The following is a 57,671-nucleotide window of genomic DNA, read 5'->3' as shown; positions in this document are numbered from 1 at the left end:
TGGGCGCGGGTTTCCTTGGAGTTTTTGTTGCGTTGCTGGCAGTGAGTGGGCAGGCGCTTCGCGCCGCCAGGATGAATCCCACGGCAGCTTTGCGAAGAGATTAAGCCGCTCCGCGGCTTTGGCTTGGGGGGATTAGGGGATATAGCTGAGAACGGAGATGGGTTGGGCGGGGAGGTTTTCGAGGGTTTCGCCGTCGCCCTGGCCGACGCGCTGGACGAAGAGGTTGAGGATGCTTTTGGCGGCCCAGAGTTGTGGATCGAAGGTGGGTTCCCAGTTGGCGTAGGTATTGGCGCCGAGATTTTTGACGGTCCAGGGACCGGCGGGGTTGGCGGCGGTGGCGAGGGTTATTTTGTTGCCCTGTTCTTCGTCGCGGTAGATGAGGGTTAAGCGGCCGGCTTTTTCGACGATCTGCGGGCGGGACATCGGGATGCGTTTGGTGCCGGCGCCACCGAGGAGGAAGGGGGTAGTGCGGTGGGATGCCTGGCTTGTTTGCCAACCTGCGCCCTTTTTGTAAACTACTTCATATTGAGGGACCGATGTGTTGTCGGGGCGCCAGTAGGTGGCGATATAGGGATTGCCATTTTCGTCGGCGCACATGGACGTCTGGTTGATCAGACCGCTGTGCTGAGGAATGCGGACGGCGTATTCGGCGGTGGCGGCGGTGATGGGTAAGACGTACGGCTTGCCGGTGGACGTTTCCCAGGTGTGGCCGCCGTCGCGGGAGCGGGCGTAGGCGATATCGTGGTTACTGGCGACGTCGGGGGATTCGCGCCAGGTCCATGAGATGTGCAGGGTGCCTTTTGTGTCGAAGGCTGCCTGCCAGTACGCATTGCGTTTTCCTTCGCCGTCGATGAGCTTGTCCTGCAGGCGGGTCCAGGTCTTTGTTGTTCGATCGTATCGGTTTAGGATCAGGTTGCCGTTGCCGGAGGACCCGTCGCGGTAGAGGAAGAGAAGGTCGCCGCCGGGAAGGCGGTAGAATTCGGGATAGGTGACGCGGGATTCGTTGGCATTTGTCATACTTGTTTCGGGGCCGAGGTCGAGGGAGCCGGGACGCGTGCTGCGGACATAACGGAGGCGGCTGTCGTGCTGATCGAAGCTGCAGTGGAGGAAGCCGTCGCCGTCGACGATGATGCTGATGGAGCGGTGGGCATCGCGGGTGTCGCCCGTGTATTGGGTTTGATGGAGGGTCCAGTTGGCGGTGTTTTGTTTGCGGCGGCCGATAACCAGGTGCGATGTGCTGTCGTAGAATGCGATGTATTGGAATTCTTTATTGGAGGTGAGGGAATTCTTGCGGAAGACGACGGTGTTGATGGAGTTCTTCGCCCAGCCGCGCGCAACGGGTATTTGTTGTTGAGCAAACGCATGGGTAGCGAACAGTATTATAGGCGGCAGCAGTTTACGAAGACGTTGTAGCTGTTGTTTTGACATATATTCCCGAATTTAAGTAGATTACGGGGGATTGCCGCTTTTGATGGGAGCGCTGCGGTGTTGGCGCAGAATCTGGCTGCTAAAAATAACGAGCTAAGCTATGAGAAAGACCTTTTTTTTGTTGGTTTGTTTTGTTGCGGCGGCCCTGGCGGGCCTTTCGCAACATCGGTTCGAGTTAGGGGATAGTACTTTTTTGCTGGATGGGAAGCCATTCCTGATGATCTCGGGCGAGATGCATTATACGCGGGTGCCGCGGGAAGCGTGGCGGCAGCGGATGCGGATGGCGCGGGCGATGGGGCTGAATACGGTGGGGACGTATGTGTTCTGGAATGTGCATGAGCCGGAGAAAGGGACCTTTGATTTTTCGGGCAATAACGATATCGCGGCCTTTGTGCGGACGGCGCAGGAGGAGGGGCTTTGGGTGGTGTTGCGGCCTTCGCCGTATGTGTGTGCCGAGTGGGAGTTTGGGGGGTATCCGTATTGGTTGGAGAAGGAGCCCGGGTTGGTGGTGAGGAGTAAGGAAGCCGGCTACCTGGCGGAGTACCGTCGCTATATCCGGGAGGTTGGGCGGCAGTTGGCGCCGTTGCAGGTGAATCATGGGGGCAATATATTGATGGTGCAGATAGAGAACGAGTATGGGAGCTATGGGAGTGATACCGAATACCTGGCGATCAACCGGCGGATGTTTGTCGAGGCAGGGTTTGACGGACTGCTTTACACGTGTGATCCGGCGGGGGATGTGGGGAAGGGGCATTTGCCGGGATTGTTGCCGGCGGTGAATGGGGTGGACGAGCCTGCGCGGGTGAAGGCGTTGGTGAGGGCGAATCATGGCGGTCGCGGACCCTATTATATTGCGGAGTGGTACCCGGCGTGGTTTGACTGGTGGGGGACGAAGCATCATACGGTGCCGGCGGAGCGATATACGGGGAGATTGGATTCGGTGTTGGGGGCGGGGATCTCGATCAACATGTACATGTTTCATGGAGGGACGACGAGGGGGTTTATGAATGGGGGGAATTATAATGACCGGAGTCCGTATGAGCCGCAGATCTCCAGCTATGATTATGATGCGCCTCTTGATGAAGCGGGGAATGCGACGGAAAAATTTTGGGCGTTTCGGAAGGTGATCGGGCGGCATTTGCCGGCAGGGACTGTGTTGCCGGAGGTGCCGGAGGCGAAGAAGGCGGTTGCGGTTGGGGCGGTGCGGTTGACGGAGGTGGGGTCTTTGTTTGGGATGTTGGCTTCACCGGTGAGCGGTACGCGGCCGCTGAGTTTTGAGGATTTGAACCAGGCGTATGGATATGTGATGTATCGGAGTGTGGTGTCCGGGGGCGGTTCGGGTGTGTTGCGGATTGACGGATTAAGGGATTTTGGGATCGTGTTTATCAATGGGCGCCGGGTGGGGGTGTTGGATCGGCGGCTTCGGCAGGATAGTTTGGTACTGGCCTTGCCGGCAGGCGAGGTGCGATTGGATATTTTGGTAGAGAATTTGGGGAGGATCAATTTTGGGCCCTACCTTTTGAAGAATACGAAGGGGATTGTGGGGAAGGTGGAGTGGAAGGGGAGCGAGATTTTGGGGTGGACAATGTTTCCTCTGCCTTTTTCCACTGTGGAGGGGTTGGCTTTGCGTGGTGGTGATGAGGGGCCGGTTGTGCGGAGGGGGTATTTTGAGATGGGGGAGCCGGCGGATACGTATTTTGATATGCGCAAATGGGGGAAGGGATGCGTGTGGGTGAATGGACATCATTTGGGGCGTTATTGGCGGGTGGGGCCGCAGCAGACAGTGTATGTGCCGGCGGAGTGGTTGAAGAAGGGGCGGAATGAAGTGGTGGTGTTGGAGTTGCTGAAACCGGAGCAGGAGGTGCTGGAGGGGATCGATCATGCGGTGTTGGATGAGTTGGAGTGACGGGCGGCTTTGCGGCGGGCTTGGGGTTGAAGGGGTAATTTGTTTTTATGAGAATAGCTTTTTTAGCGGTGGGGTTGGTTTGGGTGTTGTGTGTTTCTGGTCAGGGGGACAGGGCGTTGTGGGTATCGTACCTGGATGCCGTTTCGCGGCCGGTGATGTCGGCGTTGGCGGAGGACCGGCTGCATGCGTCGATGCCGGTGGTGTTGTCGGTTCGCATCGATAATGCCACGGAGCGCCGCCGGGTGACCTATCTCGAGGCTTTTGGCCGGACGCTTAGCGGGATAGGTCCGTGGCTGAATGGCGAAGGGGGGGCTGCGGAAGAGGTAGCGTTGCGGCGACAATATCGGGAGTGGACTTTGAAGGCGGTTGCCAATGCCGTGAATCCGCATGCAAGAGATTATATGGTTTGGAAAGGCGGGCAACCATTGGTGGATGCCGCCTTTTTTGCGTTGGGGTTGCTTCGATGCCCGTGGCTTTGGCAGCATCTCGATACGGCTGTGCGGCAGCAGGTGGTGATCGCCTTGCGCGAGACCCGGGCGACTATGGCGGGTTACAGCAATTGGTTGTTGTTCCCGGCGGTGATCGAGGCTTTTTTTTGCAAATATGGATATGACTATGATGCGATGCGGATCGAGTTTGCGGTGCGGGAGTTCTCGCAGCATTGGTACCTGGGTGATGGGACGTTTGCGGATGGACCGGCGATGCACCAGGACTATTATAATTCGTATGTGATCCAGCCTTTTTTACTGGCGGTGCTGGATGTGACGGGGGCGCGATATAGGGATTTTTCTCTTCGCATGGAGAAGATTGCGCAGCGATATGCGGAGTTGCAGGAGCGGTTGATCGGTGTGGATGGGAGTTATCCCGTGACGGGACGGAGCATCACTTATCGTTGTGGGGCTTTTCATGCGTTGGCGGATGTGGCGTTGCGGGGGCAGCTGCCGGCGACCCTGACACCGGGGCAGGTGCGGAGTGCGTTGACGGCGGTGATCAGGCGGACGCTTGGGTCGCCGGGGACGTTTGCGAAGGAGGGGTGGTTGAATATTGGACTGGCGGGGCACCAGGAGCGGTTGGCGGATGCGTATATCACCGGGGGGAGTGAGTATTTGTGTACGGAGGTGTTTTTACCGTTGGGGCTTTCTTCTTCGGATGCTTTTTGGGCGGCGCCTGCGGCGCCGTGGACGGCTGTAAAGGTGTGGGGTGGGGAGGATAGTGTGGATGCGGATCATGCGTTGGACGAACGGCTTCCAACCGTTCCTTCGGCATGATTTATGCTAAAAATGGGGGATTGGCCGTTATTAATCCATGTATAATATGAAAAAGCTGATCTTACCTGTTGTATTCGTTTTACTTGCCGGCTTTCATTCGAAGCCGAAGAATCTACCGGAAAATGTTGTTGAGGTGCGGGGCGGCGCGTGGCCGATCAATCTCGAGCGGAATGCGGACGGGGTTGGGACCTACTCGCTGATCTATCGCAACCAAGAAGTTATGACGGGCGTGAGCCTGGACACGCTGACGTTTTCGAATGTCGAACAGCTGAAATATTTTGCGAAGGGATTGGATCGGTTGAAGGCGGGTAGTAATGGCGAGATCCTGACTTACAAGGACTATACGCTGGGCCGTGCGGATAAGAAATTTGAAGGGATTTGGTATTTGCTGCGGTATCAATTCGGGTCGACGAGTTTTCAACAACCGGAGGCGGATATTATGGGGAAAACTATCAAGGGTCTGTAGGGCCGTTTGCATACTAAACCGTTGTTTGCATCGTTTTTCCTTGTTTAGATAAAAACATCACGCGCTATGAAAAAACTTCTTGTTCTGGCTTTCTTTATTCCTTTTCTTTCCAAGGCCCAGTTTACGATCTCGAACAACAGTACGACGAGTCTCGTGGAGTTGCGTGCGGGAACATGGCCGTTGGATCTTCAGCGGATCATCAAAAATACGGACACGTGTTATGTGCTCGAGTTTCGTGATCAGCAGGTGACGACGGATGTGAATATGGCGACGTTGCGCTTTGGGGATATTGGCCAGTTGCGTTGGTTCGAAAAGGGTTTGACGACATTGAAGTCGACGGGTTCGAATGGAGAGACCCTGAACTATAAGGCGTATACGCTGAAGCGGGTGGATGTGAAGTCGGATAAGGATCCGAAGAAGAGTGTGATCTGGTATCTTGTGACGACCAATGACGGGCCGGTGACGAATTTCCAGCAGTCGGAGGCGGATAAGATGATTGCGGCGATCAAGACGCTATAATATTTAAAACCCCCGCTGCCGCGGGGGTTTCTTTTTGTTGGTGGGCTTTTATAATTCGAATCCGGAGCGATATTCCCGATTGAGATATTTGTTGGCTTCGGGGACGTTTGTGATGGTGCGGCCGGCGGGGTCGTATTTGAGCATTCTGGCTGAACGGAGGGCGACGGCATAGAGGTTGATCGCTTCGGTTATTCCTTCTGCTTCCCGGAAATTGCCGGGATATTGATTACCACTTTTTACAGCATCGACAAATTTCTGGAGGGCGGCGGCGCCGCGTTCGACCTGGTTGACGCGATTGGGGGTCTGGGCGGGAGCGGGTTTGCCGAGGAGGACCGGGTTACCGACATAGAAATCGGTGAGGATCTTTCCTTTTGTGCCGACGAACATCTGGCCTTCGGCGGGTAATTCCTTATTTTCTTCCAATAGTTCGATCGGGATCGGCGGGCGCATTCCACCATCGTACCAGCAAAGGTCGACGGCGGGGCGGGAGCCTTTTGCCGGGTATTTGAGCCGTACGGTGCTGGCCAAGGGGAAGGAGAAGTCGTTTTTGATCTGGAAGGGCACAGGTTCGTTCATCCCGACGACGTGACTAAGATGGGGAACGATCATCGTCGGTCCTTCGAGTTCGAGGGCCTTGTAGACGGTCCAAAGGGCATAGTGGCCCATATCCGCCATCGATCCACCACCAAAGTCATACCATCCGCGAAAGACCATATTGGTATAGTCGGGGTGATAGGGGCGCTGGGCTTCGGGGCCGAGCCAGAGATCCCAATCGAGGCCGGCGGGGACGGGTGGGGTATCGGTGGGGATGGTCGGATATTGCGGCCATACGGGACGGTTAGTCCAGCAATGTACTTCCTGTAATGTGCCGATGTCGCCATTGTTGATCATGGTCATGATGGGGGTCATGTCGCCGTTGGAGTCCCAGGGGACGAGATGGGTGATGACCTTGCTGTCACGGGCGTATTCGATCACTTTCTTCCCTTCGAGGAGCCGGTTGGAAAGAGGTTTATGGACCATGACGTGTTTGCCTTTTTTCATGGCGGCCATGGAGATGACGCCGTGGAGGTGATCGGGGGTCATGATCTTGACGGCGTCGAGGTTCTTCTCTTTATCGAGGAGCTCGCGGTAGTCGGCGTAAGCGTGACATTCCTTGTATTTGATCTCGGGTCGGACGTTGGCGTAGAAGGTCTCTACGATGGACTTGCCGTTCTCGCGGCCGCCGGGGATGTTGTTGTCTCCGCCCTGGTTCCAGTCGGGTTTTTTGATGGCTGTTCTTATTTCATTGAGGAGCCAGCCTTTTGCCCAGTCGCGGTAGCCGACGGCGTCGCGGTTGGGGTCGACGACGGCGACAACCTGGAAGGTGGGGTTGGCGAGGATGGGAAGGAGTTCGCGGATGCCCTGGGTGCCGCAGCCGATGTAGGCGAGGGTGATCTTGTCGCTTGGGGCGATGTAATTCTTACCGCCGAGGACGTGTCTTGGGAGAATGGTGAAGCCGATGGCGGCTGTGGCGGCCGTTTCGAGGAATTGACGGCGGCCGAGCGTTATTTTTTTTTCCATATAGCAAGAGGTTTTGTAGCTAACTAAATGTACGGATTTTTTTGAAGACATGATATGCGGAGTAGAGGTCTTCGGCGGCGATGCCAAGGGATTTGAAGAGAGTGATGTCGGCGGGGTGTTGGCGGCCGGGTCTTGTTTTTGCAATGACCTCACCTAGTTCGGCCTGGACGGCGCTTTCGGTGATGCAGCCTTCTTTTTTGGGGATGAGAAAATCGCCGGCCTCGTTGAAGAGGGATTCGTATTTGTCGGTGAAGACTTTTGCTTTGGCGATGGTTTCGGAGTCGACCTCGCGGGCGTTGGGGGTGCAGGAGCCGACGACGTTGAGATGCGTGCCCGGGCTGATCCATTCTCCTTGCAAGATGGGTTGGGTGGCTGCGGTGACGGTGCAGATGATGTCGGCGCCTTCAGCGGCCTGTTGTGGGGTGTCGGCTATGGTTACTTGTCTTTTTTCGGTCTTTTCGGCGAGTTGTACGGCTTTGGATTTATTGCGGCCCCAGATGCGGACCTCTTTTATCGGGCGGACGAGGGGGATTGCTTCGAGATGTCTTGCTGCCTGTTCGCCGGTTCCGAGGATGGCGAGGGTGGAGGCTTCTTTTTTGGCGAGAAGCTTCGTTGCGACGGCGCTTGCGGCGGCGGTGCGGATGGCGGTGATCTCTTCGGCGTCGAAGAGCATGAGCGGGGCGCCGTTTTCGCCGTCGAAGAGGATGATGACTCCCTGGTGGGAGGGGTGGGTGGTGTTGGCGTTGCCATGAAAGATTGTGATGAGTTTAATTCCGATCAGATTCGGACCTCCTGCGTAGGCGGGCATCATGCCGAGGAGGCCTTTTTTGTCGGGGAGCCACATGAGAGTGCGCAGGGGTTGGAGAATCTGGCCTGTGGCCAGATCGTGAAACATGGATTCCATAAGGGGGATGGCTTCCGACATGGGGAGGAGGGTGGCGATTGTGGGCTTGTCGATATAAGTTGGGGTCATGGTTAGCAAATTTGATGTAAATTCAACCTTTACAATTTACTATGAAACGAATAATTCTGTTGTTTTCAGCGATTGCTTTTTGGACGGTTGTGCGCTGCGCGCCTGTTCCGGGTGTGCCTACTGCGCGGGCCTCTGCGCCGGATACGGTTGTTGCGTTTATGGGGCGATGGGACCTCACCGTTCATTTGCCGAACCGGGATGTGCCGTCCTGGCTGGAGATGCAGGCTTCGGGGGTGAGGACGATGGTGGGAAGGTTTGTCGGCAGTGGGGGGAGTGCGAGGCCTATCTCGAAGATCAATTACAATGGTTCAGCCTTTAGCTTTTCCATTCCGCCGCAGTGGGAGCGGGAGGATCGGGACCTGTCGGTCGAGGGCCGGTTGCAGGGAGATAGCCTGACGGGCACGATGGTAGCGCCGGATGGAAAGCAGTATAGCTGGGTGGGGCATCGGGCTCCTTTGTTGCGGCGTTCGCAGGAGCCGGTTTGGGGTCCGGTAGAGAAGTTGTTTGATGGGGCCTCGCTGAAGGGCTGGCATGCGATGGGCACGACCAATCAGTGGGTGGCACAGGATGGAATCCTGCGTAGTCCGCATAGCGGATCGAATATTATGACGGATGCCTCATTCGGGGATTTCAAACTGCATATCGAGTTCCGGTACCCGGCGCATAGTAATAGCGGGGTATACCTGCGGGGACGTTATGAATTGCAGATCGAAGATGAGGGTGGGACGGAGCCGCCGAATAATGAGATCGGGGCGATTTACGGATTCCTGTCGCCGAATGGGAAGATGGGAAAGGCCGCTGGGGAGTGGCAGAGTTATGATGTCGAACTGGTGGGGCGGACGGTGACGGTGGTGTTTAATGGAAAGCAGGTGATCTGCCGGCAGGAGATTCCGGGGATCACGGGTGGGGCGCTGGATAGTAAGGAGGGGGAGCCGGGGCCTATTTACCTGCAGGGGGATCATGGGCCGGTGGAGTTTAGGAATATTACGATCCAGCGGGGGCGATAGTAGTTAGAGCAACGGTTTGAGAATTTTCCAGACGTTGTCGGCGACGATGCGGTGGCCGGCGGGGTTGGGGTGGATGCCGTCGGGTTGGTTGAGGCGGGGAATGCCGCCGACGTTTTGGAGGAGGAAGGGGATGAGGGCGCATTTGTTCCGGGCGGCGAGGGAGGGGAAGATGTTGCGGAAGGCGTTGGTGTAGGTGGCGCCCATGGATGGGGGCATTTGCATCCCCGCGAGGATGATCTTTGCCGCGGGATATTTTGCTTTGACGGCGTCGATGATGGCCTGGAGATTGGCGGTGGTGCCGGTGAGGGGAATGCCACGGAGGCCGTCGTTGGCGCCGAGCTCGAGGACGAAGATGTCGGCGGGAGTTCGCAGGACCCAGTCGATGCGGCTGCGGCCGTCGGCGGAGGTTTCGCCGCTGACGCCGGCGTTGACGACCCGCCAGGGGAGTTGGAGGGAATCGATGCGCTTTTGGATGACCGAGGGAAAGGACTGGCTGGGAGCGACGCCATAGCCGGCGGCGAGGCTGTCGCCGAAGAAGATGATATGCTTTTGGGGCCGCGGCTGGAAGGCGGAGACCAGGGCCAGGAGCAATATGATTGTCGCGGCAGATGTGAGCTTGGTCGACATTTTCGTGGTGTTTGCATCCGGGGGAACAACATTTCGCCGATATAGTTGTAAATTTTCCCTGTGGAAACTATCCTAAAATTAAGCAATGTCAGCAAGACCTATGTGTTGGCGGGTAAGACGCTGCATGTATTGAATGATGTGAGCTTCGCCGTCGAGGCGAGATCGACGCTGGCGATTGTCGGCCCTTCGGGCAGCGGCAAGACGACGCTGCTGGGTCTCAGTGCGGGGCTCGACCGGAGCAGCGCGGGATCGGTGGAGCTCAACAATATCCCGCTTGGCGAACTGGATGAGGACGCCCGCGCGGAAATACGTAACCGTTATGTCGGGTTCATTTTTCAGAACTTTCAACTGCTGCCTACGCTGACCGCGTTGGAGAACGTCATGGTTCCCATGGAGCTGCGGGGGGAGCGTCATGTGCGCACCCGGGCGAAGGGGTTGCTGGAGCAGGTAGGGCTGAGCGATCGCCTGCATCATTACCCGGTTCAACTATCGGGAGGAGAGCAGCAGCGGGTATCGCTGGCACGGGCGTTTGCCAATCAGCCGCGGATCCTTTTTGCCGACGAGCCGACGGGGAACCTGGATGCGGAGACGAGCGAGAGGATCACGGGACTGCTTTTCGAGTTGAACCGGCAGGCGGGGACGACGCTGATCCTCGTAACCCACAATACTGAACTGGCGGCTCGTACGCAACGCATTATCCGGCTGGCAGGAGGCCGTATCGTGGCCGATGAAACCAATTAATCCTTCGGGCCCGGCGTTGGGCTGGTATCTTCGGATGGCCTGGCGGGATAGCCGGAAGAACCGGGGCCGGCTGCTGTTGTTCATTTCTTCGATCGTTTTGGGTATTGCGGCGCTTGTGTCGACGCTGTCTTTTGGGCATAATCTGCGAATAGCGATCGACGACCAGGCGAAGTCGCTGGTGGGGGCTGACCTTGTGCTGACGGGACCGCGGCCGACGGATGCTAAGGTGCGGGCGTTGGTGGATTCGGCGCCGAACCGTCATTCGGAAGAGCGGAGCTTTGCTTCGATGATCCTGTTCGAGAAGAGCGGGCAGAGCCGGCTGGTCCAGGTGCGGGCGATCAGCGGGGACTATCCTTTCTACGGTGTGCTGGGGACCACGCCCGCGTATGCGGGGATGAGCTTTCGTGCAGGCCAGGAGGCGCTTGTGGACAAGACCCTGATGCTGCAGTTTGGCGCCCATGCAGGTGACAGCGTGCGTATCGGCAATCTTGTTTTTGTGATCGCGGGAAGCCTTGACCAGGCGCCGGGCCGAAACGAGATCTCGATGACGGTAGCTCCGCCGGTGTATATCCCGCTGCGTTACCTGGACGCTGCGGGTCTGGTGCGGCTGGGCAGCAGGATGGAATACCGCTACTATTACCGATACCCGAACGCGGATATCCGGTCCCTGATAGCGAAGATGGGACCCGAGCTGGAAAAAGCCGAGCAACGTTACGAGACCGTGGATTCACGCAAAAAGCAAATGAGCCGTGGTTTTGGCGACCTCACGCAGTTCCTGACCCTTATCAGCTTTATCGCGTTGTTGCTGGGATGTGTTGGAGTGGGCAGCAGCGTGAACATCTATGTCAGGGAAAAGATCATGGACGTGGCGGTGCTGCGTTGTCTCGGCCTGAAGGCGTGGCCCGCCTTTTTCGTTTACCTGATCCAGATAGTCGGGATCGGGTTGATCGGGAGTGTGGCTGGGGCGGTGCTTGGGGTGGCGATTCAGCAGGTGCTGCCGGCCATATTGAAGGATATCCTGCCAATGGAAACGAGCTGGCATATTTCCTGGCCGGCGGTGGGCGAGGGAGTGATCGTGGGGTTGGTGATCTCGCTTTTGTTCGCCTTGCTGCCTTTACTGTCGATCCGCCGGATCTCGCCGATGTATACGCTGCGATCGTCGGTGGAGGGGACGGGCCGGCGGTGGGACGGGATGCGATGGCTGGTGTATGTTCTCATCTTTGCGTTCATTACGGGTTTTGCGTATCTGCGGATGCGGAACTGGGGCAAGGCTACGGCGTTTACCACGGCGCTGCTGGTGTCGTTCTTGTTCCTGGCGGGGGCGGCGAAGCTGTTGATGTTTTGTTTGCGGCGACTGTTCCCAGCGCGATGGAGCTATCTATGGCGGCAGGCGTTTGCGAATCTTTACCGGCCCAATAATCAAACTTTGATCCTTGTGGTGACGATCGGACTTGGGACGACGTTTATCGGGACGCTTTATTTTGTGCAACAGCTGTTGATCGACCGGGTGACGGTGACGGCGTCGCGGGGGCAGGGGAATATGATCCTGTTCGATATTCAACGCAGCCAGGTAGCGGGAGTGGACAGCCTGGTGCGGAGTGCGGGATTGCCCGTGGTGGGGTCCGTGCCGGTTGTGACGGTGCATTATCAATCGGTTAATGGGGTTACGGCGGAGATGGCGGCGGCGGATACATTGGCGGATACCACGCGCCGGTCGCCGGAGCGGCGGATCTTTGGGCGGGAGGAGCGGGTGACGTACCGGGACTCCCTGATACCGACGGAGAAGCTGGTGGCCGGGAAGTTGGGGGGACCGGTGCGGAATGCGGGGGAGACGATCTTTGTGAGCATTGAAGAAGACTTTGCGCGGCGGATATTGCACACGGGGATCGGCGATACGATAGTATTTGATGTGCAGGGCGTCCCGCTGACGACGGTCGTGGGCAGCCTGCGGTCGGTGGACTGGCGGCGGATGCAGCCGAGCTTCCAAGTGCTCTTCCCTTCGGGCGTGCTGGAGCAGGCGCCGCAATTTCATGTGGTGATCACGCAGGTCGGGTCGCCGGAGCAATCGGCGCGTTTCCAGCAGGCGATGGTGCGGCGGTTCCCTACGGTATCGGTGATCGATCTGCGGCTGGTGTTGAGCGTGGTGAACGATGTGCTGGGAAAGATCGGGTTTGTGATCCGGTTCATGGCGGGCTTCAGCTTGTTGACGGGAGTGATCGTATTGATCGTTTCGGTGCTGATCAGCAAATTTCAGCGGATACAGGAGAGCGTGCTTTTGCGGACCCTTGGGGCGAGCCGGCGCCAGGTGCGGACGATACAACTTTTGGAGTACTTTTTCCTTGGGGCTTTGGCGGCGGCGACCGGGATACTACTGGCCCTCGGATTGACGTTTATATTAGCGAAACTGGCTCTTGAAAGCGGCTTTTCAGTACACTGGATGGCCGTGGGCGGAATCTTCGTATTTGTCTGTGCCTTAACGGTTTCGGTGGGATGGTACAATAGCCGGGGCGTTTTGACCCGACCGCCGCTGGAAATATTACGCACTGAAAGCTAATAAGTTACGTAGTGCGTATTGCATTTGAGCCGGTTTCGAGATATATTTATGAATCCAATGGAAAACCCTGCCGGAATACCTGCGAACGAGGTGAGGCCCCGGATGGACAAACGTCGATTCTGGCAGCTGAACACGTTCATCGTTCTTGCGATGGGCTGCAACCTCATCAATTTCCTATTCGATATTGCCGACGGGATGATGAAGAGCGCCGTGATCGAGGTCGCGGGCATCCTGATCCTGTTTGGGTTCATGTGGTTCAACATCAAGGGCATGATCGATGTGCCGAAGATGCTGAGCATTTTTTTTGTCAATGCCCATTCCACCTTTCTTTGCTATTTCCAGGGATCCTCGCAGGGATCCTATCTGTATCTGTTCCCATTTGTGATGGCGATGATCTATTTCCTGCGCGTGCGGAAGAACGACATAGGCGTCACCCTGTTCATCTTCGCGACGACGCTGAACCTGTCGTGGATCGTGCTGATGATGCCTACGGTGTCCACCCTGGAGCCGGTGTCGGAAGCCGTGCGTAACCGGCACTTCGTGCTGAATATCCTGTTGACCTTTCTGCTGGTGTGTATCTTCTTCTATTTCGTGCTCCGGTTGCTCGACTTCAAGGAGCGGCGGAACAAGCGGGATATCGCGGCGTTGAAGCTGGTGGAAATCGAACTGATGTCGGCCAAAGACAAAGCGGAGAAAGCGGCGGCGGCGAAGGCGCGGTTTATGAGCAATATGAGCCATGAGTTGCGGACGCCGCTGAATGCGATCATCGGTACGACGCATTTGCTGATACAGGAGCAGGAATCGTTGCACGAGAGCGATCATTTCAAAGTATTGAAGGATTCGTCGGAGCATATGCTTCAGCTGGTGAATGCGGTGCTGGACTTCAGCAAGCTGGATGAGGGAAAGCTGGTCTTCGTGCAGGAGGCGTTCGATCTTGAGCAAGCGCTGACGAAGGCGGCAGAGGCGTTCATTCCGGTGGTGCAGCAGAAGAATATCCCGCTGTATCTTCTGACCGATCCGTTGCCGGAAGGTAAGAAAGTGGTTGGTGACGAGATGCGACTGAAGCAGGTGTTGCTGAACCTGCTGTCCAACGCGGTGAAGTTCACGGAGTCGGGATCGGTGACGTTGCGTTCGAAAATAGTTTCTGTTACCGATAGCAATGCGGAAATAAGGCTCTCGGTAGAAGACACTGGTATCGGTATCCCGCCGGAGAAGCTGGCGATGATCTTTGAAAGCTTTACGCAGGCGGATGCCGAAACGACGCGGAAATATGGCGGCTCGGGACTTGGCCTTAGCATTTGCCGGGAGCTGGTGCGGAAGATGGGCAGCGAGCTGCAGGTGAAGAGCGAGCCGGGCAAGGGGAGTGTGTTCTTTTTCGACGTGCTGCTGCCCTTTGAACAGCGGGTGATGATGGTTCCGAAGGAAAAGCTGCGGGGATTGCAGAAACTAACGGGTGTGCGTATCCTGCTTGTGGAAGACAATGCGGTAAACATGAAGATCGCGCGGAGGTTCTTACACAGCTGGGGTGCGAGTATCAATACGGCGGAGAATGGACAGATCGCCTGGGATCTTTTTCAACAGCAGCCTTATGACCTTTTGCTGGTTGACCTGGAGATGCCGCTGATGGATGGAAAGGCGCTGCTGACGCAGGTGCGGAATGTGAATAAGGAGGTGCCGGCGATTGCCTTTACAGCGGCGGTATATGAGAATATGTATGATGACCTGCAGAAGCATGGCTTTAACGGGTATCTTCATAAGCCCTTCCGGCCGGATGAGATGCACCGGAAGATATTGAGACATATTGTTAAGAAATAAATCCGTTCTTATGAGACACTTGTACATTCTGGGAATCGTGTGCCTGGGCACTTCGTGTGGTTTGATCCCCAACAAAAGGAAAGTTTTCGACTATTGTTATGTCAACAACAAGGGCCTTTATGCCGTTGCGTACGGCAAGGAACCGACGCGCATTTTTGTGAACGGCACGGATCCGAGGCTGTCGCCGGACGGCCGGAAGATAGCGTATACGGATGTGGGCGGGAGGAATCATGAACGACGGATCGGCGTCTTTGACCTGGAAGCCGGGAAGGTGACCATTCTGGACACGGCCTGTCACAATTGTTTCGGACCGGTGTGGTCGCCGGACGGCAATTATCTTGTCTACAATGCCTTTATGGGAAAGAACTGGGGGGTCAAATATATTGACAAGGATAACCAGCACCCTGTCGAGCTGGCTGCGCCTACGGATAGCCTGTTGGGATTTTCATCTCCCAGCTGGAGCTCGGATGGGAAGAAGATCGTTGTTCAGAATATGTCGGCCGTCTATATCTATGGGTTGAACGGGCGGGTGTTGCAGAGCATCCCCTTCGAACAAATAGATACGGGGCTTGCTTTTTCCAGTTCGACCTGTTTTGTATTGAATAAGAGTGAGGACAAGCTGGTCTATTGGGCGGGGCTTAGCGAGGAGGGCAAGAATGGGGAGCCGCCGACGGCGGTGTTTGTGCATGATCTTGGGCAGGGGAAGAGTATGCGGATCTCGCCGAAGGGGTATGCTTGCTGGCAGCCTATTTTGAAGGGGGATACGGTGTATTGCAATGGGCGTCGTGGTGCGGGGAAGGAGAATGTTTACCGGATGGATCTTAATGGGGAGCATTTTGCGCTGGCGTATAAGAATCGGGTTGATATGAGTTTTGCGGCGAGGTAGCTTGATTTTTGGCTACCACTCTCTTAATCCGAATTCATTACCGTCGGGGTCGAGGAAAGAGGCGAATTTGCCCCAGCCCAGGTTAGCGAGCTCGTCTTTGAAGGCGACCCCGCGTTCTTTAAGGTTGGCGCAGGTGGCTTCGATGTCAGCGGTGTTAAAGACGATCGAGGGTTTCAGTTCCCCATAGTTGGGCATGAGCTTCTTTGGGAATAGCACGAGGGCTGTTTGGGCTTCTGGCGGCGCCACTTCCAGCCAATAGAGGCCGTTACCCATTTCCTTTTTATTCTTCACTTCGAAGCCGATCTTTTCGGTCCAGAATCGTTCGGCGGCGGGTTGATCTTCGACGTATACGCCGACGGTGGCGAGCTGTTTAATCATTGCTTTTTTTTCAAAGATAAGGCTGTGCGTGATGCTAGTCTTGTACAAAAACGACATCGTGGTCCTGACCGGCGGTGTCGGTCTTGAACTTTTTTATTTTGGCCTTGAACCGGGCGGGGGAGAGGCCGAAGAACTGCCGGAAATTCCTGCTGAAGTGCGCCTGGTCGGTATAGCCGGTCTCGCAGGCGAGGGCGGCGAGGCCGATATCGGGGTTTTGTTCGATGAGGTTTTTGGCGTGGTTGAAGCGGAGGATGCGGGCGAAGAGCTTTGCTGGCAGGCCGATGTATTGAAGAAAATTCCGTTCGAGCATGCGGGGGTTTATTCTGAATTCCTTTGTGAGGGCGGCGATGGTTTGGCGGCCATGTTCGGCTTGGAGGGCAGCGGCGATCGCGCGTGTCTTTTGATGTTCGGGAGGGAGTTGTTTTGGGGCGTGGGTTTCGAGATAGCTGGTGAGCAGCTGTAGTTTTTCCTCGCGGGATCTATTTTGGAGATTTTCGACGAGGGCGCTACAGTCGGGTTTCAGGGCCCGTATGGCCGGGAGGATATTGTCGATGAGGTCGGTTGCTTTTGGGCTTGAGAAGGTTGAGAGGCCCCAGGGGTGGAAGCGGGCGGCGATGAAGCCGGTGAATCCGTCGGAATAGAGGAGGGTCTGTTTGGTCTGGGGGCCGAGAAGGAAGTTTTGGGGGAGGCTCTCTTTTCTGTCTTCGGGACGTTGCGGGGTGTTATCGGGGTTGACGCCGGGTGGGTCGTTGCGGTAGTACGGCTCTCCGGTGGTGAAGATTAGTTCCGCGTGGACATCGGCCCAGAGGTGTTCATGGGTGTGGAAGGGTTCCCGGTAGTCGTGCTCCAGCATCCAGAAGCATTGGATGAAGGGCTGGAGAGCCGGCGGTGGCGGGTATTCGTGGTAGAACATCGATTGAATGAATTTAAGCATTATCTTGCAATATGCCCCTGCTCAAGCAGCTGTTGTTTGCACTGATCGCGGCGATGGTCGCCGATGGTGTTTTTTGGTGTCTGCAGCGAATACTGTATGATTGGGTGAATCTTATGCCGCCGATGCCCGGCGCGCTGGTGGTGCTTCTGGGGTTGCCATCGTTGGTCACTGTATCTGTATTCGGGATGAGGCGGTTGGGACGGCATGCGAGGCGTTGGGGATTCATGGGTTACACTCCGGCGTTTCTTTTTGTTGTTGGTTTTTTTTGTATGCTGATCCGGTCGTTTGCGGTCGGAAAGTCGGCGATGGATATCCCGGTGCGCGACACTTATTTTGTCTTTGCCGGCGGACAGGTGGAGAAGGGGATCGCGTTCCTTTCAGGATTTTTCGCAGCTGTATATTACTATTTCCCAAGATTTACGCGCCGTCCGTTACATCGAGGGCTGGGGTACTGGCATTTTTGGCTGAGTGTGGTCGGGATCTTCCTCTTTTTCAATGCGGCTGTTGTTTTCCTGGACGAGTTTAAGGAATCTTTTCCGTGGAGGAAGCTCAGCGATAATGTGTGGATTGAAAGTCAGAGGTTGGCGGACCTGGCGTTGCTGCTATTGTTACCCGGGCAAGTGGTGTTTTTGATCAATTTGGTGTATTCGGGGGTGTGGGGAAGAAAAGCATTTAATTTGTAATATGAATAAAAGTTTTTTAACGACTGCCTGCCTGGCGATGGTCCTGGCTGCGGGGGCGCAAAGCCCGCGGGTGATTACTCCCGAAGAATATGCGCATGCGGAGAGCATGCTGACGTATAATACTGAACCGTTAATTGACCGTGGTTCGGTGCAGCCGAACTGGCTGTCGGGGAATTTGTTTTGGTACCGCGTGCTGACGCCTGGGGGGAGTGAGTATGTGCTGGTGGATGCGGCGAAGAAGGGGCGGACGACGTATGTGGACCGGGCGGCGCTGGCGCAGGCTATTTCGGCGGCGCTTGGCAAACCTTTCGAGGCTTCGCAGCTTAGCGAAGGGCGGCGGGGCCGCGGCGGCAGAGGGGGCGGCAACGAGGTGCATTCGCCGGACGGGAAGCGGGCTGCCTTTATCCGCGACTGGAACCTGTGGGTGAAGGAGGTGTCAACCGGGCAGGAGACCCAGCTGACGACCGATGGGGTTAAGGATTTTGGCTATGCGACCGATAATGCCGGTTGGAAAACCGGTGACGGGCCGATACTTCGGTGGAGTCCCGATGGGAAGAAGATCGCGACGTTTAAAGACGATCAGCGACATGTGAGCGATATGTACCTGGTGACGACGAATGTGGGCAAGCCGACGCTGCATGCCTGGAAATATCCTCTCCCGGGCGACTCGGTGATCCCGATGATCCAGCGGGTGATCATCGACGTCGACGCGAAGAAGGTGACGGTGCTGAACGTGCCGCCGGACCCGCATCGTGCGACGTTGAGCGACGATATCGCCAGCAGCGGGACCTTTGACGATGTGGACTGGACGGCCGATGACGCGCAACTGGCCTTTGTGTCTACGTCGCGGGATCATAAGCATGAGAAGTTTCGGATCGCGGATGCCGCGACGGGGGCGGTGCGCGAGGTGTTTGCCGAAGATGTGGCTACACAGTTCGAGTCCGGGCGCGGAACGATCGACTGGCGTTACCTCGCCAAGAGCAACGAGATCATCTGGTATTCAGAGCGGGATAACTGGGGCCACCTTTATTTATATGATGCGGCGACGGGGAAACTGAAGAATCCAATCACGCAGGGCGACTGGGTGGTGACACGGCTGGTAAAGGTCGACGAGAAGAAGCGGGAGGTCTATTTCCTGGCTGCGGGCCGGGAGCCGGGCTGCCCTTATTTCAACCATTTTTACAAGATCGGGTTTGACGGGAAGAAGCTGGTGGCGTTGACGCCGGAGGACGGGAATCATACGGTGACCCTGTCGCCTTCCGGCGAATATTTTGTCGACAGCTATTCCCAACCGGATGTACCGCCGGTTGTGGTGTTGCGCAATGCCGAGGGCAAGCTGGTCGCTCCGCTGGAGAAGGCCGATGTGTCGCGGCTGGTCGCGGCGGGCTGGAAGGCGCCGACGTTGTTCAGCGTGAAGGCAGCGGATGGGAAGACGGATATCTATGGGCTGCTCTTTACGCCGAGTAAGCTGGACAGCACGAAGAAATATCCGATCGTCGACTATATCTATCCGGGTCCGCAAGGTGGCAGTATCGGCGGCAACTGGGGGTTTGCGGCTTCGCGGGGCGATAACCAGGCGTTGGCGGAGCTTGGCTTTGTGGTGGTGGCGATAGAGGGGACGAGCAACCCAGGCCGGTCGAAGAGCTATCACGATATGAGCTATGGCAATATGGCGGAGAATACGTTGCCCGACCAGGTGGCGGGTATCAAGGAGCTGGCGCAGCGATATGGCTTTATGGACCTGGATCGTGTCGGTATCTGGGGACATAGCGGCGGTGGCTTTGCGACGGCGGGGGCGATGTTCAGATATCCGGATTTCTTTAAGGTGGGTATCTCGGAGTCGGGCAATCATGACAATCGAAACTACGAGGATGACTGGGGCGAGCGGTATGACGGGTTGCTGGTGAAGAATGCGGATGGAACGGATAATTATACGGCTCAGGCCAACCAGCTGTATGCAAAGAACCTGAAGGGGAAGCTGATGCTGGCGCATGGACTGATGGACAATAACGTACCGCCTTATAATACCCTGCTGGTGATCGAGGCGCTTGAGAAGGCCAATAAGGATTATGATCTTGTGGTGTTCCCGAACAGTCCGCATTCGTATGGCCCGTATGCGCCGTATATGATGCGGCGGCGGTGGGATTATTTTGTCAAGAACCTGATGGGGGCGGCGCCGCCACATGAGTACCAGATGAAACCGAGGACTGATCCAAGAAATATGTGATGGGGCAGTTAAAGGCGACGCTTGTATTGTCGAAGTACAGTTTGCTGGCGACGTTGCGAAGTCCGACGTCGGTGGTATTCTCGATCGCTTTCCCGATCTTCTTTATTATCATTTTCGGGTCGCTGGTGGGAGATAAAGGCGGCCCTATCAAGGTGGCCGTATCGCCGGGGTGTGATACGGCCAATCCTGTTTATAAGACAGTGGAAGGGTTGGCGGTGATACGCCTCGTGAAGGGGCTGACGGCGGCGGAGATCGCTGCGGAGATGAGGCAGGGGACGATCGGGACGGAGCTGAATATTGTTTCGGATGGCGGGCTTTTGCCGCATTTCCGGGTGACGCTGAGGGGAACGGATTCGAATTCGAGGGGGATGAGTTTGTTGCGGCCGGTTATCGGTGCGGCTTTGCGGGAGATGGATCGGCGGGTATTTCCGCGTAACCCTTCGCTTGGAGAATTGTCGGTGGTGCAGGCGCCTGGCCACCTTCATAAGACGATCGATTTTGTGTTGCCGGGGCAGCTTGGGTTCTCGTTGTTGATGGCGGGGGTGTTCGGGTCTTCTTTTCTCCTTTTTAACCTGCGGCAGAATTTTGTGTTGAAGCGGCTTCGGGCCACGCCGGTACGGAAGCGGTCGATCATCGGCGGGGAGATGTTGAGCCGGTTATTCTTTCATGTGATCGGATTCATGATCATGATCGGGCTGGGGTATTTTGCCTTTGGGTTTACGCTGGTGCATGGATGGGCGACGGTGGTGGAGATGCTGGTTTTCTCGCTTTTTGGGCTGGGGATATTTATGGGGATCGGGTTCATTATTTCCGGGGTTGTTCAAAATGAACATTCGGTGACGCCGGTGGCGAATACCCTGACCTTGCCGCAGATCCTGCTGTGCGGATTGTTTTTTCCCATCGAGAGTTATCCGCCATGGTTACAGCATATTTGTAATGTATTGCCGTTGACCTTCTTTGTGGATGGGTTGAGGGATATTGCGTTTGATGGATTGCATATCTGGGAGTTGCCGGCGCAGGTGGGGGGATTAGTGGTTTGGACCGTGGTGATCGGGGTGTGGGCGGTGAAGGCGTTTAAGTGGGAATAATCGTATTTTGCGGTTATGAAAAAGATTATTCATGACCTCGGCGGGAGCCGGGTCCTTTGTTTCGTTGTTATCGCTTTGTTTTTGCTTTCCTGGGGTGTTACGGGGCATCGGACGGTCGGCAAGATTGCCGAGAGGCATTTGACGCCGGCGGCGGCTGCTGCCGTGCGGGAACTGTTGGGTAGTGAGACGCTTGCGGATGTCAGTACCTGGGCGGATGAGGTTCGGGGGAAGCCCGAGTACCGGCAAACGGGGCCGTGGCATTATGTGAACCTGCCGATGGGGCTATCCTTTGCGGAGTTTCAGAACAGCGTCGAGGGGATGAGGGAGGAGAATGTGTACAGCGCGTTGGAGAGGTTGGAGAAAGAGGTGGTCGATCCGGCTACGCCGCGGGAGAAGAAGGTGGAGGCGTTGAAGTTCATCGTGCATTTTGTGGGCGATCTGCACCAGCCGATGCATGTGAGCAAGGCCGAGGACAAGGGGGGTAATACGGTTCAGCTGAATTTTAATGGGAGGGGTACGAACTTGCATGCCGTGTGGGATAGTAAACTGATCGATCGACTGGGACTGGGTTATGAGGAGCTTGCCGCGAAAGTGGATCATGCGACGCCGGCGCAGGTCAGCCAGTGGCAGAAGGATCCGATGATCCGGTGGATGTGGGAGAGCTATGAGGTTACGGAGAAACTATATGCGGAGGTAGATGCGATGAAAAGCCGGAGTATTGACGATAAGTATTATGAAGAGCATATCGGGACGGTGGAGCAGCGGTTGGAGCAGGCGGGGATCCGGCTGGCGGGGGTGTTGAACCGGCTTTTTGCGCATGGGGTTGTGGTTGGGCCTTCTTCGGCGCCGGCTGTGCCAGCGCCTTTGGAGGGGCCTGCTGTGAAGATCGATGTTGCCGATGCGCAGGCGCATGTGGGGAAGAATGTGGTGGTGACGGCGAAGGTATTTGGATATAAGGCCCTGGAGGGGTTGACGTTGGTGAATTTGGGTGCGGCGTATCCGAACCAGGCGCTGACGGTGGTGTTGCGCGGGGAGGCGACATCCCTTGCCGGAGCGATCGATGGGAAGACGATCCAGGTGACGGGGAAGGTGGAGATGTATAAGGGGAAGCCGGAGATCATCGTTCGCGACCCGAAGTCAGTGGTCGCGCGGTGACACCGGTATTTGTTATTTTGACGGGTTGGATATAGCCGTTGGCGTCGAAATACAGGTGATCGATGCAGGTGACGCGGTGGTTGCCGTCGGGGTCGCCGAGGGGATGGCGGTGGTAGACGATGTAATAGTCGCCGGTGTTGGGAATATGGATGACCGAATGGTGACCGGCGCCTGTGCCGACGGTGGTGTCCTGCTGGAGGATCTTGCCGATGCGTTGGAACGGGCCTGTGGGAGCGTCGGCGATCGCATAGGCGACGGAGTAGTCGGGGCCGGTCCAACCGCCTTCGGACCACATGAAATAATATTTTCCGTTGCGGCTGAACATCCAGGGACCTTCGACATAGCCTTTTGGTGTGATCTCTTTGAAGGTCGAGCCGTCGGAGAAGGGCTCGAAGCCGGTGAAATCGGATTTTAGTTTCGCGATGTTGCAGTGTCCCCAGCCGCCGTAGATGATATAATACTGGCCGTCCTTGTCTTTAAATACTGCCTGGTCGATGGGTTGGGCTTTGTTGTGGAACTTGTCGATGAGGGGTTTTCCCAGATAATCTTTGTAGGGGCCTTCGGGTTTGTTGGCGACGGCTACGCCGATGCCGCCGATGGTGCTGTCATTCTGGATATCGTTGGCGGCGAAAAAGAAATAGTATTTGCCGTCCTTGTGGGTGATCGCGGGAGCCCACATGGCGCGGTGGGCCCAGCGGATGGTGCTGGTGTCGAGGATATGCGGGTGTTTGGTCCAGTGGACGAGGTCGGGGGAGGAGAAGGCGTCGAAGAAGACCTGTTTGTTGTATTTGTCGGAGTACGTGGGGTAGACCCAGTAGGTGTTGTTGAAGATGGCGGCTTCGGGGTCGGCGTACCAGCCCGGGAAGATGGGGTTGCCGGAGGTTTGGGCTGTTGCGGCCGTTACGAGGGAGAGAGTGATTGCGAGGAAGAGGAGTTTTCTCATGAGGTGCAAGTTAGGGTGAAACGATTAAACCTTGAAGGGGGGCGAAGGTCTGAGGGGGTATGCGAAATCTAATTTTATTGCTGGCCCTGGGCTGGCTGGGCACCTGCCGGGCGCAGGAGGGGTTTGAGAAGGTGGATGCCTGGATGGAGGATAATGTCCGGGCGATGGGCGGGCATGCGTTGCTGGTGGTGGAGAAGGATGGGAAGATCGTTTATACCAAGGGGGTGCATGGGTTGCGGGGGCCTTTTACCCTGCAATCGCGGGAGCGGATCGCCAGCAGCAGCAAGTGGCTTAGCGCGGCGCTGGTGATGACCTTTGTGGATGAGGGGAAGCTGTCGCTGGATGATACGGTAGGCAGGTGGCTGCCGGTGCTGGCGCGGCATGGGAAGGGTGGGATCACGGTCCGGCAGTGTCTGTCGCACCTCACGGGTATCAAAGAGCCGCCGATGGGTCGGAGCCTGGGTGAATTGAGGCGGATGCGGAGTATGGATGAGGCGATGGAATGGATTGCGGAGATGCCGATGGAGGGTGAACCGGGGACCGTTTTTCACTATAGTAATGCGGGTTTACAGATCGCGGGGGCGGTGCTGGAGAAGATCGGCGGGGCTTCTTTCGAGACTTTGTTTGCGGAGCGGATCGCGCGGCCGCTGGGAATGACGAATACGGACTTTGGGAGGGGGGCGGTGGCGATGCCGGCGGGTGGGGGATATAGTACTGCGGAGGATTATATCCGGTTCCTGGAGATGATCCTCAATAAGGGCGTATACCGCGGCGTGCGGGTGCTGAGCGAGGAGAGTGTGGCGGAGATGCAGGTGAACCGGCTTGGGGCGGATGTAAGGATTGCTTACACGCCGGCGGAGCATGGTGGGGCGGGCGTGGGTTATGGTTATGGGGAATGGATCATGGGTGAGGCGGTGAGCAGCCCGGGGCTTTTTGGGAGCTTTCCCTGGGTGGTGAACGGGCGGGGTTATTGCGCCTTCCTGATGACGGTAAATTGGAATAATCGGGGGCGGCAGGACCGGGAAATGGAATTAGTGCGGCTTGTGGATGCGGCGTTGTAAATTCGGGTATGAAAAATTACCTGATAGGATTGCTACTGTTGGTGGCCCTGGCGGCCTCGGGACAAGATAAGACTTCGTCTTATCTTATTAGAGCCGGTAAGCTTTTTGACAGCGAGGCCGGTATTTTCAAGACAGGAATGGTCATTCTTGTCAACAACCAGAAAATTGAGGCAGTTCGCGCTGAGTCTGAATTGACGGAGGCAGACCGGGCCGGCCGGCAGGAGGTGGATCTTTCGGGCTATGCGGTGTTGCCGGGGCTGATCGACTGTCATACCCATTTACTCTACCGGGAGGAGCTTCACCCGGGGAACAACGTGGAATCGATGGATATGGTCAAGGAGCTGACGACGGAGGGCGATGCCTATCGGGCCATTTATGGCGCCGCGCGGGCGCGTGCCTACCTGGAGGCGGGGATTACGGCGGTGCAGGACCTTGGGAATTCGGGGCAATATGCGGATATGGCGTTGCGGCGGGCAATCAACGAGGGACTGGTCCCGGGGCCGAGGATGAGATGTGCCGGGCGGGGATTGTCATCGACCGGCGGGCAGCTTCCGGGGGTAATTTACAAGCACCAGGATCTTGTGGCCGATGAGTACCGGGTGGTGAAGGGGCCGGACGACGCTGTGCAGGCGGTGCGGGAGAACATCACGCAGGGGGCGGATGTGATCAAGATCTATTCCAACAATACGCCGAACAATACGATGTTGAGCGTGGAGGAGATCAAGGCTATTGTCGGGGAGGCGCACCGGTATGGCATACGGGTGACGGCGCATGCAACGGATAACCGGGCAGTGTACAATGCGGTGATCGGGGGCGTGGATGGGATCGAGCATGGATATAGTGTCGATGATACTACCTTCCAGCTGATGGCAAGGAAGGGGACCATCTTTGTGCCGACGGATGGGGACAGCCTGATCTTCACAAAGTATGCGCAGCTGGAGGATCCGGATGACAAGAATGCGCCGGCGAGGGTCATGGGTTTCCGGCGGTACCTGGGATTAAGGTTGCGGGCGGCTTTACGGGCGGGAGTAACGGTGGCTTCGGGGTCGGATGACTACGTGGATGTCAAACTTCCGTTTGCTTATTTATCGAAGCATACGGTGATCGGGTATGTCGAGTCGGGTGTGCCCGTGGCGAAAGCCTTGCAGTTTGCAACCTATAACGCCAGCAAGCAGCTGAACTGGGCCGGAGAGGTCGGGGTTTTGAAGCGCGGAGCTTTTGCGGATATCCTTGCGGTGGACGGCGACCTGGATACGGACATTCATGCGATCATGAAGGTTCATTTTGTGATGAAAGGGGGCCAGGTGGTGGTTCAGTAGGTCAATATTGAATGCTTTTTAAGAGCTCGTCTTCGCGGTGGGTGTCCCGATCGGCGGGGTAGGGTGCGCCGGAGCCGAGGTGTTCGGGATATTCCTTTGCTTCGGCAATAAGGGTTTTTGCTTTCTTGTAGTTTTTCTTCTTTATTTCTTCACTGGCTTCGCGGAGTTTTACTTCGCGGTAGATTTCCCTTGCTGAGGTTGCGCCTTCGGCGGGGAGGACCTGTAGCTGGGCGAGCAATTTGTCTGCCTTTTGCAGCTGGTTGTTGCCGAGGAGGGCTTTTGCGTAGAGAATGCCCATGGTGTTGCGGTCGGGATGGGATTGGTAGAAGGGTTCGATGATGGTGAGGGCTTGTTTGTTACTGTCTTTTTTGAGGTAATACTCCGTGAGTAATTTCTGGTACCGCCAGCCTGGGTCGAGGGAACGGGCTTTGGTGAGGTCGTTCAGGGTATCGGCCCCCGGAAGTTGGGCGCGGAAGGCGTAGAAGGGGGCATAGTCGGGATTGTCGGCGCAGGCGTCGAGGAGCTGTTTGGCTTCGGCGAGACGGTTGCGGTCGTGGTAGATGAGGGCGAGCTGGTATTTGAGGAACCAGTGGTTATCGGTCTTTATGTCTTGTTCGAGAAGGGCGCCGGTTTCGGAGCGGAAGGGGAAGGCGCGGGTGGGATCGATGGTTTTCCAGTCGATGGATTGGTGGGTGAGATGGGCGATCCAGCATTCGATCTCCGCGGTTTTGGGCGCGAGTTGGAGGACTTTGAGGGCGTCCTGGGGGAGGCCATTGTTGTCATACCAAATGGCGAGCTCGAGATAGGTTTGGTCGGGGAGTTCATTGCGGATGCCGTCGACAAGGGCTTTGTTCGAGTGTTCGAAATGGGCGAAGTGGTTGAGCGGGTCGAGGCTGTCGATGAGGGCCAGGGTGGATTGGTTGTCGGGCCGGGTGCAAACGGCCTTGATTTGCAGTGCCTCCATGTTGAGCGGATTAGCAAGCGTTGCTTTTTCGGCGTTGTTTTTTGCGCGGCCGAGGTCGTTTTCTTTCAGGCTGAGGCGGGCGAGGCAGGTATAGGCGGCGCTGCGGGTGGCGGGGTCGAGGGTGGCGATGTCGAAGCCGTCGCGGGCGTCGATGGTGTGGCCGAGGGCTTCATTGGCGAGGCCGTAGATGAGGTTGGCGGAGCCGTCTTCGGTATTTACGGCGAGGGCGTGGGTGGCGGTCTTTAGCGCTTCGGGATAGCGCATATTGCGATAGAGCAGGTTGGCCATGGCGGTCAGGGCGGGGACGAAGTTGGGGTCTTTTTCGAGGGCGGTTGTGAGGGCGGTTTCAGCGGTGGTGTAATTCTTTTGATCAATGGCTTCGATGCCTTTTATGTATTGGCCGTAGGGGGTGTTCCAGTCGAAGTCTTTTGGGGCGTCGACGGGGCGCGTGAGGTTGTTGGCGGCGGGGTCTGAATCGTATTGCAGGTGTGAGTTGGTGAGGGTTGCGGTGAGGTGACCGGAGCCGGCTTTGACGCTGTCGGTGAAAGGTTGGAGGGCTTCGAAGTGGATGGCGCGCGTATAGACGGGTTTGTTGTCGAGGGTGATCCTGAGGGTGTCGGTGAAGGCGTGGGTGGGGGAGAAGAGGATCGTTATCGAGGCGTTGTTTCGGACAACGTTGAGGGCGCCGTCGGTGTTGGCGACCTTGAATCCTTTTGTGCCGAGGACGGGATACCATTCTTCCTCCCAGGTGTCGCTGCCGTAGGGCATGAAGCCGCGGTGTTTGAAGGGGGTTGTGGTGCTGTTGGCCGTGTTCTGGTTGAAGAGACGACCGGACTGGAGTTCGATGTACTGGCCGTCGGTGTCGGTGAGGAGGTGTTCCCAGATCATGCCCTGGGGGGAGAGGCCCCAGATCCACAATTTCTTCCCGGCTTTTTCATCGTGGGTCGCATAGCGGACCATCCCATAATCCTCGTTGTGCCAATAGGCGCCGCTGAAGTCGGTGTACTTGCCGAAGACGTGATAGGATTTATAACCGCCGAAGTCGTTGTTCTTATACCAGGAGATGAGCTTGCCGTTTGTTTTGTTGACGGGCCAGTCGGCGTATTCGCCGTCGTGGCCGAGGTAGCGGTTGCCGGGGTAGATGAATTCGAGGTCGTTGCCGGCTTTGAGGCCGGCGTTCATCCAATGGTAATAGGGCTGTTCGAGCGGCGTGGTGTTGTACCAGTATGCGCGGGTGGTAAAGAGCGCCTGGTGTTTTGGCAGACGGATCTCCATGCGCCAGTAGCTGCGGGAGAGGAGGTCGAGGGCGCCGATGATGCAACTGACGCTGCCGTCGGGATTGCTGCGGGTGGTGTAGTCGACGGGTGTTGCGCAGTTGGGCGTGTGGCCGATGATGCCGAAGTTGGATTCGAGGCCGCCGCTGGTCCAGGGGCCGCGCATGGCGACGTCGCGGAATTTGACGGTATGGTTGTAGTAGAGAAAGGGTTTGCCGGTGGAGCGTTCGATGGCGGTCCAGATCTTTCCGCCGATCTCGGGGAGGATGAGGACGCGGATGTATTGGTTTTCCAGTTCGACGACCTTCCATTGTTTGTCGACGGGTTTGTCGGTGAAGCCGTCGTAGCGAAAATAGGGGTAGACGGCGTTGAGTAAGGGTAAGGGGCTAGGGTCGGAGAAGGGGTAGGTGGGGAAGGATTGGGTGTATTCTTTTATTGTTGCGGGCTGTTGGGCGGTAGTACTGAGAGTGACCAACAGAAGGAAGATGATGTTTTTATTCATAGCGGTAGATTTTTGCGGGGCCGTCGTTGACCCCGAACAGAAGCTGTTTGTTTGCGAGGGGCAGGACGCCGCGGACGTCGTCGCGGAGTTGGAGGCCACTGCGGGATTGGGGGATATAGGTGAAGTTGCCTTTCCCATCGTTGAGAAGCAGGACCCCGTGATTGGCGCGAAAGCGGCCGAAGCGGATGCGGGTCCATTGGTTGCCGCCGGCCAGCAGGAGGTCGGGGTGGCCATCGCCATTGATGTCGGCGGTGGCAATGGCGTATACAGGTGCGTATTGGGCTTCCTGCGGCAGGGTATGGAGGGTGAAGCCTGCGTTGCCTTTGTTCTCGAGCCAGACGGTGGAGAGGGTTTCTGTTTTGTATTGGCTGGCGGTCTTGAGCTCTTCCGGTGAGAAGAGATCATTTATCGTGGCATCGGCATAACTGTGGTATTCGAGGAACTTCTTTTTCAGCGCCGGGATCTTGCCGGTGAGATCGTCGCGGGAGACAGCGGGGTAGCTGGTGTCGCCGATGTAGTAGCAGAAGATGGGGTCGATGGTGCCGTTGTGATTGAAGTCGCCGGAATAGAGCGTCATGGGATGTTGTGCGCTGGCGGCGAACTGGTTGTTGTAACCCTGGTTGCCGAGGATGAGATCGGGGCGGCCATCGCCGTTGAGGTCGGCGGTGTCGAGGGTGTTCCACCAGCCGGTGGAGGGGAATTTTATGTATTGGGCGGAGGCGTCGGTGAATTGGCCGTGGTTATTGAGGAACACTTTTATGGGCATCCATTCGCCTGCGACGATGAGATCGGGTTGGTGGTCGTTGTTTATATCGAGAAAGATCGCGGTGGTGACCAGGCCGTCGAGGGGTATATCGGCGGCGGTGAAATTCCCTTTGCCGTCATTGAGGAACAGGTGGCTTGGCGAGGAGTGGGGCCATTGGTTGGGGAGCGCGTCACCGCCGATGAAAAGGTCCAGGTCTCCGTCGCCGTCGATATCGGCGGCTTTTATGCAGGAGGAGTTGTTGAGGGGAAGGGTGGTAGTCGTTTTTATGAAATGATCTTTGCCGTCGTTCAGATAGAGCCGGGTTTGACTATTGGTGACGAGAAGGTCGGGATGGCCGTCGCCGTTGGCGTCGAAGAAGAGGGCGGAGCCGTCGTCCTGTGAGGAGTCGACGGTTGCGAACGCCTGGCGGATGAGGGCGCCGGTAGCGGTTTGGCGGAAGAGCTGGCCCGGGTGACCGACGGTACCGCCGAAGTAGATGAGATCACCAGCCTTTGCCATGGCAGGCCCGCGGCGGGAGAGGTAATTGATCAGCAGGGGTTGCTGGTCGAAGTCGTTGAAGGGATTCTCGGTGTGGACCGGGGTTGGGGTATTCACCGCGGTGAGGAAGGGTTTGGCCGGGCCGGCGTAGCGCCAGATGCCGGTAGCCGATTCCTGTTTGAGCCGGAGGGTGGTGTCGGCTATTTGGCCCTTTATTACTTCGTAGTGATCGTCGGGCCAGATGACGAGGACCGAGTCGATGGTTTTGTGGGCGCCGACGCCGAAGTTGAGGACGGGGTCGACAGAGGACTGGAAGCCGCGGACGGGGAAGGCTTCCTGGTAGTAGATGGTGTCTTTGCAGAAGAGCTTGATCTTGGAGCCGATGCCGGTGCTGTTCTTTGGGTTGCCTTTCAGCTGGACTTTGAGGAAATGGTTGTTGGGATTGTTGCGGGCGTTGTTGCGATAGATGCCGGCGTATTCGTTTGTATTGTTGATGACCAGGTCCAGGGCGCCATCGTTGTCGAGGTCGACGTAGGCGGCGCCGGCTGAGACGGTTTGCTGGGTGAGGCCCCATTCGTTGTTGATACGTGTAAATGTGTTGTTGCCGTTGTTGTGATAGAGGTAGCTTTTATCGGGGCTTTGCGGCATTTTGCCGATGGCTTCCTTTATGGCGGCTTCCTTGTCGCCGGCGTTGGCGTGCATGGCGTTGTCGGCGGAGTATCGGAGGAAATCCATGTCGGTGTAGTCGCGGACGTAGCCGTTGGTGACCAGGAGGTCTTTATTGCCGTCGTTATCGAAATCGGAGAAGAGGGCGGACCAGGACCAGTTGGTGTTGGAGACCCCGGCGAGCTGGCCGATCTCGCTGAAGGTGCCGTCGCCGTTGTTCTTTTGGAGCATGTTTCGGCTGTACTGATAGTAGAAGCCGCGGCTGAACAGTGCCTGGAATTTGTTGAAGTTCTCTGCTCCGCTGTGCATTTTTTGAGTGTGGTTGTCTTCGGGCAGCATGTCGAGGGTCATGAGATCGACGAGGCCGTCGTTGTTGAAATCGGCGGCGTCGTTGCCCATGGAGTAGAGGGAGGTCTGGTCCATGCATTTGCTGAGGGATTCTGTAAAAGTGTGTGACGGGCCGTTGTTGATGAAGAGGTAGTCGGGTTCGTTGAAGTCGTTGGAGACATAGATGTCGGGCCAGCCGTCGTTGTTGAGATCGGAGATGGCGAGGCCGAGGCCGAAGGTGAGGACGTCGGAGTGGATGCCTGCCTGGGTGGAGACATCGGTGTATACGGGATGATGGAGGGAGTCACTCCAGTCGTTGCGATAGAGTTTGCATTCGAAGGCGGGTTGGGATTCTTTCCGCCAGCCGGGGTTATCGATGGCGCCGGTGGTGTATTGGTGGAGGGAGTGGTTGATGAGGAAGAGGTCGAGATCGCCGTCCTTGTCGTAATCGAAGAAGGCTGCCTGGGTGGAGAAGCCTTCGTCGGCGAGGCCGTATTCCGCGGCTTTTTCGGTGAAGGTGTTATCTCCGTTGTTGATGAAGAGAAGGTTTTTCCGGCGGGCCGGGTTACCGTCGGCGGAGCGGCAGATGTAGAGGTCCATTTTGCCGTCGCCGTTTACGTCGGCCATGGTGGCGCCGGTGGCCCAGCCTTCGTAGGCGGGGGCGGCGATGCCGCTGGACGTGGTGATATCTTCGAATTTGAAGTTGCCTTTGTTGAGGAAGAGTCTATTGTGGACCATGTTGCCCGTGAACAGGATATCGGGGAGGCCATCGTTATTGATGTCGCCGGTGGCTACGCCACCGCCGTTGTAGAAGTAGATATAGTTGATGACGTTGAGGGCTTCGCCGTCATAGAGGGTGTTCTGAAAGTCGATACCGGTGGATTCCTTGTCGAGCTGGGTAAAGAGGTGGGTATCCTGTTTGGAAGTACAAGCGGCTACCAGGAAGATGAGCAGGAGGGGCAGTTGGCGCATGTGGAGATGTTGAAATAAAAAGCTCCCACCCTTTTGGGATGGGAGCTTTAAGATAGACAATCTTTATGGATTCTTATCCCACCAGAGAGGGACAAGTTCGTTGTCGGTTCCACCGAGTGCGGAGACTCCTGTGGCGACGCCATCGGGATTGTTCTGGCGTTCGGTCGTCAGGAAGGGGATGCGGCGCAACCATTTCACGCTGGGATCGGGGATCAGCACGTTATCCGAGTTGGCGGCCGGGTAGAGTTTCATGACGTGGCTGCGGCGCCAGTCGGCCCAGGCTTCCATCCCGTCGGGATAGAGCGCCAGCCATTTTTGGGTCATGATCTGTTGGAGCTGGACATTGGGGTCGGCACTCCAGGCGATGGGTACGTTGGACACGGCGGGGGAGTTCAGGAAATCGCCGGGGGCTACGGGAGTGTTGGCGCTGGCGATGTAGGTATCGACGGCGGCCCCGGTGATCCCCCATTGCGCCATTGAGTTTCTGATGCCGGATTCGTATAGGGATTGAGCCGATCCGCCCATGTTCCATCCCAGCAGGGCGCCTTCTGCGCGAAGGAAGTAGGATTCGGCCGTTTCCATGACGTTTTGCGGCGTGTTGGTATAGGAGGCCAGGCCGACGATGGTGCCGCCAACGGTTACGCTGGTAGAGGACCAGCGTGCTCCCTGGTGAGAATTGGCGGCTGCCAGATTCTGCGGTTGGGTCTGCTGGGCTACGCTGAGGCCGTTGCGGAGGCCCGCGTAATTTGCGAATTTACCGGGAGTGGGGTCGCCGCTTTTGTCGGTAGGCAGGAAGTATTGCGAGATCCGGGGATCCTGGTAGCCCTTCAGAACGGAGGCCATGGTGGCGCTCATGCGGAATTCGTTCCAGTCGGACATGATGGAAAGACCATTGACATCGCCGCCTGTAGAGGAACGGGCGATGAAGGCGTCATCCGCGGGGCTGGCGGTCATTACTCCCCCGGCTACGGAGGCTTCGGCCTCGGCTTTGGCGGTAGTGGGGTCTGCTTTCGAAACCCTCAGGGCGAGACGGAGGCGAAGGCTGTTGGCAAATTTGAGCCATTTAGTGACGTCGCCGCCATAGATGATATCGTAGCTGCCAAACGCATTTTCGCCTTTATGCGTGTTGAGGACTGCGATGGCGCCATCGAGCCGATGGAAGAAGTCGGCGTAGATCTTATCCTGAGGATCATAGGGAACCGAGGTGGCCACCGATCCAGCCGAAAAATAGGGGATGGGACCCCAATAATCGGTGACTTTCATAAAAGCGAGCACCCAGACCACTTCGGCCATTGCGTGTTGGGCCGAGGTCGAATCAGTGTTGGCGAAGATGGTCTGCAACTGGGGCAGAACGTCCGTATAGTATGGGTTGAAGTTGGCGCCTACCCAGTTTTGGTTGATCACGAGGCGGTCGGAGCCGAAGTAGGTCGCTTCGCATGCGAAGTACTGGCAATACTGGTCGGCGAAGAGATTCTGGGCGACCTGGTAGTTGCCTGCATTGACGGTGGCGACGTCCTCCGCGTGGGTGAACAGGAAGGGCAACGTGGAGGGGCCGATCGTTGCGATGGCGTTCTTGTTGGTGTTCACGTCCTTGTAATTCTTTGTACAGGACTGCGTGAATACCAACAGGCCCAGCAGCGGAAGAAGGTATATTTTATTTTTTCGTTTCATAAATGTTATCATTTTTCGCTTTGCAGTTGTTTAGAAATTAGCCTTAAGATTGAAACCGAGGGTCCGGGTAGAAGGCAGGGCACCATATTCTACGCCCTGGAAGAGGCCATTGCCGTTGGACATATCCGGATCCATCCACAAGGTCCGTTTGCCGATGCCGGGGATGTCGAATACCGACTTGCCACGGACGATCCAGAACAGGTTGCGGGCTACTGCAGACAAGCGCAGGGATTTGATGATGGTCGTATTTTTCACAGGGATGTCGTAGCCGAAGGAAAACTCCCGCATACGAATGTTTGTTGCGCTGTAGGTAAAGAACTGCCCTGCTCCATAGCGTTGCAGCGAAGCCGTCGTCCAGAATTGCTGGGCGGTGATCGCTTTGTCGACCGGCGCGCCGTTGACGTCGACACCATGAAAATTCAGGCCGCCTTCGCGGAAGGCCAGGGTATTTTTTGTGATGCCGCTGAACGAGAGGTTCATTTCGGTACCTGAGAGGAGGATCCCGCCAATGCGGCCGTCGATCAGGAAGTTCAGGCTAAACCGTTTGTACTGGAAGGTGTTGGTCATACCGAGGAGCTCGCGGGCGTTGCCGTTGCCGAGGAAGCTGAGGTCTGCCCCGGTGACCTTGTTGGTGGTCAGGGGAGTACCGTCGGAGTTGACTATGTACTGGCCTTTTGAGTTCGTGGCCCAAACATAGCCATAGAGGTCGCCGAAGGCGCCGCCTTTTGCGACTTCCGGTTGGCCGGAGCGGGCGTCTGCACCGCCAAGATAGAACTGTTTCAATTCGGGGGTCAGCTCGACGATCTTGTTGCGATTAAGCGAGAAGTTGAGCTGAACATCCCAGGTGAAATCCCTGGTCTTAATGGGCGAGCCGTTGATGGTGATCTCCAGGCCGTGGTTCTCGAAGTTACCCGCGTTGATGTATTGGGTCGCGTAGCCGGTTGCAACGGGCAACGGGATCGGTACCAGCTGCTCCTTCGAGTTAGCATGATAATAGGTGGCTGTGAAGCCGATGCGATCGTTGATGAAACGGGCGTCTACGCCGAACTCGTAGCTGGTTACCTGTTCGGGTTTCAGATTGGGGATCGGGTAAGTCGGGCTGCGCTGGATGCTGCCGTTACCCGCGCCCTGATCGTATTGATAGGTGGCTGAGGTGATATAGGGGATGCCACCGTTACCGACCTTTGCGTAGTTGGCGTTGACCTTCAGGAAGGACATGGATTTCGGCAGGGCCACCAGCTCAGACAAGAGGACGGACAGGCCTAACGAAGGATAATTGAAGGTATGGGGGGCAGGCAGGGGAGAGGCCCAATCGGTTCTGAAACTACCATCGAGGAAGATGGCGTCCCGCCAGCCGATCGAAGCCTGGCCAAAGACCGATTCCGTGAGGATCTCGCTGCCATCCTGGGTAGTGGCCGGATTGGAGGCGAAGTTCAGGCTGAACTTATTGATCACATTCAGGCCATTTGTAGAAGCGGTATTGTTGGCATAGAGCCGGTCATAGTAAATGACCCCGGCGTGGTAATTGATCTTGAGGTCTTTTGCGAGATCATTGCGGCCTTCGAAGATGGCGTCCAACCATTTGTTGGTCATGACCACATCGGTGACCGCGTAAGAGCCGCCGGCATTGGTATTCCAGAGAAGGGTACCCTGCTGGTATTTCTGCTGGATCTCATCCGAGGTGCGGTCGAGGTTTGCGGAACCACGGACGCTCAGCCAGGGGGTGATATTATATTTTAAAGAGGCGAAGCCGATGGCCCTTTCGCGATTCTCCGTGATGGAGGTGTTGTTCGTCATCCAATAAGGGCTCTGGTAGATGGAGTTGTTGGTAGAGGCCCAGTTGGCGGGGTGAGCGATCTGGAAGGCATCGAAGGTTTGGAAGTTCTGGCTTGCCTCTTCATAGCTGATCTGGCGGGGTTGCTGGTAGACGTCGAATACGGGGGCATTCTCCTCCCCGGTACGTGGCTTGCCATTGATAATCTGCAGGATATAGGTAGCCTTTGCATCGACCGTGAACTTCTTGTTGAGCTCGCTGGTGATGCGGTAGTCGAAGATGTGCCGGTTGAGGTCGTTGTGTGGGATGATGCCCTTGGCGTAGTTGTTCGTGTAGGAGAAATAGCTTTGGGATTTATCGCCGCCCATCGAAACGCCGACCGAGTTGTTCAGGCTGAGGCCGGTTTTGAAGAACTTTTTGATGTTGTCCGGGTGGGGGGAATAGGTATTCCGCTTATAAAGGAAATCGACGTAGCTCTGGCCTTGCATTTTTGCGCCCCAGCTGGCTCCGCTTTGGGAGGAATCCGATGCGATGACACCTCCGTTTCCCTGGCCGTATGAATTTTGGAATTGGGGCAGGGCGAAGGGGCGTTCGAAGCCGATACCTGAGTTGACAATAACGTCGGTGCGTCCTTTGTGGCCTTTTTTGGTAGTGACGACGATCACCCCGTTACCGGCCTGGCTGCCGTAAAGGGCGGCGGCTGAGGCACCGCGCAGGACGGTCATCGACTCGATGTCGTCCGGGTTGATGTCGGAGGCGCCATCGGAGCTTTGCAGGGAGCCGAAGTCGTTGTTGCCTGTTGCGAAGGTGGTGTTGTTGATGGGTACGCCGTCGACAACGATGAGCGCGTTGTTGGGGTTAGCGCTGTTGCCGCTGCTGGGCGGGGCGATGGATCGGTTACCGCGGAGGATGAGAATCGCGCCGCTACCGAGACCACCGGAGCCCTGGGTAAATTGCACGTTGGCTGCTTTGCCGGATAGAGAGCCCAGGAAGTTGTCGGTAGATCTGACGCCGGTGAGCTGGGATGGGGCTACCGTCTGGGCGGCGTACACCAGGGTTTTGGACTGACGGGTGATACCCAGGGCGGTGACGACGACCTCACCCAACTGGCGGGTGTCGGTTGCAAGAGTGATAGTCAGGGACTGGCCGGCTTCGGCGGTAATCTCTTTTGGAGCGAAACCGACGGAGGAGATGACCAGGGTTACCCGATCTGTGGGAGCTGAGATAGTAAAAGCACCGTTTGCATCTGCGGTGGCGGAGATCCGGGCGCCTTTGACGACGATTGTCGCGCCGGCTACCGGTTGTTTGCTGTTTTCGTCTGAGATTGTCCCCTTGATGGTCCGGCCCTGGCCGAAGACCATACAGGAACATGCCAATAGGAACAAAACCAACAGAACTGAGTCTTTGATCATAAGCAATTTTTGTGTTTGGTTAAATTAATAGGTGACAATCTCCGGTCTGATTGTAATGCCTATAGAATAAATTTATTCAAAGAATTCAAGGAATTATCGTGCAATCGTTTGCTAAGGATTGTAAATGGATGGAATATGCTAAAAGCAAACGATTGCTTTTAGCAACTGACGATGTTGCGGAGAGTGTGGGACTGCGCGCTATAGCGCTGTAGGAGGGTGGCCTGGTTGAGGGCGCGGACGTAGTTGTGTCCTTCGTAGCGGCTGCCGTAGTAGGGGTCGCCGAGGAGGTAGTCGGTGATGAAGCGGAGGGCCTGCATGTAGACCATGAATTCGCCGGCGTAGACGAAGGCTTTTTTCTCGTCGGGGGTGAGGATGCCGGCCATTTCTTCGAGGTAGCCGCGGACGATGGCCTCGAAGTATTCGAGGCGGATGCCGATCAGGCTGGTGTCTTTTTCTTCTTCGGTTACGGGGCACAGATAGGTTCGAAGCATGTCGCCGACGTCGCTGATGAAGTAGCCGGCCATGACTGTGTCGAGGTCGATCACGCAGATGCCTTTTCCGGATCGGTCGAAGAGGACGTTGCTGATCTTTGTATCATGGTGCGTCACGCGGAGCCGGAAGCCGGGGTTTACGAGGATCTGCTGATAGCAGGTGACGAGGGGGTGTTGGGACTCCAGATAGCCGATGAGATCCGCCGCTTTGGCGATGCGGTCGGGGAGGCCGGTTGTCAGCGCTTCCCGAAACGCGCTGTAGCGAAGCGAGAGATCGTGGAAGTGGGGGAGGGTGTCGTGCAGTTGTGTCACGGGGAAGCCGTCCATCATCCGTGTGAAGGCGCCAAATTGTTTTGCGGCCTCGTAGGCGAGTTCGGGTCTTTCGACGACGTCGATGGTGACCGAGCCTTCGATGAAGGGGAAGAGCCGATAGAAACCGCCTGGGCCGGCGTTGACCAGGGTGTCGCCATTTGTCGTAGCTACGGGACAGGGGAAGGTCGCTTCGGGATAGTGTGCGGCGAGGTAGCTGCCGACCTTTTCGATGTTTTGAGCAATGAGGGCCGGGGTGGAGAAGACGTCCTGGTTGATGCGTTGCAGGATGAATTTGTCTTTGCCGTGTCTGAGCAGCCAAGTCCTGTTGATGAGACCGCTACCATGAGGGGTAACGGAGGTATCAGCAGGTAAACCATAAGCGGCCAGGACAGGAGCGAGCATGTGACGACTGTTTAGCGGGCAAAAGTACGTGGGCGTATGGAGGATAAGAAATGCAAACGGTTGCGCAAAAAATTATTAGTGGTGATCCCGCTAGCGGCGACCGTGGACGATCAACTGACCGTTGATAACATGATTGACGTATGACTCGGGGGTTTCGTCTTTGCCTTGGCGGCTGATGAGATCGACGAGGACTTCAGCGGCTTTTGCGCCCTGCTTATAGGGGTATTGTTCGACGGATGCCATGGGTGGGTGTTCCAGGTAGTGGGTGATGGGGAGGTTGGAATAGCTGACGAAGCAGATGTCCTTGTTGATCTTCAGTTTTTGGCGCCGGGAATATTGCATGGCGTCGAGGGCGATATAATCATTGATCGCGAGGATGGCCGTGGGGCGGGGACGTTGGCTGAGCAGCTGCTGCATGGCCTTGTCGGTGCCTTCTTTTGTGAGGTCGGTGGAGGTGACGAGGCCAAGGTCGATCTTCAGTCTCTTTTTAATGAGGACCTGTTTGTAGGTTTCCGTGCGCTCATGCGATGAGCGCATTTCTTCGGGACCGTTGATGACGCCGATTCGGCGGTGACCTTTTTCGATGAGGAATTCGAGGGCTTCGCGGGTGCCGCTGTTCATATTTGAGTAGACCTTATTGAATTCGGGTGGGGTGGGGACGCGATCGAAGAAGACGATCGGGATGTTGAATTTCTTGAGTGCGGTGAAGTGATCATAGGTGTGGGTGTTTGCGCTGAGGGAGACGATGAGGCCGTCGACGCGGTTATTCTTCATGGTGGTGACGATGTTGCGCTCGCGCTCGACGTCATCTTTGGACTGGCCGATGAGGACGCTGTATTTATTGGCGCTGGCGATCTCTTCGATGCCGTTGATGGCCTGGGAGAAGAATTCTTCGCCGAGGTTGGGGAGGATGAGGCCGATGGTGAAGGTCTTGCGTTGTTTGAAGAAGATGGCGGTCTGGTTGGGTTCGTAGTCCAGCTGCCGGGCGAGCTGTTGGACGCGCATCCTGGTCCGGAGACCGATGCCGGGGTGGTCGTGGAGGGCGCGGCTGACGGTGGAGACGGAGACATTGAGCTGCCTGGCGATCTCTTTGATGGTTGGGAGTTTCTCCTTCATGCAATAAATGTAGATTAAAAAACTATTAAATAACAAGCCGTTTTCAAGGGTCGATGCCGATGGCCATTAGTTTTCGCCCTGATGAAAATCCTCTTCTTACTGTTTTTGGGACTACTTTTTGGCGGCCGGGCTACAAATACATACAGGAATGGGGGCGATTTTTTGAAGGGAATTGGAAGGTGCGCAGCAGCCTATGCCCGGAGGACCTTTTATTCCTACTTCCTTTGTGCCGAAGCAGAACGACACCGTCGGCATCTATCCGCACTATATTGCTATTGCCGACTTCAATGCCGATGGTAAGCCCGATCTCGTCGTGGCGAGGGGCAGCTCGAACGTGATCTCGGTCGTGCCCAATACGAGTATGGGCGGGAATATCAGCTTTGGGCCCCAACGCGATCTGATCCGCAGGGGCGGACGATGAAGACGGTGCTAAACGTGGCAAATGAGACGGCGGTGGATATGACGGGGTTGGCTCCCGGCATCTACGATGTGAAGATCTTTAGTTCGGGTTCCTACCCGCTCAATAAGACGGCGCGAATCCTAAAGGTGAACTAGTCTATGGAGATGGGTCCGCCCGGGTAGGTCGGGAAGGGGCACCAGGCGAAGCCGGTACTGTCAACGACAAATACGATCGCCGATGGCGCGTGATAGTACATTACGACGGGGTTCGGATTCGAAGGGACTATGCGCCAAACTTTCAGCAATTTTTTTCCATAGGCCAGACTGTTATTGGACCACCATTGGTCGATGTAGCCGAGTTGGGCGTACATGCAGGAGTCACGGTAGTAGATGCCCGGGCGGGCCAGCAGGGGGTTCCGGTGATTCGTTTTATATAGGGCACCCTCGTAGGATTTGAAGAACTGGTTGCGAAGAGCGGGCAAGGTCCAGGTGGTCGTGGTGTCACTGCCCGGGTAGTCGAATTGAGGGTTGTAGTTATTCGGTTGCAAGATGCCATCCCGGAAGTACCAGTTGAGATTTGTGTTGAATACGGGCAAACCATTAACGTTCAGGGTGGCATAGATTCCCTGGCTGAGGTAGGGGATGCCCGAGGTATCTTTGGCGGTGTCGCTGATATAGTTGGTAAAATTCAGGTTGGCGGTGGAGAGTCCGTTTGCGCCGAAGAGGGCGTGGATGGTGTCGAGTTGGCCGGCTCTCAGGGGGACGGTGTAATAGGGAGGACCGTCATAGCGGGTGATACAGCCGCTGTCATGGACGGACTGTTTGCAGGCGGCGAGGAACGCGACTGCGATCAGGATAAGGGTGGCATTCTTCATCGTTTTTTTTTGCTTATGACAAGGGAATGGGCATGGGCGTTGCATTTTAGTTAATATCTTAGGTGAATGAAGAATATCGAGATCGTCCGGACGGACGTGTTATCGGACAATTGGTATGTGTTGCGGAAATATACGTACCGGTTCCAGCGGAATGGGGAGTGGGTGGTGCAGGAGCGGGAGGCGTATGACCGGGGGAATGGGGCGGCGATCCTGTTGTATAACCGGGAGCAGGGGACGGTTGTACTGACCCGGCAGTTCCGGCTGCCGACGTATGTGAACGGCAACGCCACGGGGATGCTTATTGAGGCTTGTGCGGGTTTGCTGGACCGGGATCATCCGGAGGTGGCGATCCGGCGGGAGACACAGGAGGAGACGGGTTATCAACTGGGTGAGGTAGAGAAGGTTTTTGAGGTGTATATGTCACCGGGGTCGGTGACGGAGATATTGTACTTCTTTATTGCGGAGTATACGCCTTTGATGAAAGTGGAGGCGGGTGGGGGGCTTGAGCATGAGGAGGAGGATATCGAGGTGCTGGAGCTGCCCTTTGTGCGCGCGTGGGAGATGATGGAGAAGGGGGAGATCAGGGATGGGAAGACTATTTTATTGTTACAGCATTTGCGGCTAAAAGGCATTTTATGAGAATACTTCTGTTCCTGTTACTTTTTTCGGGCGCTGTGGAAGCGCAGCCGTTGTCTTCGGCGGCGATCGATACGCTGGTGGAGCGGACCTTACGAACCTTCGATGTGCCGGGGATTGCGGTGTGTGTGATCAAGGATGGGAAGGTGGTGCATTCGCGGGGATATGGGGTGCGTTCGCTGGCCACGAGGCAGCGGGTGGATGAGAATACGTTGTTTGGGATCGCGTCCAATAGCAAGGCGTTTACCACGGCGGCCCTGGGGATGCTGGTGGATGAGGGCAAGATCCGGTGGGATGATAAGGTGCGGATGTATATTCCGGAGTTTAAATTATTTGATCCTTATGTAACAGAGGAGTTTACGATCCGGGACCTGCTTTGTCACCGGAGCGGGTTGGGGCTTGGTGCGGGGGACCTGATGTTCTTTCCCGATTCGAGCGATTTTACGATCCGGGATATTCTCCATAATCTGCAATTCCTGAAGCCGGTGACCTCCTTCCGGTCGTCGTATGCATATGATAATAATCTTTACATCGTGGCGGGTGAGATTGTGGCGCGGGTGAGCGGGATGAGCTGGGAGGATTTTATCGAACAGCGGATCATGGGGCCATTGGGAATGGGGCATAGCGCTGCATCCTGGGACCGGTTGAAGGATACGACCGATTGGATCGATGCGCATGCGCGGGTGGAGGGCACGGTGCGGGTGATCGCGCGGAGCCGGAGCAAGGTGGATCATGCGGCGGGGGGTATCTATTCGAGTATTGCCGACTTGAGTAAATGGGTGCTTTGTCATTTGCAGGGTGGGAAGTATGGGCCGGATATGAAGCCGTTGTTCTCGGCGGCTGTGTTGCGGGAGCGTTGGGCGCCGCAGACGATCCTGCCGTTGGGTGGGCCGGGTCCTTATAACACGCATTTTGCGGCCTATGGATTGGGGTTTGGGTTGAGTGATGTGAAGGGGTATAAACAAGTGAGTCATACGGGGGGGCTGGAGGGGATGGTGACGCAGATCACTATGGTGCCGGAATTGCAACTTGGGATTATCGTGCTGACGAACCAGGAGGAGGGGCTGGCTTTTAATGCGATCACCAACCAGATCAAGGATGGATATTTGGGGATGACGGGAACGGATCGGGTGAAGGAGTATGCGGCTGTGCGGCGGCGGCAGTTGGAGGAGGAGAAGAAGGTGGTGGATTCTATTTATAAGGGGATAAACTTTGCTTCGGGGGCGGCTGTGACGGAGGCATCGGTGGCGGCGTATGTTGGGACTTACCGGGATGCATGGTTTGGGGATGTTGTTATTTCGATGAAGGGTGGGCGGCTTTGGTTTGATTCCCGGCGGAGTCCCAAGCTGACGGGGGAGCTGGCGCCGTATCGGGGGAATACTTTTATTGCGAAGTGGAGGGACCGGAGTATGAATGCGGATGCGTTTGTGCTATTCGATTTGAACGAACGGGGGATCGGGAGGGTCATTACCATGAAACCCGTGTCGCCGTTGACGGATTTTAGTTATGATTTCCAGGATTTGGAATTGAAAAGACAATAATTTATGAGGAAACTACTTTTCTTGTTGACTTTTTTGGGTGGGCTGGTTGTAAAGGGGCAGGACTATACCGCGGTGCATGCGAAGGCCATCGTGGTGGACACGCATAATGATGTGCTGTCTTCGGCGTCGATCGGGTTGGGGCTGGATATAGGGACGGATCTGAAAGGGAAGACCCATTCGGACCTGGCGCGGTTTAAGAAGGGGGGTGTGGATGTGCAGGTGTTCTCCATTTTTTGCGATGACCGGTTCGGGACGGGGAGTGCTTTTTTACGGGCGAACCGGGAGATAGATTCTTTGTATGCCATTGCGGGGCGGAATGCTGCCCGGATGACGATCGTGACGGATGTGGCGGGGATCAGACGTGCTGTGGCGGCGCATAAGCTGGCGGCGATGATGGGGGTCGAGGGGGGTCATATGATCGAGGACCGGATGGACTACCTGGATTCGCTTTATAATCGGGGCGTGCGCTATATGACGTTGACCTGGAACAACAGTACTTCGTGGGCTACCTCGGCGATGGAGGAGACTTCGAAGGCGTGGACGGTGACCCCGTATGGGTTGACGGAGCGGGGGAAGGCCATTGTGCGGCATATGAATGAGCTGGGGATGCTGGTGGATCTTTCGCATGTTGGGGAGAAGACCTTTTGGGATGCCATTCATACGACGAGCAAGCCGGTTATCTGCAGTCATAGTTCGGTGTATGCGTTGTGCCCGGTGTTCCGGAATTTGAAGGACGACCAGATCCGGGCGATTGGGGCGAATGGGGGTGTGATCCAGGTGAATTTTTATTCGGGATTCCTTGACAGTAATTATGCGCCGAGGGTGAAGGCCTTTTTGGCGCGGCATAAGGGTGTTGTGGACAGCATGAATGCGGTGCATGCGCCGGGGTATGCGGTGAATGAGTATTTGTCGAAGACCTTTCCGGCGGAGGCTGATTCGTTGCGGGCGCCTTTGGCGTTATTGATCGATCATATCGACTATATTGTGAAGATGATCGGCGTGGATCATGTGGGGCTGGGGTCGGATTTTGATGGGATCGAGTCGCCGCCGAAGCAGCTTGACGACGTTACTTGTTATCCGTTGGTGACGCGAGAGTTGTTGAAGCGGGGATATAAGCCCGCCGAGGTGGAGAAGATCCTCGGCGGGAATTTCTTGCGGGTTTTGAAGGCGAATGAGGTTACTCGGACCGCAGCGCGTTGACCGGGTTTGCTATGGCGGCCTTTAGGGTGCGGATGCAGAGGACGATCAGGGCGATGAGCAGGAGGATGCTGCCGCCGGCTGCGAAGACCCACCAGCTGAGGCTGGTCTTATCGGCGAAGTTCTCGAGCCATTTGCGGCTGCCCCACCAGGAAATGGGGAGGGCGATGAGGATCGCGAGGCCGATGAGCTTGAGGAAGTCTTTCGACAGCAGGAGGATGAGCTGGGTGATGGTGGCGCCGACGATCTTGCGGATGCCGATCTCCTTTGTGCGTTGGTTGGTGATATAGATGACCAGGCCGAGGAGGCCGAGGCAGCTGATGAAGATGGTCAGGCCGGTGGACCACATTAACAGCCTCGAGATGTGCATTTCCGCGTCATAATATTTTGCGATGGTCTGGTCGACGAATTCGTAGTCGAAGTCATCGTTTGGATAGAGTTCCTGATAGGATTTTTGAATGGCGGCAAGGGTTGTGGTCCAGTTGGAGCCGCCGGCGTCGTGGGGTTGGAGCCGGATGTTGAAGACCCGTTCGTTCTTTGTTCCATTTGCGATGACGAGCGGTTTGATGGGGTCGCGGAGTGAATGAGGGTAGAAGTCGGCCATGACTCCGACGATGTGTGGATTGCCGTTGAATCCGGTGATCTGTTTACCGATGATCTTTTGCGGGTCCTGGTAGCCGAGGATATGGAGATATTTTTCGTTTATCACCACGGCGTTGGTGGTGTCACTTTGCGGCAGCGTTGTTCCTGCCAGCAGGCGGAAGCCATACATACGGAAATAGGTGCTGTCCGCCAGTTTTACCTGTACATCTTCCTGGATCTCTTTTTTCCCATCATTGAACGTCATGGTGCTGGTCCAGGTGCTGTTGGTGGAAGGCGGGTTGCTGGCGATGCTGATCATCGCTATGCCGGGGATGGACCTTAACTTACCGAGCAGGACGGGTTTTTTTGTGGCCCGCTGGTCACGGCTGATGCGGAAATAGACGATCGCATCCCTTTTAAAGCCGAGGTCCTTGCTTAGGGCATAATGGATCTGTTTGGAAACCAGAAGGGTGCCGATGATGAAGACCTGGGCGATGACAAACTGGAATATGGTCAATGATTTGCGGAACCAGGCGGAGCGGGTTTGGCCGGTGTTGGCATGGGCCTGGTTCTTGAGCACCCCGATAGGTTTGAAACCCGAGAGGATGAGGGCGGGGTAGATGCCGGAGAGAACGGTGACGGCGAGGATAAGGACGACGAGGAACGCGATGAGGGCAGGCTGGCGGAGGAGGTTGGGGTGAAAATCTGCCGGGATGAAATCGGCGAAGACCTGCAGGAGAAAGGGTGTCAATGCGATGGACAGGAGCGTGGCGAGGGTAGTGAGTACGAACGTTTCGGTGAGAAATTGGAGCATCAGCTGGCGGCGCAGGCTACCGAGCGTTTTTCTGATCCCGATCTCTTTTGCGCGTTGGGAGGCCTGGGCGGTGGTGAGGTTGATGAAGTTGATGCAGGCCAGCAGCAGGAGAAAGGCCGCGACGGCCAGAAGGTAGTAGAGGGTTGGTTTGTCGGCCTGGCGGCTTTCGTCGAAGACGCCATAGTCGGGGTTGAAGTGGAGGTCGCTAAGCGGCTGAAGAAGGGCGGACTGCGAGCTGTGATTAGGACTTTTTGGATCGATTTTTTGGTTGGCGTTGAGAATCTTTGTGAGCTGGGCGTCGACGGAGGCGGGTTTTACGCCGGGCGCCAGGCGGACGAAGAGCTGGTCTGCGGAGTTGACGCTATTCCAACTGCCGAAATATTTGGGTTTGAGACGGGCCGTGTAGAGCGTGGGGCGGGAGACGATGGCGCCGTAGAAAAAATCCGTGTTGCCGGGAAGATCTTTTACGATGCCGCTGATGGTGCAATGGACGGAGTCATCGTAGATAAAGGGTTTGCCGATGATGTCGGCGTATTTGGTGTTTGCGTAATACAGGTGCGCGTCTTTTTCCGTGAGGACGACCTGGTAGGGTTGCTTAAGAGCGGTAGCCGGCGAGCCGGCGAGCCAGGTGTAGCCGAGGAGGTTGGTATAGGTGTCATCGGCGAGAATGATCTCTTTGTTCTTACGGAAGACGATGGGGTTGTTTGCGTCGGGGTAGGGAATGGTGATCTTTATTTCACCGCCGGTTTCGAAGGGGACCACGAGTTCGAGACCGGGGATGCCTTTTTGGACGGCGGCTGCCGCGGGCTCGGGGAGGGAGTTACGGTGCCAGCTGCCGCGATCGTTCTGGCCCTGGGTGACGACGCGGTAGATGCGGGCGCCGTCCTTTTCGAATTTATCGAAGGAGAAGTCGTACTGGACGAGGAGGAAGATGACCAGGGAGGCGCTAATGCCGATGGAGAGGCCGATGATGTTGATGAAGGAGAAGGTTTTGTTTCGCCAGAAGTTGCGGATTGCGGTAGTGAAATAGTTTTTTAACATAAGAGGGTTTTGGTTTTATTCTGAGCGGAGGGCTTTTACTGGATTTGCGAGGGCTGAACGGAGGGTTCGGATGGTGAGGATGATCAGGGCGATTAGCAGGAGGGTGGCGCCGCCGGCTGCGAAGACCCACCAGCTGAGGTTGGTCTTGTAGGCGAAGTTCTCGAGCCATTTGCGGCTGCCCCACCAGGAGATGGGGAGGGCGATGAGGATCGCGAGGCCGATGAGCTTGAGGAAATCTTTTGAGAGCAGGAGGATGAGCTGGGTGACGGTGGCGCCGATGACCTTGCGGACGCCGATCTCTTTTGTGCGTTGGTTGGTGATATAGATGACCAGGCCGAGGAGACCGAGGCAGCTGATGAAGATGGTGAGGCCGGTGGCCCACATCAATAATTTTGAGATGTTCTTTTCGGCGGTATAGAATTTTGCGATGGTCTCATCTACGAACTGGTAGTCATAGTCGTCGTTGGGGTAGACCTCCCGGTAGGCCTTTTGGATGGCGGCGAGGGTCGCGGTCCAGTTGGAGCCGTCGGCGTTGCGGGGGCGGAGGGCGATGCCGAAAACGTTTGCCCTGAAGTTGGCATTATTGGTGCCGTTGGCGATGAGCAGCGGCTTTATCGCTTCGCGGACGGAGCGGGGGTGGAAGTCGGCGACGACGCCGACGATGGTGGGTTTGTGGTTCCACTCGACCTGTCTGCCGATGATCTTTTTCGGGTCCTGGTAACCCAGGATATGGAGATATTTTTCGTTTATCACGACTTCGTTTGTGGTGTCGCTTTGTAGGGGGCTGGAGCCGGCCACCAGGCGGAGACCGTACAGTCGGAAATAATTGCTGTCCGCCAGCTTTACCTCTACATTTTCGCGGATCTCTTTTTTCCCATCGTTGAAGGTCATGGTGCTGGTCCAGGTGCCGTTGCTGGAAGGCGGGTTACTGGAGAGGCTGATCATGGCGACGCCGGGGATGGTCTTTAATTTTTCGAGCAGGACGAATCGTTTTCTTGCCTCTTCGCTGTAGTTGGTCCGGAAGGTGATGATCGCGTCTCTTTTGAACCCAAGGTCTTTGTTGATGGCATAGCTGATCTGTTTGGTCACGAGCAGCGTGCCGATGATGAATACCTGGGCGATGACGAATTGGGAGACGGTGAGGGTTTTTCGCAGCCAGGCGGAGCGTGTTTTGCCGGTGTTCGCGTATGCCTGGTTCTTTAGGACACCGATGGGTTTGAATCCCGAGAGGATGAGAGCCGGGTAGATGCCGGACAGAACGGTGACGGCGAGGATGAGGAGTGCCAGGAAGCCGATGACCTGGGGTTGCCGGAGAAGATCGAAGTGGAAGTCGGCTGGGATGAAATCGGCGAATACCTGCAGGAGAAAGGGGATCAGTATGATGGAGAGAACGGTTGCCAGCAGGGTGAGCACGAATGTTTCTGTGAGGAATTGGATGGTCAGTTGCCGGCGCTGGCTGCCGAGGGTCTTTCTTATCCCGATCTCTTTTGCGCGTTGGGAGGCCTGGGCGGTGGTGAGGTTGATGAAGTTGATGCAGGCCAGCAGCAGGAGGAAGGCCGCGACGGCGAGCAGGTAATAGAGGGTTGGTTTATGGGCCTGGCGGCTGTTGTCGAAGACGCCGCGTTCGAGATTGAAATGAAGGTTGCTCAGCGGTTGGAGGCTGGAGGTTTGGGTGACGTGGTCTTTGGGATCGGGTTTTTCGTTGTCGTTGAGTATTTTGGTCAGTTGGGCGTTGACGGTAGCTTCTTTTGTATTGGGCCCCAGCTTGACGAAGAGCTGATCGGCGGAGTTGGTCCAGCCCCACATACCGAAGCCTTGCGGTTTGAGGCGGGCCGTGTAATACGTCGGGCGGGAAATGATCGTCCCGAAATAGAAATCGCTGTTGCCGGGGAGGTCCCTGACGACGCCGGTGACGGTGCACTGGATGGTGTCATCGAAGATGATGGGTTTACCTATTATTTGGGCCGGCTGGAGGCCGGCGAAGTAGAGGTGGGCATTTTTTTCGGTGAGGACGACCTGGTAGGGGTGTTGGGTGGCGGTTGCGTTTGAGCCGGCGAGCCAGCTATAGCCGACCAGGCTGAGGAAGTTCTCGTCGGCGACGACGAGATCTTTTTGTTTGCGGAGGACGAGCGGGTGGTTGGCGTCAGGGTAGGGGATGGTGATGCGGGTCTCGTCGAGGGTGCGGAAGGGGGCGACTATTTCGAGGCCGGGGACGTCTTTTTTGACGGCGGCGCCCATGGGTTCGGCGAGGCTGCCGCCATGCCATTTGCCTTCGCGGTTCTCGCCTTCGTTGACGACGCGGTAGATGCGGGCGCCGTCCTTTTCGAACTTGTCGAAGGAGAAGTCGTGCTGGACGAGGAGGAAGATGACGAGGGAGGCGCTGATACCGATGGCGAGGCCAATGATGTTTATGAAGGAGAAGACCTTGTTGCGCCAGAAGTTGCGGATGGCGGTGATGAAGTAGTTGCGGAACATAGTTTTGATTGACGGTGAGTTGCAGCGAATTGGGTGCCAAATGAGCGCGGGTCTGCGGATCAGGGAGTTATTGATAGGGTGGGATTGGGGGTTGTCCGGTTTTGATACATCGGGTGTACGGTGATGCGGCGGGGCCGACATGGTGATAACCTTTTAGTAACCAAAAGATAAGGCTCCTGGCGGAGCCGTGTGCAAAAATAAATTTTTGCAACCGATTGTTTTTTAGCTAAAAGTTTCTTTATATTTAATGTAGGATTGACATTTGATCGATCCGAATGCTTGCGAACTATTGTTAAACTGTAACGATTGCTTTATGAACCATTTACAACACTGCCGCGGCCTTTCACCGGCCTATCCTCCACTTCCTTCTATTTTTTTAAGCTCGTAATTTCTCCGGGGTCCTGCGATTCCGGGATATTTTTTTGGACCATCCTGCAACCGATTGTATTATTAAAAACTTCTTAAAAACCAAACTCAAGCTTATGCACCTGCTCTCACGAATGCTTAAATCAATGCCTGTCTGCTTGTATGCTCTGGCCTTGTTTTATGGCGCCGGAGTGTCTGCCCAGGAGTCGCTCAAGGTGTCGGGAAAGGTGGCTGACAACAATGCAGCCCCGCTGGCCGGCGTAACGGTGTTGATCAAGGGGACCAAGACCGCGACGGTGACGGGTCCCGACGGTGGATTTTCGATCACGGCGCCCAGCGCGTCCGCCGTATTGGTCTTTAGTTATGTGGGGTACCAGATACAGGAGGTGGCTCTTGGCGGCCAGACCTCGTTCGATATCCGGCTGGCTCCTTTGAATGCCAATATGAATGAAGTGGTGGTGGTGGGTTATGGGACCCAGAAGAAGCGGGAGATCACCAGTGCGATCACCCGGGTGGATGCCGAGCAGTTCAATAAGGGGAATATCAGTGATGTCTCGCAGCTGTTGCAGGGCAAGGTTGCGGGGTTGTCGATCGCCAAGCCGGGGGGTGATCCGAATGCCGGGTTCACGATCCGGTTACGCGGGTTATCGACGCTGGGCGCCAATACTTCGCCGCTGATCGTGATCGATGGGCAGATCGGCGCCGATATCAATTCCGTGGACCCGAACGATATCGCGAGCATGGATGTGCTGAAGGATGGTTCTTCCGCGGCTATTTATGGAACGCGTGGCTCGGCGGGGGTCATTATTATTACGACCAAGTCGGGTGGAAGGGGTGGTCCCCAGGTGGCGTACAACGCGAATGTGACGGCTGAGAAGGCGGCGCGGTTTACGAAGCATATGACGCCGGACGAGTTCCGGGCGCTGTTAAAGACGACGGGCGCGGGTACCGATTATGGCGCCAATACGGATTGGGACAAGGCGATCACCCGGACGGGGATCACGCAGGACCACAACCTGTCGTTATCCGGCGGGAACCAACATACCTCTTATAATGTATCGATCAACTACCGGAAGGGAGAAGGAATTGCGATCACTACGGGGTACAACCAGGTGAACGGCCGACTGAACCTGACGCATAAGGCTTTGAACGACCGGCTTGTCTTCAATGTGCAGACGAGCCTTACGCATCGGAATTCGACCCTTGGATTTGCCAACGCCTTCGAGTATGCGACCATTTACAATCCCACGGCGCCGATCCATGTGCCGGTGGGCAGTATCAACGATATTGCCGGCGGGGGCTGGTTCGAGTTCTCCGCGACGGACTATTCCAATCCCGTGGCGTTGCTGATGCAGAATACGGCTAATATGGAGACCAAGCGCCAGAATATAGCAGGTTCGGCGGAGTATGAGATCATCAAGGGATTGAAGGCGTTGGTGCGGTATGCGCAGCAGACGATCAACCTGGACTCGAATAAATATTCGCCGATCAACGCCTATGCCAACCGTGGATTCGATCCCAACAACGATAACGGGTTTAGCCGGCATGGATTGGCATTCCTCGGGAACGGGGAGTCCTTCAACCAGCTTTATGAGAATACCCTGTCGTATCAGCATACGTTCAACGATTTTGATCTGGGCGCCGTGGCGGGGTATTCCTACCAGGATTTCCGGAATACCGGGAGCAGCATCCTTGCGGGGAACTTCGTGACGGATGCCGCGGCCGGCAATATCTCGGCCGCGTTGGACATTCCCTATGGGTTGGCCACGGTGAAGAGCTTTAAGAATGCGAGCAAACTGGTCGCCTTCTTTGGCCGGGTGAACGTCAACTATAAGAATATGGCCTTCCTGGCCGCGAGTCTGCGGCGGGAGGGATCCACGGTGTTCGGTCCGAACAACAAGTGGGGTAATTTCCCGGCGGTAAGCGGCGGGGTGGACTTCAGTCATATTTTCGATCTTCCTTCAATCAACAGCCTGAAGCTGCGCGCCAGCTATGGGCAGACGGGTTCTTTGCCGCCTTATGCTTACCTGTCGCTGCCGACCCTGACCGTATCGGGTTCCTATTATGCGGGCAACGACCAGTATGGAAATACCTATGCGCCCAACCAGAACCCGAACCCCAACCTGCGTTGGGAGAAGAAGGCGGAAACGGATATCGGGCTTGACTTTTCGGTCTTCGGTAACCGGCTGACGGGTACGATCGATTATTTCCGGCGGACGACTTCGAACCTGATCTTCAACGCGACGGTGCCGGTACCGCCGAACCTCGTCTCGACGACCTGGGAGAATATCGGGACGATGACCAGTAATGGGTTCGAGTTCCTGATCAATTATGATGTATTGAGGGGCCGGGGGCTGAACTGGACGACGAGCGTCAATTTCTCGAGGGCGCATGTGGTGTTGACGAAGCTGGATCCTTCGCTTGCGGGCAGTTATGTTGGGGCGTCCAACCTGGGTAGTCCGGGTCAGGAGGCCACGCAGATCACGCGGGCGATGCAGGGTCAGCCGATCGGGTTGTTCTACCAGGCGGTGTACCGGGGCGTCGATCAAAACGGGAAGTACCTGTTCGACGATGGAAAGGGGAATGCTGTGGCGGACAACAACAACTACAAGACCGTTATCGGAAACGGCCTACCTAAATTCGAAATGGGTTGGAGCAATACTTTCCGGTACAGCAAGTGGGACCTGAACGTGTTCCTGCGTGGGGCTTTTGGGCATGATCTGATCAATACGTACCGGGCTTTCTACGAGAATCCGACGGTCGCCTCGGTGTACAATGTAGTAAAGACCAAATACTACAATCCGAAGGTAAACGATGCTCAATTGTTCAGCAGTCTCTTTGTCGAGAAGGCCACTTTTGTCAAGCTGGACAACGCGACGATCGGGTACACTTTTGCGTTGAAGAAGGATGGGGCGCCGGCCGGCGGGTTCCGCAACCTGCGGGCGTATGTGACGGGCTACAACTTGTTTGTGATCACGGGATATACGGGCGCCGATCCCGAGGTACGGTATGCCGATCAGAGCACGTTTCCCCCGAATATCCTGGCGCCGGGTATCGACCGGCGGGAGAACTGGGTGTTGACGCGGTCATTCACGCTTGGCGTCAACCTGGGATTTTAATTTTTTCCAACTTAATACATGCATTATATGAAAATACGATCAATCATCCGACTTTCCGTTCTTGTCCTGCTATGTATGGCGGGTGCCTGTACCAAGCTGGATGAAACGAAATATCTCTATGACACGGTGGATGCGGATGGGTTCTATCAGACCGATGCCGAGTTGTCGTCCGCGGTTGGGGCGGCGTATTCCAACCTGTCGGGGATAGCCAGTAACAACCATTACCTGACGATCAACGAGGTGACGACGGACGAGATCGTTGTTCCGACACGCGGTCCGGACTGGGGTGACGGTGGCCGCTGGGTGCGGCTGACCACGCATACGTATACTTCCACCGATCCCGATCCGGCCAATGGATGGAACTTCTGTTATTCGGGGATCAATACCTGTAACCGGCTGATCGCGACCTTGTCGAAATATACGAATCCCAAGATCCCGCAATATGTAGCCGAGCTGCGGGGTTTGCGGGCGATCTATTATCTATGGCTGCTGGACTGGTATGGCAATGTGCCGATCAGCATTGATTTCAGCCAGACGACTCCGCCGAGCAACAGCACGCGCGACCAGGTATATGCGCTGGTTGAATCCGAGCTGACGGCGGTAGCCCCGTTGCTGCCGCATACGGGACCGGCTACGGAGTCGACGTATGGCCGGGTAAATGCCTATACCTGTTGGGCGGCGTTGGCCAAGCTGTATCTGAATGCGCAGGTGTGGACGGGTACGGCGCAATGGGACAAGTGCATTGCGGCTTGCGACTCGGTGATCAACTCCGGTCAGTATACGCTGACCCCGAACTATGCCGACAATTTTTCGAAGGAGAACAAGGGAGTGCCAGAGACGATCTTCACGATCCCATATGACCATGTGCATGAGCAGGGCAATAATATCTGTATGATGACCCTGAACGGGCTCAACCAGAATACCTATAATATGAACGCCCAGCCCTGGAACGGTTTTGCGAGTGTTCAGGAGTTCTATAATTCCTATATCGATCCGGTGCAGAACCCTGGTCCCCAGGGCATGGTCGTCGGTACGGACCCCGCCGGGGACAGTGTGACGGGGACGTTGGACAAACGTCTTTCCAACTTCCTGGTCGGGCCGCAGTATGGGTCGGATGGGAAGCAATTGCAGGATGGGGGTTATGAGAAGAGCGGTGGTGGGTATGTCGGTGACCCGAACGGCGCGCCGATCACCTTTACTCCTTATATCAACGAGCTGCAGCCTACGGCCTGGCGGCAGTCGGGTGCGAGGATCTCCAAGTGGGGTTTTTATTCGGGGATGACCCAGAACCAGGACAATGATTTCGCGTTGTTCCGTTATGCCGACATCCTGTTGACGGCGGCGGAGGCTACGGCGAGGAAGAATAACAACTGGAGCGATCCTTATGCGTTGACGATCGTCAACCAGATCCGGACGGTGCATGGGGGTGTCGATCCCTACGCGACGATGACGGCCGCGACCTTCCTGGCCGAGCGGGGGCGGGAGATGTTCTTCGAGGGTTGGAGAAGACAGGATATGATCCGGTTTGGGGTGTTCAACAACGCCTGGCGGTTTCACCCCGCAGACCCGTCGGATGCCCTTGGCCCGCATGGGATCAATCACCTGAATGTGATGCCGCTGCCAGATGTGCAATTGAATGCCAATAAAGCTTTGAAACAGAATCCGGGTTATTGAGTGTCCGTAAAGCCCTAAGGTTTAGCAATTATAGAAACGGGCGAAGTCCTTCGCCTGTTTTTATTTAAATTCAGCGTATGAAAAATCTTTTTGTTTGTTTTTTGACGGCAGCTTCGGCCGCATTTCCTTTGGCGGCGACGTTTGCGCAGACCGACTACCCGATCAAGCCGGTGCTTTTTACGCAGGTGCAGGTGGCGGATCAATTCTGGCTGCCGCGGATCGAGGCCAATCGTACGGTGACCATCCCGGCCAGCTTCGAGCGGTGTGAATCGACCGGGCGGGTAAAGAATTTCGAGATGGCGGCGTTGCACCAGGGGAAGTTCTGTACGGTGTATCCTTTTGACGACACGGATATCTATAAAACCCTCGAGGGGGCGTCGTATTCGCTGGCGGTGCATCCCGATCCTGCGCTGGCGAAATACCTGGATTCGCTGATCACGATCATCGGGAAGGCGCAGGAGCCGGACGGCTATTTGTATACGGCCCGGACGATCGACCCGAGCCATCCGCATGAATGGTCGGGGCCGGAGCGGTGGGTAAAGGAACATGATGGTAGTCATGAGCTGTATAATTCGGGGCATTTGTTCGAGGCGGCGGTGGCGCATTACAATGCCACGGGGAAGCGGAACCTGTTGGATATCGCGTTGAAGAATGCGGACCTGCTGGTGAGTGTGTTCGGTCCGGACAAGCGGCATGTGGCGCCGGGGCATGAGATCGTGGAGATGGGCCTTGTGAAATTATACCGGGTGACGGGGAAGAAGGAGTACCTGGACCTGGCGAAATTCTTTATCGAGATGCGGGGCGAGCGGCAGTATGATAAGACCAGTAAGGATGTGTGGAAGAACGGGAGTTATTGGCAGGCCAATGAGCCGGTGACGCAGCAGGAAGAGGCGGAGGGACATGCGGTGCGGGCGATGTACCTGTATTCGGGGATGGCCGATGTGGCAGCCCTGACGGGCGACAGTGCCTATATCCGGGCGGTGGACCGGCTTTGGGAGAATATGGTCGGCAAGAAAATGTATGTGCATGGTGGCATCGGGGCGATCCCGGATGGGGAGCGGTTTGGCGACAATTATGAGCTGCCGAACCTGACGACCTATGCCGAGACGTGTGCGGCGATTGGCAGTGTGTTCTGGAATTACCGGATGTTTTTGTTGCATGGGGATGCGAAATATATGGATGTGCTGGAGCGGGCCCTGTACAACGGGATGATCAGCGGGGTGGGCCTTGATGGGAAGAGCTTCTTTTATACCAATGCGATGCAGATCACTAAGGGGAAGGTGTTCCCGGCGCAGGAACCGGCGAGAGCGGGGTGGTTTACCTGTAGCTGTTGTCCGACGAATATTGCGCGGCTGTTGCCGAGTATCCCGGGATATATCTATGCGGTGAAGGGGAGGGAGGTGTTTGTGAATTTGTATATCAGCGGCAAGGCGACGATCGGTCTTGCTCCGGGCGGGAAGGAGAATGTGCGGCTTACGCAGGAAAGTAACTATCCCTGGGAGGGGAATGTCAAATTGCGGGTGGATGTCGCGAAGGCGGCTTCCTTCGGACTGCTGCTTCGCATCCCGGGATGGGCGAGAGGCGAGGCGGTGCCCGACGGCTTGTATCAGTTTGCCGGCGGGGTTCGGAAGCCGGTGGTCATCAAGGTGAATGGGCAGGTGACAGCCGCTACGATGAAGAACGGGTATGCGGTGGTTGACCGGAAATGGAAGAGTGGCGACGTCGTGGAGTTGGAGTTGCCGATGGAAGTTCAGACCGTGATCGCCAGCGACAGTGTGAAGGAGGACCGGGGGAAGGTGGCGTTCCAGCGGGGGCCGATGTTGTATTGTGCCGAGTGGGCTGACAACGGCGGGAGGACCAGTAATGTGATTTTGAGTGGTGGGGCGACGAGTGCGAAATTCGAGCCGGGATTGTTGCAGGGAGTTGTAGAGTTGCAGATCGATGGAGACCGGGTTGTTGTCGGGGATGACGGATTGACTATTTCGACGAAACGGGAAACGATCCACTTGATACCCTATTACGCCTGGGCCAATCGTGGCAAGGGCGAGATGAATGTCTGGTTTCCCAAGCGGGTGACGGATGTCGAGCTGTTGACCCAATAGATATGATGACTGCTTTGAAGAATTGGTGGTTTTTGCCGTGTCTGGCGGTTGGGCTGTTTTCCTGTACGGATGGGGGGAAGACGGGCGGGCGTACCTTGTTTACCTTGCTTTCGCCGGCTAATACGGGTGTGAACTTCTCCAATTCGCTTCATTATACCGAAGAGCTCAATATGTATACCTTTCGCAATTTTTACAATGGCGGCGGGGTGGGTGTTGGGGATATCAATAACGATGGGCTGCCCGATCTTTTCTTTTGCAGCAACCAGGGGTCCAATAAGCTTTATCTGAATAAAGGGGGCTTTGTCTTCGAAGACATTACGGATAAGGCCGGGGTCGGCTCTGAGGGGGTATGGTCGACCGGGGTTTGTATGGCCGATGTAAATGGGGATGGATGGATCGATATTTATGTTTGCAAGTCGGGGGATATGAAGGGGACGCACCGGGCGAATCAACTATTCATCAACAATCATAATGGGACCTTTACAGACCGGGGGGCGGAGTATGGGCTGAACAATACGGGTCTTTCGACGCATGCCGTGTTCTTTGATTATGACCGGGATGGGGACCTGGATTGTTACCTGTTGAACAATTCGTTCCGGAGTGTGGGCAATTATGACCTGGTGCAGGGGCAGCGGAATATCGTCGACTCGCTGGGTGGGAATAAATTGTACCGGAATGACGGCGGGCATTTTACGGATGTCACGCCATCGGCGGGGATCTATAGTAGTGTCGTTGGATTTGGGCTTGGGGTGACGATCGCGGATGTGAATCGCGACGGGTGGCCGGACATCTATGTGTCGAATGATTTTTTTGAGCGGGATTATTTGTATCTGAATAACCGGGATGGGACGTTTAAGGAGTCGCTGGAGGGATGTGTGCGGGAGATCAGTATGAATTCGATGGGGGCGGATATTGCGGATGTCAATAATGATGGGTTTCCGGAGATCTATGTGACGGATATGTTGCCGCGAGAGGACGCGAGGATTAAGACGAAGACTTCTTTTGAGAATTGGGATAAGTACCGGGCGGATGTTTCCGCGGGCTATTATAAGCAGTTTGTGAGAAATGTTTTACAACTCAATAGGGGAAACGGGAATTTCAGCGAGATCGGGCGGTATGCGGGGGTGGAGGCGACGGACTGGAGTTGGGGGGCGTTGATCGCGGACCTGGACAACGACGGGTATAAGGATATTTTTGTCGCCAATGGTATTTATAAGGATCTGACGGACCAGGATTATATCCAGTTCATGGCGAACCCGGGAGAGGTGCGGAAGATGATCCGGGAGGGGAAGAATGTGATCAGCCGGTTGGTGGAGATGATCCCGTCGACGCCGTTGTCGAATTATGCTTTTCATAATAATGGGGACCTGACCTTTACGAACAAGGCGGCGGAGTGGGGGTTGGACCAGCCGGGTTTTTCGAATGGGGCGGCGTATGTGGATTTGGATAATGACGGGGACCTGGACCTGGTGGTGAATCATGTGAATGGGGTGGCGTCGGTGTACCGGAATAACTCGGATACGGCGGTTAACCGGTTTTTGAAGCTGGTGCTGGTGGGGGAGGGGAAGAATACGCAGGCGGTGGGGGCGAAGGCGACGGTGTATTATGGGGGGCGGCTGGCGTATTTGGAGGAGGAGCCGGCGCGGGGATTTGAGTCTTGCGTGGATAGTCGATTGAATTTTGGGTTGGGGAAGACGAAGGTGTTGGATTCGGTGGTGGTGGAGTGGCCGGGTGGGAAGTGGACGGTGGAGCGGGGGGTTAGGACGGGGCAGACGTTGAAGCTGTTTGAGAGGGATGGGGTGGCGCCTTCGGCGGAGGTGAAGGGGGAGGATAGGAGGATTTTTACTGAGGATAAGAAATTGTTGGATTTTGTTCATACCGAGAATTCTTTTAATGATTTTAACCGGGACCGGTTGATCTTTCATATGCTGTCGACGCAGGGGCCGCGGATGGCGGTGGGGGATGTGAATGGGGATGGGCTGGCGGATGTGTATGTGTGTGGGGCGAAGGGGCAGGCGGGGGCGTTGTTTGTGCAGGAGACCGGGGGCCGGTTTGTGCGGCGGGATTCGGCGGTGTTTGCGATGGACCGGGAGAGTGAGGATGTGGATGCGTTGTTCTTTGATGCGAATGGGGATGGGCATCCTGATCTGTTCGTGTGCAGTGGGGGCAATGAATTCTCGTCGAAC

Annotated in this window: 41 protein-coding genes (1 of these 41 running past the window's edge); 25 read left to right on the top strand and 16 right to left on the bottom strand. The window is 56.2% G+C overall.

The window, feature by feature from the left end:
• On the top strand, window positions 1–104 hold the end of the coding sequence (locus VHE34_RS12330) for an FtsX-like permease family protein (RefSeq protein ID WP_325588263.1). Its footprint begins 2,242 nt before the window's first position; only the last 104 of its 2,346 coding nucleotides appear in the window; its start codon lies off the left edge, out of view; the stop codon is at window positions 102–104.
• Between the two features lie 28 nt (window positions 105–132).
• On the opposite strand, the gene VHE34_RS12325 is transcribed toward VHE34_RS12330, so the two are convergent.
• Window positions 133–1,428, bottom strand: coding sequence for a BNR repeat-containing protein (locus VHE34_RS12325; protein ID WP_325588261.1), 1,296 nt, complete (start codon window positions 1,426–1,428; stop codon window positions 133–135).
• A 100-nt stretch (window positions 1,429–1,528) separates the two neighbouring features.
• Here VHE34_RS12325 and VHE34_RS12320 point away from each other — a divergent pair, with 100 nt between their 5' ends.
• The 4 genes from VHE34_RS12320 to VHE34_RS12305 all read left to right on the top strand — a co-directional run bounded on the left by VHE34_RS12320 (window position 1,529) and on the right by VHE34_RS12305 (window position 5,587).
• Window positions 1,529–3,334, top strand: a complete 1,806-nt coding sequence (locus VHE34_RS12320) for a beta-galactosidase family protein (protein WP_325588259.1) — start codon at window positions 1,529–1,531, stop codon at window positions 3,332–3,334.
• 47 nt (window positions 3,335–3,381) lie between these two features.
• Window positions 3,382–4,602 carry a DUF2264 domain-containing protein gene (locus VHE34_RS12315; protein ID WP_325588257.1) on the top strand — a complete coding sequence of 407 codons (1,221 nt, stop codon included), beginning with the start codon at window positions 3,382–3,384 and terminating at the stop codon, window positions 4,600–4,602.
• A gap of 46 nt (window positions 4,603–4,648) precedes the next feature.
• Window positions 4,649–5,068 carry a hypothetical protein gene (locus tag VHE34_RS12310; RefSeq protein WP_325588255.1) on the top strand — a complete coding sequence of 140 codons (420 nt, stop codon included), beginning with the start codon at window positions 4,649–4,651 and terminating at the stop codon, window positions 5,066–5,068.
• Between the two features lie 66 nt (window positions 5,069–5,134).
• Window positions 5,135–5,587, top strand: a complete 453-nt coding sequence (locus VHE34_RS12305; protein ID WP_325588253.1) for a hypothetical protein — start codon at window positions 5,135–5,137, stop codon at window positions 5,585–5,587.
• 48 nt (window positions 5,588–5,635) lie between these two features.
• Here the strand turns inward: VHE34_RS12305 and VHE34_RS12300 are convergent, their stop codons facing one another.
• Window positions 5,636–7,147, bottom strand: a complete 1,512-nt coding sequence (locus VHE34_RS12300; protein ID WP_325588251.1) for a Gfo/Idh/MocA family protein — start codon at window positions 7,145–7,147, stop codon at window positions 5,636–5,638.
• Between the two features lie 19 nt (window positions 7,148–7,166).
• Entirely contained in the window at window positions 7,167–8,120 is a 954-nt protein-coding gene (locus tag VHE34_RS12295) for an ornithine cyclodeaminase family protein (RefSeq protein ID WP_325588249.1), read from the bottom strand.
• 41 nt (window positions 8,121–8,161) lie between these two features.
• On the opposite strand from VHE34_RS12295, the gene VHE34_RS12290 reads away from it, so the two are divergent.
• Window positions 8,162–9,127 carry a DUF1080 domain-containing protein gene (locus VHE34_RS12290; RefSeq protein ID WP_325588247.1) on the top strand — a complete coding sequence of 322 codons (966 nt, stop codon included), beginning with the start codon at window positions 8,162–8,164 and terminating at the stop codon, window positions 9,125–9,127.
• 3 nt (window positions 9,128–9,130) lie between these two features.
• Here the strand turns inward: VHE34_RS12290 and VHE34_RS12285 are convergent, their stop codons facing one another.
• Window positions 9,131–9,754, bottom strand: coding sequence for an arylesterase (locus tag VHE34_RS12285; protein ID WP_325588245.1), 624 nt, complete (start codon window positions 9,752–9,754; stop codon window positions 9,131–9,133).
• Window positions 9,755–9,859: 105 nt separating this feature from the next.
• Between VHE34_RS12285 and VHE34_RS12280 the strand changes: the two genes are divergently transcribed.
• Genes VHE34_RS12280 through VHE34_RS12265 form a run of 4 tightly spaced genes read left to right on the top strand, consistent with a single transcriptional unit; the run spans window position 9,860 to window position 15,750 of the window.
• The gene (locus tag VHE34_RS12280; RefSeq protein ID WP_414709883.1) at window positions 9,860–10,495 is read left to right on the top strand and encodes an ABC transporter ATP-binding protein; all 636 of its coding nucleotides are present in this window, start codon (window positions 9,860–9,862) and stop codon (window positions 10,493–10,495) included.
• Entirely contained in the window at window positions 10,482–13,049 is a 2,568-nt protein-coding gene (locus VHE34_RS12275; RefSeq protein WP_325588241.1) for an ABC transporter permease, read from the top strand. Before VHE34_RS12280 ends, VHE34_RS12275 begins: the two co-directional genes overlap by 14 nt.
• 57 nt (window positions 13,050–13,106) lie before the next feature.
• Window positions 13,107–14,864: an ATP-binding protein gene (locus VHE34_RS12270; RefSeq protein WP_325588239.1), complete on the top strand. Its 1,758-nt coding sequence runs from the start codon at window positions 13,107–13,109 to the stop codon at window positions 14,862–14,864.
• 10 nt (window positions 14,865–14,874) lie between these two features.
• Window positions 14,875–15,750 carry a hypothetical protein gene (locus VHE34_RS12265; RefSeq protein ID WP_325588237.1) on the top strand — a complete coding sequence of 292 codons (876 nt, stop codon included), beginning with the start codon at window positions 14,875–14,877 and terminating at the stop codon, window positions 15,748–15,750.
• Between the two features lie 12 nt (window positions 15,751–15,762).
• Here VHE34_RS12265 and VHE34_RS12260 read toward each other — a convergent pair whose 3' ends face one another.
• Window positions 15,763–16,128: a VOC family protein gene (locus VHE34_RS12260; protein ID WP_325588235.1), complete on the bottom strand. Its 366-nt coding sequence runs from the start codon at window positions 16,126–16,128 to the stop codon at window positions 15,763–15,765.
• 34 nt (window positions 16,129–16,162) lie between these two features.
• Entirely contained in the window at window positions 16,163–17,062 is a 900-nt protein-coding gene (locus VHE34_RS12255) for a helix-turn-helix domain-containing protein (RefSeq protein ID WP_325588233.1), read from the bottom strand.
• Window positions 17,063–17,094: 32 nt separating this feature from the next.
• Between VHE34_RS12255 and VHE34_RS12250 the strand changes: the two genes are divergently transcribed.
• Genes VHE34_RS12250 through VHE34_RS12235 form a run of 4 tightly spaced genes read left to right on the top strand, consistent with a single transcriptional unit; the run spans window position 17,095 to window position 22,215 of the window.
• On the top strand, window positions 17,095–17,745 hold the full coding sequence (locus VHE34_RS12250) for a cbb3-type cytochrome c oxidase subunit I (RefSeq protein WP_325588231.1): 651 nt from the start codon (window positions 17,095–17,097) through the stop codon (window positions 17,743–17,745).
• Window position 17,746: 1 nt separating this feature from the next.
• A complete protein-coding gene (locus tag VHE34_RS12245) occupies window positions 17,747–19,972 on the top strand; it encodes a S9 family peptidase (protein ID WP_325588229.1) in 2,226 nt (741 codons plus the stop codon).
• Window positions 19,972–21,060: an ABC transporter permease gene (locus tag VHE34_RS12240; protein WP_325588227.1), complete on the top strand. Its 1,089-nt coding sequence runs from the start codon at window positions 19,972–19,974 to the stop codon at window positions 21,058–21,060. The genes VHE34_RS12245 and VHE34_RS12240 overlap by 1 nt, the downstream gene beginning before the upstream one ends.
• Before the next feature lie 15 nt (window positions 21,061–21,075).
• The gene (locus VHE34_RS12235; RefSeq protein ID WP_325588225.1) at window positions 21,076–22,215 is read left to right on the top strand and encodes a S1/P1 nuclease; all 1,140 of its coding nucleotides are present in this window, start codon (window positions 21,076–21,078) and stop codon (window positions 22,213–22,215) included.
• Here the strand turns inward: VHE34_RS12235 and VHE34_RS12230 are convergent.
• Window positions 22,178–23,158: a glycoside hydrolase family 43 protein gene (locus tag VHE34_RS12230; RefSeq protein WP_325588223.1), complete on the bottom strand. Its 981-nt coding sequence runs from the start codon at window positions 23,156–23,158 to the stop codon at window positions 22,178–22,180. The two genes, VHE34_RS12235 and VHE34_RS12230, sit on opposite strands and share 38 nt — an antisense overlap.
• Before the next feature lie 59 nt (window positions 23,159–23,217).
• Between VHE34_RS12230 and VHE34_RS12225 the strand changes: the two genes are divergently transcribed.
• Together VHE34_RS12225 and VHE34_RS12220 are read left to right on the top strand one after the other, a co-directional pair.
• Complete coding sequence (locus tag VHE34_RS12225) at window positions 23,218–24,219, top strand: serine hydrolase domain-containing protein (RefSeq protein ID WP_325588221.1); 1,002 nt, start codon at window positions 23,218–23,220, stop codon at window positions 24,217–24,219.
• Between the two features lie 8 nt (window positions 24,220–24,227).
• The gene (locus VHE34_RS12220; protein ID WP_325588219.1) at window positions 24,228–25,538 is read left to right on the top strand and encodes an amidohydrolase family protein; all 1,311 of its coding nucleotides are present in this window, start codon (window positions 24,228–24,230) and stop codon (window positions 25,536–25,538) included.
• Between the two features lies 1 nt (window position 25,539).
• On the opposite strand, the gene VHE34_RS12215 is transcribed toward VHE34_RS12220, so the two are convergent.
• From VHE34_RS12215 to VHE34_RS12190, 6 genes are all read right to left on the bottom strand, one after another.
• Window positions 25,540–28,278, bottom strand: a complete 2,739-nt coding sequence (locus VHE34_RS12215) for a DUF5107 domain-containing protein (RefSeq protein ID WP_325588217.1) — start codon at window positions 28,276–28,278, stop codon at window positions 25,540–25,542.
• On the bottom strand, window positions 28,271–31,486 hold the full coding sequence (locus VHE34_RS12210; RefSeq protein WP_325588215.1) for a VCBS repeat-containing protein: 3,216 nt from the start codon (window positions 31,484–31,486) through the stop codon (window positions 28,271–28,273). The genes VHE34_RS12215 and VHE34_RS12210 overlap by 8 nt, the downstream gene beginning before the upstream one ends.
• Before the next feature lie 63 nt (window positions 31,487–31,549).
• Window positions 31,550–33,157: a SusD/RagB family nutrient-binding outer membrane lipoprotein gene (locus VHE34_RS12205; protein WP_325588213.1), complete on the bottom strand. Its 1,608-nt coding sequence runs from the start codon at window positions 33,155–33,157 to the stop codon at window positions 31,550–31,552.
• Window positions 33,158–33,187: 30 nt separating this feature from the next.
• Window positions 33,188–36,343 carry a SusC/RagA family TonB-linked outer membrane protein gene (locus VHE34_RS12200; RefSeq protein ID WP_325588211.1) on the bottom strand — a complete coding sequence of 1,052 codons (3,156 nt, stop codon included), beginning with the start codon at window positions 36,341–36,343 and terminating at the stop codon, window positions 33,188–33,190.
• A 158-nt stretch (window positions 36,344–36,501) separates the two neighbouring features.
• A complete protein-coding gene (locus tag VHE34_RS12195) occupies window positions 36,502–37,548 on the bottom strand; it encodes an aminoglycoside phosphotransferase family protein (RefSeq protein ID WP_325588209.1) in 1,047 nt (348 codons plus the stop codon).
• Window positions 37,549–37,638: 90 nt separating this feature from the next.
• Window positions 37,639–38,664 carry a LacI family DNA-binding transcriptional regulator gene (locus tag VHE34_RS12190; protein WP_325588207.1) on the bottom strand — a complete coding sequence of 342 codons (1,026 nt, stop codon included), beginning with the start codon at window positions 38,662–38,664 and terminating at the stop codon, window positions 37,639–37,641.
• Between the two features lie 193 nt (window positions 38,665–38,857).
• On the opposite strand from VHE34_RS12190, the gene VHE34_RS12185 reads away from it, so the two are divergent.
• Window positions 38,858–39,085, top strand: coding sequence for a VCBS repeat-containing protein (locus VHE34_RS12185; protein WP_325588205.1), 228 nt, complete (start codon window positions 38,858–38,860; stop codon window positions 39,083–39,085).
• Window positions 39,082–39,219 carry a hypothetical protein gene (locus tag VHE34_RS12180; protein ID WP_325588203.1) on the top strand — a complete coding sequence of 46 codons (138 nt, stop codon included), beginning with the start codon at window positions 39,082–39,084 and terminating at the stop codon, window positions 39,217–39,219. The genes VHE34_RS12185 and VHE34_RS12180 overlap by 4 nt, the downstream gene beginning before the upstream one ends.
• On the opposite strand, the gene VHE34_RS12175 is transcribed toward VHE34_RS12180, so the two are convergent.
• The gene (locus VHE34_RS12175) at window positions 39,216–39,938 is read right to left on the bottom strand and encodes a hypothetical protein (protein WP_325588201.1); all 723 of its coding nucleotides are present in this window, start codon (window positions 39,936–39,938) and stop codon (window positions 39,216–39,218) included. The genes VHE34_RS12180 and VHE34_RS12175 overlap by 4 nt on opposite strands.
• A 66-nt stretch (window positions 39,939–40,004) precedes the next feature.
• On the opposite strand from VHE34_RS12175, the gene nudK reads away from it, so the two are divergent.
• From nudK to VHE34_RS12160, 3 genes are read left to right on the top strand one after another with little or no spacing between them, the layout of a single operon-like run.
• Window positions 40,005–40,577 carry a GDP-mannose pyrophosphatase NudK gene (nudK, locus tag VHE34_RS12170; protein WP_325588199.1) on the top strand — a complete coding sequence of 191 codons (573 nt, stop codon included), beginning with the start codon at window positions 40,005–40,007 and terminating at the stop codon, window positions 40,575–40,577.
• Window positions 40,574–42,115: a serine hydrolase gene (locus VHE34_RS12165; RefSeq protein ID WP_325588197.1), complete on the top strand. Its 1,542-nt coding sequence runs from the start codon at window positions 40,574–40,576 to the stop codon at window positions 42,113–42,115. Before nudK ends, VHE34_RS12165 begins: the two co-directional genes overlap by 4 nt.
• Window positions 42,116–42,118: 3 nt before the next feature.
• Window positions 42,119–43,315 (top strand): dipeptidase, encoded by a 1,197-nt coding sequence (locus VHE34_RS12160; protein WP_325588195.1) that lies wholly within the window; start codon window positions 42,119–42,121, stop codon window positions 43,313–43,315.
• Here the strand turns inward: VHE34_RS12160 and VHE34_RS12155 are convergent.
• Entirely contained in the window at window positions 43,293–45,749 is a 2,457-nt protein-coding gene (locus VHE34_RS12155) for an ABC transporter permease (RefSeq protein ID WP_325588192.1), read from the bottom strand. The genes VHE34_RS12160 and VHE34_RS12155 overlap by 23 nt on opposite strands.
• A gap of 15 nt (window positions 45,750–45,764) precedes the next feature.
• Complete coding sequence (locus VHE34_RS12150; protein WP_325588190.1) at window positions 45,765–48,224, bottom strand: ABC transporter permease; 2,460 nt, start codon at window positions 48,222–48,224, stop codon at window positions 45,765–45,767.
• 512 nt (window positions 48,225–48,736) lie between these two features.
• On the opposite strand from VHE34_RS12150, the gene VHE34_RS12145 reads away from it, so the two are divergent.
• The 4 genes from VHE34_RS12145 to VHE34_RS12130 form a co-directional block, all read left to right on the top strand.
• Window positions 48,737–51,709 (top strand): SusC/RagA family TonB-linked outer membrane protein, encoded by a 2,973-nt coding sequence (locus VHE34_RS12145; protein WP_325588188.1) that lies wholly within the window; start codon window positions 48,737–48,739, stop codon window positions 51,707–51,709.
• Between the two features lie 27 nt (window positions 51,710–51,736).
• Complete coding sequence (locus VHE34_RS12140; protein ID WP_325588186.1) at window positions 51,737–53,383, top strand: RagB/SusD family nutrient uptake outer membrane protein; 1,647 nt, start codon at window positions 51,737–51,739, stop codon at window positions 53,381–53,383.
• Window positions 53,384–53,460: 77 nt separating this feature from the next.
• Complete coding sequence (locus VHE34_RS12135; protein ID WP_325588184.1) at window positions 53,461–55,485, top strand: glycoside hydrolase family 127 protein; 2,025 nt, start codon at window positions 53,461–53,463, stop codon at window positions 55,483–55,485.
• 2 nt (window positions 55,486–55,487) lie between these two features.
• Window positions 55,488–57,671: VCBS repeat-containing protein (locus VHE34_RS12130; protein ID WP_325588182.1), on the top strand; the 2,184-nt coding region annotated here is incomplete at its 3' end.

Origin of the sequence: Puia sp. (assembly GCF_035546395.1) — a bacterium.
Taxonomy (GTDB): domain Bacteria; phylum Bacteroidota; class Bacteroidia; order Chitinophagales; family Chitinophagaceae; genus Puia.
This window is presented reverse-complemented; position numbering and strand designations above follow the sequence as displayed.

Bases quoted from the DNA above. Each gene is read 5' to 3' on its own strand.
- VHE34_RS12325 (WP_325588261.1), bottom strand. From the start codon at position 1,428: ATGTCAAAACAACAGCTACAACGTCTTCGTAAACTGCTGCCGCCTATA.
- VHE34_RS12320 (WP_325588259.1), top strand. From the start codon at position 1,529: ATGAGAAAGACCTTTTTTTTGTTGGTTTGTTTTGTTGCGGCGGCCCTG.
- VHE34_RS12315 (WP_325588257.1), top strand. From the start codon at position 3,382: ATGAGAATAGCTTTTTTAGCGGTGGGGTTGGTTTGGGTGTTGTGTGTT.
- VHE34_RS12310 (WP_325588255.1), top strand. From the start codon at position 4,649: ATGAAAAAGCTGATCTTACCTGTTGTATTCGTTTTACTTGCCGGCTTT.
- VHE34_RS12305 (WP_325588253.1), top strand. From the start codon at position 5,135: ATGAAAAAACTTCTTGTTCTGGCTTTCTTTATTCCTTTTCTTTCCAAG.
- VHE34_RS12300 (WP_325588251.1), bottom strand. From the start codon at position 7,147: ATGGAAAAAAAAATAACGCTCGGCCGCCGTCAATTCCTCGAAACGGCC.
- VHE34_RS12295 (WP_325588249.1), bottom strand. From the start codon at position 8,120: ATGACCCCAACTTATATCGACAAGCCCACAATCGCCACCCTCCTCCCC.
- VHE34_RS12290 (WP_325588247.1), top strand. From the start codon at position 8,162: ATGAAACGAATAATTCTGTTGTTTTCAGCGATTGCTTTTTGGACGGTT.
- VHE34_RS12285 (WP_325588245.1), bottom strand. From the start codon at position 9,754: ATGTCGACCAAGCTCACATCTGCCGCGACAATCATATTGCTCCTGGCC.
- VHE34_RS12275 (WP_325588241.1), top strand. From the start codon at position 10,482: ATGAAACCAATTAATCCTTCGGGCCCGGCGTTGGGCTGGTATCTTCGG.
- VHE34_RS12270 (WP_325588239.1), top strand. From the start codon at position 13,107: ATGGAAAACCCTGCCGGAATACCTGCGAACGAGGTGAGGCCCCGGATG.
- VHE34_RS12265 (WP_325588237.1), top strand. From the start codon at position 14,875: ATGAGACACTTGTACATTCTGGGAATCGTGTGCCTGGGCACTTCGTGT.
- VHE34_RS12260 (WP_325588235.1), bottom strand. From the start codon at position 16,128: ATGATTAAACAGCTCGCCACCGTCGGCGTATACGTCGAAGATCAACCC.
- VHE34_RS12255 (WP_325588233.1), bottom strand. From the start codon at position 17,062: ATGCTTAAATTCATTCAATCGATGTTCTACCACGAATACCCGCCACCG.
- VHE34_RS12245 (WP_325588229.1), top strand. From the start codon at position 17,747: ATGAATAAAAGTTTTTTAACGACTGCCTGCCTGGCGATGGTCCTGGCT.
- VHE34_RS12240 (WP_325588227.1), top strand. From the start codon at position 19,972: ATGGGGCAGTTAAAGGCGACGCTTGTATTGTCGAAGTACAGTTTGCTG.
- VHE34_RS12235 (WP_325588225.1), top strand. From the start codon at position 21,076: ATGAAAAAGATTATTCATGACCTCGGCGGGAGCCGGGTCCTTTGTTTC.
- VHE34_RS12230 (WP_325588223.1), bottom strand. From the start codon at position 23,158: ATGAGAAAACTCCTCTTCCTCGCAATCACTCTCTCCCTCGTAACGGCC.
- VHE34_RS12225 (WP_325588221.1), top strand. From the start codon at position 23,218: ATGCGAAATCTAATTTTATTGCTGGCCCTGGGCTGGCTGGGCACCTGC.
- VHE34_RS12220 (WP_325588219.1), top strand. From the start codon at position 24,228: ATGAAAAATTACCTGATAGGATTGCTACTGTTGGTGGCCCTGGCGGCC.
- VHE34_RS12215 (WP_325588217.1), bottom strand. From the start codon at position 28,278: ATGAATAAAAACATCATCTTCCTTCTGTTGGTCACTCTCAGTACTACC.
- VHE34_RS12210 (WP_325588215.1), bottom strand. From the start codon at position 31,486: ATGCGCCAACTGCCCCTCCTGCTCATCTTCCTGGTAGCCGCTTGTACT.
- VHE34_RS12205 (WP_325588213.1), bottom strand. From the start codon at position 33,157: ATGAAACGAAAAAATAAAATATACCTTCTTCCGCTGCTGGGCCTGTTG.
- VHE34_RS12200 (WP_325588211.1), bottom strand. From the start codon at position 36,343: ATGATCAAAGACTCAGTTCTGTTGGTTTTGTTCCTATTGGCATGTTCC.
- VHE34_RS12195 (WP_325588209.1), bottom strand. From the start codon at position 37,548: ATGCTCGCTCCTGTCCTGGCCGCTTATGGTTTACCTGCTGATACCTCC.
- VHE34_RS12190 (WP_325588207.1), bottom strand. From the start codon at position 38,664: ATGAAGGAGAAACTCCCAACCATCAAAGAGATCGCCAGGCAGCTCAAT.
- VHE34_RS12185 (WP_325588205.1), top strand. From the start codon at position 38,858: ATGCCCGGAGGACCTTTTATTCCTACTTCCTTTGTGCCGAAGCAGAAC.
- VHE34_RS12180 (WP_325588203.1), top strand. From the start codon at position 39,082: ATGAAGACGGTGCTAAACGTGGCAAATGAGACGGCGGTGGATATGACG.
- VHE34_RS12175 (WP_325588201.1), bottom strand. From the start codon at position 39,938: ATGAAGAATGCCACCCTTATCCTGATCGCAGTCGCGTTCCTCGCCGCC.
- nudK (WP_325588199.1), top strand. From the start codon at position 40,005: ATGAAGAATATCGAGATCGTCCGGACGGACGTGTTATCGGACAATTGG.
- VHE34_RS12165 (WP_325588197.1), top strand. From the start codon at position 40,574: ATGAGAATACTTCTGTTCCTGTTACTTTTTTCGGGCGCTGTGGAAGCG.
- VHE34_RS12160 (WP_325588195.1), top strand. From the start codon at position 42,119: ATGAGGAAACTACTTTTCTTGTTGACTTTTTTGGGTGGGCTGGTTGTA.
- VHE34_RS12155 (WP_325588192.1), bottom strand. From the start codon at position 45,749: ATGTTAAAAAACTATTTCACTACCGCAATCCGCAACTTCTGGCGAAAC.
- VHE34_RS12150 (WP_325588190.1), bottom strand. From the start codon at position 48,224: ATGTTCCGCAACTACTTCATCACCGCCATCCGCAACTTCTGGCGCAAC.
- VHE34_RS12145 (WP_325588188.1), top strand. From the start codon at position 48,737: ATGCCTGTCTGCTTGTATGCTCTGGCCTTGTTTTATGGCGCCGGAGTG.
- VHE34_RS12140 (WP_325588186.1), top strand. From the start codon at position 51,737: ATGAAAATACGATCAATCATCCGACTTTCCGTTCTTGTCCTGCTATGT.
- VHE34_RS12135 (WP_325588184.1), top strand. From the start codon at position 53,461: ATGAAAAATCTTTTTGTTTGTTTTTTGACGGCAGCTTCGGCCGCATTT.